The sequence below is a fragment of the Halomonas icarae genome, assembly GCF_009901955.1.
GTDB classification, from domain to species: Bacteria; Pseudomonadota; Gammaproteobacteria; order Pseudomonadales; family Halomonadaceae; genus Halomonas; species Halomonas icarae.
On sequence record NZ_WUTS01000001.1, the window covers coordinates 2,605,369 to 2,659,765 of the forward strand.

Here is a 54,397-nt window from a genome sequence, read left to right on the forward strand (position 1 = left end):
CCTTTGTCGGTGGGAGCCTGGTGCCGGTGGGTGGTCACAATCTGCTTGAGCCTGCGGCCCTCGGCGTACCGGTGCTTACCGGCCCCGAGCTGGCCAACTTCACGGATGTGGCAGAGGCCCTGCGCGGCGCCGATGCCCTGGTGGAGACACCCGATGAAGAGGCGCTCGGCGAGGCGCTGATAGCGCTGTTTGCCGACCCGGCCGAGCGCCGCCGCCTCGGTGAAGCGGGGCGCGATGTGGTGGCCGCCAACCGTGGGGCCCTGGCAAAGACCCTGAAGGGGCTGGACAGGCTGTTACCGTCGAAGTGAGTGCTCACTTCGCCTCGAGGCCTATCAGGCAGGGGAGAGGCGCTCCACACCCTGGGCGGTTCCCAGCAGCAGCACATCGGCACCACGGGCCGCGAACAGACCATTGGTGACCACCCCCACGATGGCGTTGATGCGTGCCTCCATGGCCTGCGGGTCGTCGATCATGAAATCGTAGCAGTCGATGATCTGGTTGCCATTATCGGTGACCACCCCCTCCCGATAGACCGGGTCGGCACCCAGCTTGACGAGTTCACGGGCCACGTAGGAACGGGCCATGGGAATCACCTCCACCGGCAGCGGAAAGGCACCCAGGCGCTCGACCCGCTTGGTGGCGTCGGCGATGCACACAAACCTCTCGGCACAGGCGGCCACGACCTTCTCGCGAGTCAGCGCCGCGCCACCGCCCTTGATCATATGTAAGTGAGCGTTGACTTCGTCAGCGCCGTCGATATAGAAGGGCACCGTGCCCACGGAGTTGAGCTCGAATACCTCGATGCCATGGGTGCGCAGTCGCTCGGCGCTGGCTTCGGAGCTGGCCACGGCACCGGCAAAGTCGTGACGCAGTTCGGCCAGGCGGTCGATGAAGCGGTTGGCGGTGGAGCCGGTGCCGATACCGAGCACGGTGTCGCGATGCAGGTGGGGGCGCACCTCATCGATGGCGGCCGCCGCGACGGCATCCTTGAGCTCATCCTGGTTCATGGGGCGTTCTCCTGAGGGAGTGGTGAATGGTTGTGGTGAATCGCCGCGGAGGCGTCGGCGAGAAGGGGCCGACATTATAGGCCAGCTAGCGCTATCTGCCGATGGTCAGTGCTGGACGCTGGGCCCGTGAAAATGCTACCAATAAGGGTTCCTCGCACCGCAGCATTCATGCTGCGCCCTCACGCGTCACGCCGCTGGATACCAGGATGCTCGAAGCTACCGTCAAGAAGATTCTCCAGGCCCGGGTCTATGAAGCCGCTCGGGAAACCCCCATCTCGCCGGCCCCCTTTCTCTCCCGTCGCTTCAACAACACCATTCTGATCAAGCGTGAGGACCTGCAGCCGGTTTACTCCTTCAAGATTCGCGGCGCCTACAACAAGATGGCCCTGCTCAGCGAGGAGCAGAAGGCCAAGGGCGTGATCGCGGCCTCGGCCGGCAACCATGCTCAGGGCCTGGCGATGGCGGCGAAGCAGATGGGCGTCAAGGCAACCATCGTGATGCCGCGTATCACGCCCGATATCAAGGTGCAGGCGGTGCGTGCCCGCGGGGCCAAGGTGGTACTCAAGGGGGATGCCTTTTCCGAGGCGGCCGAACATGCCCAGTCGTTGATCGAGGAGCATGGTTATACCTATATCCCGCCCTTCGACGATATCGATGTGGTGGCGGGACAGGGCACCATCGCGGTGGAGATCCTGCGCCAGCAAGCGGGTGCGTTGGACGCGATCTTCGTTCCGGTGGGCGGCGGCGGCCTGATCGCCGGCGTGGCCGCCTACGTCAAGTATCTGCGTCCGGATATCAAGGTGATCGGCGTCGAGGCCGAGGATAGTGCCTGCTTCAAGGCGGCACTCGAGGCGGGCAAGCGGGTTACCCTCGATCAGGTGGGGGTGTTTGCCGAGGGGGTGGCCGTGGCCCAGGTCGGCAAGGTGCCCTTCGATATCGCCCGCGACCTGGTCGACGAGGTGATCACCGTCAATACCGACGAGATGTGTGCGGCGGTCAAGGACATCTTCGAGGAGACTCGAGCGGTCTCCGAGACGTCCGGCGCGCTCTCCCTGGCGGGACTCAAGAAGTATATTCAGCAGACCGGCGTCGAGGGGCAGACGCTGCTGTGCATCAACTCCGGTGCCAATACCAACTTCGACCGCCTCCAGCATATCGCCGAACGCACCGAGCTCGGTGAGCAGCGGGAGGCGATCCTGGCCGTCACCATCTCCGAGCGGCCGGGGAGCTTCAAGAAGTTCTGCAAGACCATCGGCAAACGCATGGTCACCGAGTTCAACTACCGCTATGCGGACCCGGAGCATGCGCATATCTTCGTCGGCGTGCAGGTGAAGCCCGGCGGAGAGGATCGTCAGGCGGTGATCGACAGGCTTCGCGATGCCGGTTATGCGGTGGAGGACCTCACCGATAACGAGCTGGCAAAGCTCCATATTCGCCATCTGGGGGGCGGACGGCCCAAGCAGCAGTTCGATGAGGAGGTCTACCGATTCGAGTTTCCGGAGCGTCCGGGAGCGCTGATGAACTTCCTCACTCACCTGCCTCATGACTGGAATATCTCGCTGTTTCATTACCGGAATCACGGTGCCGCCTACGGCCGGGTGCTGGTGGGCATGCAGGTGCCCAATGGCGATCGCTCCCATGTCGAGGAGTATTTCGACGCCATTGGCTACCGCTACTGGAAGGAGTCCGACAACGCCGCCTATCGGCTCTTCATGGCTTGAGGAGGCGTACTGGGAGGAAGTGAGCGCTGACTCGCCCAGTGTTCCTCGCCAGGCGGAAGTTTCATGAGTTGAACGTTGAGTCAGGGCGGTTGTCTTGATGGTTGCGTCAGCTTATAGTCGCCGACGTTTAAATCCTGCTACCCGGAGTCGAAGATGAAGCGCAAGCCCGATGTGGTCAGGGCCCTGGTGCTGTTGTTCGGTATTGGCGTCGTGGCAACCGGCTATGCCCAGGCGCTGGTCGGCAACTGATCACGAGCTGTCGAGCCCCGCCAGAGTGTCAACGGGCCGATGCCGAGAGGCGTCGGCCCGTTAACGTTTCCAGGCGGATGTATCAGGGACGTACCAGTCGGGCGTCGGTTGCGATGGCGTCGAGTGGAACGTCCCACGAGGCCACCGGCAGTGAGTCGACCCGCTGGCAGTCATGGGCCAGGCCGATCAACCGCGGGCGTGGGCCGGGTCGGCGGGTGAAGGCCAGGGTGCGGTCGTAGAAGCCGCCCCCCATGCCCATGCGCTGACCGGCATCATCGAAGCCCACCAGTGGCAGCAGGATCAAATCGAGGGCCCAGGCGGCCATTCGCCGCGCACGGTGAGCCCCATGGCGGGTGGCGGGCTCGGCAATGCCAAAGCGATTTCGGACCATGGGTGTGTTCGCATGGTAGTGCACGAACCACAGTCGGTTGTGTGAGAGGGGCTTGAGGACCGGCAGGTAGACACGAGCGCTACGCTGCCGTAGCCAGTCGATCAGCGGAGTGGGGTCGATCTCGCCGTCGTTGGGCAGGTAGAGCGCCACACGGCGGGCACGCTGTACTTCGGTCAGGCGTCGCAGCCGGCGACACAGACGTTCGCTGGCCAGTCGGCGCTGCTCGGCGCTCAGGGCGCGGCGACGTCGACGCAGCTGTTGACGCAGTTCACGACGCGAGCCGTTGAAGCTGGTCAAGGAAAGAGGTGCGGCGGGTGTCGGCATGAGATGGGTCATGTTGACGAGGTTCCCCAGAGTGCCGCTGTCGTTCTGGCCCTTGAACCCATTGGTTCAAGGTGGGTGGCCGCAGCCGAACCGTTAGGCTTTCCGACGCACGGACATGCACACGGGTCCGGCTAGCATTTGGCCCCCTGGGTACTGCGCATAGGCTCGAGGGACGATAACGACTGGCAAGCACCCCAGGGAACAACCTCATCGTACCAGAGCCGGTGGGGAGCGGCCAATGGATTCCCGGTGCGAGGCTCAGCGCGGCTTGGTGTCGGTCAGCGCACGCTCCAGGCGTTCGCTCAGGGCATCCAGGCTGCGCTCCCCTTCACGCTGACTCTCCAGGGCCTCCAGCAGCTCATGGGTGATGTTGAGTGCCGCCATGACGGCGATGCGCTCGTTGCCCAGCAGGTTGTTCTGGGAGTGGATGCCGGTCATCGCGCGATCCAGGTAACGGGCCGCACGCTCCAGCTTGGCTTCTTCCTCGGGGGGGCAGGCAATGACGTAGCTACGTCCCAGGAGGGTAATTTCGGCGGTCGGCCGTGTCGCATCACTCATCGGGGGGCTCCGGCTCGACCCCGCAGGTCACGCTGGCCGCGCGTCCCTGGGGGCCGATGCGTTAACATCCAGTCAGTACCGCATGGCCCGTCACTATAAGAGAGCCCTTCTCGAGGGGTCAACGCACGGTGCCGAATGCCGACCCTCTTCTGCACACCCCGCTACCATGGAGCTCCCATGTCACTGATCGATGAACGCCAGGATTTCTCCACTATCGCCGACCTGTTCCTGCTTCACGGCAGCATGCAGTCGCCGGCCTTCAGCGACGGACGACTGTGCGCCCGACTTGCCATGCACGATATCGACCCTGCCGTCTGGCTTGCGGAGGTGTGTGAGGTGCTTGGCGTCGAGCAGCCGCGCGACGAGCCATCCGCGGAGCGCTTCCTGGCCTGGCGACGCCAGACCCTGGAGGCTCTCTCGGGCAACGAGCTCGGTTATGAGCCACTGCTGCCCGATGAGCTCTTCTCCCTGGCCGAGCGCGCCCGTGGACTCAAGGAGTGGACCCAGGGCTTTCTGGAGGTCGTCCAGGATGCCGGGGAGGAGCCGCGCGAGAGATGGTCCACGGCGCTACGCGAAGCGCTGGAGGACCTGGAGGGGATCGCCGCCATGCCGGCCGACCTCGAGGAGAGTGCCGAAAACGAGAATGATCTCTTTGCCCTGGTGGAGCATGTCCGCATGGCCGCCATGCTGCTCTATACCGAACAGCACCCGGGCAAGCCTCAGGTCGAGGATGCCGAATCCTCCACGCGTCACTGAGCTGTCCATCGCGCCCCATCGCCGCCAAGGAGCTGTCATGTTGTCCGAGACGTTGCCCGAGGCCTTGTCGCGCCCGGCACCCATTGCCAACGCCGAGTATCGTCAGCGTCGCCAGGCGTTGATGGCGGCACTGCCTGGCGATGCCGCCGTGCTGCTGCCTGGCGCCTCTCTGGTTACTCGCTCGCGTGACAGCGAGTTCCCCTTTCGCCAGGACAGCGACTTCCATTATCTCACCGGCTTCCCCGAGCCCGACGCCCTGCTGCTGTTGCTGCCGGGGCGTGCCGAAGGGGAGAGCGTGCTGTTCTGTCAGGATCGCGACCCGGCGCTGGAGGCCTGGACCGGTATCCGTCTGGGGGCCGAGGGAGCCATTCGCGAGCATGGTGTCGACCAGGCCTTCGAGAATGCCGAGCGCACCGAGCGCCTGGCGGCACTGCTCGATGGGCGGCGTACGCTCTATCTGGCGCTGGACAGCGCCGAGGCGCGGGGGCTGGCCGAGGAGGTTCGCGCGGACCTGGTGGCTCGCCAGCGCCAGGGGGTGTGTCCTCCCGAGGCCATTGCCGATGTGGCCCCGCTGCTTCACGAGGCGCGACTGATCAAGAGTCAGGCGGAGCTTGCCCTGCTGCACCACGCCGCCGAGATCTCGGCGCGTGGCCATCTGCGCGCCATGCGTGCGGTGCGTCCTGGGGTGGCAGAGTATCAGCTGCAGGCGGAGCTGGAGCACGAGTTCCGCTGGCAGGGGGGTAGTGGTCCGGCCTATGCCACCATCGTCGGTGGTGGCGCCAATGCCTGTGTGCTGCACTACATCGAGAATCGCGCCCTCCTCGAGGAGGGTGACCTGGTATTGGTCGATGCCGGCGCCGAGTTCGACCTCTATGCTGGTGACATCACTCGCACCTTCCCGGTCAATGGCCGCTTCAGTGACGCCCAGCGGGCCCTCTATGAGGTAGTGCTCGAGGCTCAGGAGCGCGCGGTGGACGCGGTGCGCCCCGGCACGACCCTGGCGGCGATTCATGCCGAGGTGGTGCGCGGGCTTACCGCCGGCCTGATCCGGTTGGGGCTGCTCGAGGGCAGTGTCCAGGCACGTATCGATGATAAGAGCTACCGGCGTTTCTACCTCCACTCCACCTCGCACTGGCTGGGTCTCGATGTCCACGATGTGGGCGCCTACCGTCGTGATGGCCAGCCCCGGCCGCTGGTGCCGGGCATGGTACTCACCATGGAGCCGGGGCTCTACGTGCCCGATGACGACGACATTCCCGACACCTTCCGCGGCATCGGGATACGCATCGAGGATGATGTCGTGGTGACCGACGAAGGCCATCGGGTGTTGACCGCTTCTGTTCCCAAGTCAGTTGCGGACATAGAGGCACTGATGGCTAAAAGGTGTGCGACATAAATCATGATTTTTCTCGAGTTATGTAAATTACATTATGAATCGCTGGTCTGAGGTGGCGCGATGAGTCTCGAAATGACACTCCCGACAACAGAAGCGGTGGATATCGCCATCGTGGGTGGCGGTCTGGTGGGTGCCAGCCTGGCCTGTGCGTTGATGCCGCTGATCGAGCGTCACGGCCTCTCGGTTGCGGTGATCGAGGCGTCGCCCATCCTCGACCTGGCCGCGGCACCCTGGCAGCCCAGCTTCGATGCCCGTGCCAGTGCGATCTCCCTCGGCACCGCCCTGCACTTCACCGAGATGGGGGTATGGCCGACGATAGCCGAGCAGGCCACCGCGATTCGCCGCATCCATGTCAGCGAACGAGGCCACTTCGGGGCCACCCGCCTCGATGCCCAAGAGCTAGGGGTCGAGGCACTGGGCCATGTGGTACCCAACGCCTGGCTGGGTCGCGTCCTGCATCAGCATCTCACCGGACTGCCGCTGGCCTGGCACTGCCCGGATCGCGTCGAGACGATCGAGCCGACGGCGAAGGGCTATCACCTGGGGCTCGCCTCCGGCACCAATTTGCAGGCACGGCTCACGGTGCTGGCCGATGGCGGGCGCTCGGGCCTCAAGGAGCGCCTGGGAATCGCCAGCGACGTGCGTTCCTATGATCAGGTGGCGTTGATCGCCAGTGTCGAGGTGAGCCGCTTTCATCAGGGTGTCGCCTGGGAGCGCTTTACGCGCGAAGGCCCCATTGCCCTGCTGCCGCTCCAGGGCCAGACCATGGAGCTGGTGTGGACCCATGTCGCGGGAGACGAGCGGCGACGCCTGAGCCTGTCGCAGGGTGACTTCCTGGCCGAACTGCAGACGGCCTTCGGTGATCGGGCGGGGCGCTTCCGGCGTGTGGGCAGCCGTCATGCCTATCCGCTGAGCCTGGTGACCGCGCGCGAGACCACGCGGCCCGGACTGGCGGTGATGGGGAATGCGGCCCACTCCCTGCATCCGGTGGCCGGCCAGGGCTTCAACCTGGCACTGCGTGGGGTGATGGATCTGGTGACGTCGCTGGAGGCGGGGCTGGCACACGGTCGCTCGGTCGGTGATACCGAGGTGCTGGAGGCCTTCGAGGTCCGCCGCGCTGGCGACCGCCACAGCGTGACCCGCTTCAGTGACGGGCTGATACGGTTGTTCGGCATCGACAGCCGGTTGCTGGGTCATGCCCGAGCCGCCGGTCTGGTCGGTCTCAACCTCGCCGGCCCCCTGAGGCGTGCGCTGGCTCGCCGCGCCATGGGACTGGAGCGATGAGTCGCGCCGACGAGGAATGTGAAGAGTCGAGAAGAGGCGAAGGCATGAGTGTCACGGGAGATGGGGTAGCGAGTCGCTCGGCCAATGACCGCCATGAGGTGGTGATCGTTGGCGGAGGCATGGTGGGGGCCGCCTTGGCGGTGCTGCTCGGCGAGGCCGGGGTCGAGGTGGCCCTGGTGGATGCCAGGCCCGCGCTGCTGGATGCCGAGACCGTGGGGCGAGGGCAGCCGGCGCGCCGGGTCAGCGCGCTGACTCCGGTCTCGCAGCGGCTGCTGGAGGGGGTGGGCGCCTGGGCATGGATGGCGTCACGACGCATCAGCCCCTACCGCTATATGCAGGTCTGGGACGCCGAAGGGAGCGGTGAGGTCAACTTCTCCGCGGATCAGGCCGGCATGCCGGTGCTCGGACATATCGTCGAGAACGATGTCACCCTGGCGGCGCTGGAGCGACGGCTGGAGGCGCTGCCCTCGGTACGCCTCTGCCTGGGCGCACGGGTCGAGGGGCTGGAAGGCGGTGGCGAGGGGCGGTGGATCGTGCTGGCCGATGGTCGCCGGCTGAGCGCTCCCCTGGTGGTGGCCGCGGATGGTGTCCGCTCCCCGCTACGCGACATGGCGGGCATTGCGCTCAGTGAGCGTGAGACCGGACATGTCGGCCTGGTGACCACGGTGCGTGTCGAGAGGCCCCACGGCGAGGTGGCGCGGCAGACCTTCCTGCCGACGGGCCCGCTGGCCTTCCTGCCCCTGGCGGTAGAGGAGCGGGAGCATCACTGTTCCATCGTCTGGTCTACCTCTCCCGCGGAGGCCGAACGCCTGGCGGGACTCCCGCGTGATGAGCTGGGGGAAGCACTGGCGGCGGCCATCGGTCATCGACTGGGCGTGGTAACGGTTCTCGACGAGGCGACCGGCTTCCCGCTGGTACAGCGCCATGCCAAGCGCTATACCCTGCCCGGTTTTGCCCTGGTGGGTGATGCCGCCCATGGCATTCACCCCCTGGCCGGCCAGGGAGTGAACCTCGGCCTGATGGATGCCGCGGTGCTGGCCGAGGAGCTGCTGGCGGCTCGTCGACGAGGCATGCGGCTGGGGGATGAGCGGACCCTGGCGCGCTATGCGCGGCGGCGGCGTGGTGATAACGCCGGCATGCTGGCGCTGATGGATGGCTTTCGACTGCTGTTCGGGGCACGCCATCCGGCGCTGACCCTGGGGCGCAATCTGGGGATGGGTAGCGTGGATCGCCTCGTTCCGCTCAAGCGATTGTTGCTGCAGCAGGCCACCGGCCAGCGCGGTCGCCTGCCTGTCAGCTGCCGCTGAACCGCCTGGGCTCAGCGGTCGCGCTGGCGGACCACGTTGAGGGCCTTGAGCAGGTTAAGGGCCTCGCTGAGCTGGTAATCCTCGCGTAGCCGCTCGCTCCGCTCGGTCTTCTCCCGCGGGGCCTCCTGTGCGCCGAGATGGCCCTCCAGGTCGGCCTCGCGAACCCCGCGGCCGTTCTCGGTGACCTCCACGCGTCCGCGCACCACCCTGACGTCGGGTTCGATGCCCTTGGCCTGGATGGAGCGCCCACCGGGTGTGAAGTAGAGCGCGGTGGTGAGCTTGAGCCCCTCGCCGTTGCCCAGCGGCATGATCTGCTGGACCGACCCCTTGCCGAAGCTCTCGGTACCCATCACCACGCCACGCTTCTGGTCCTGAAGGGCGCCGGCGACGATCTCCGCCGCCGAGGCGCTGCCGCCGTTGATCAGCACGACCAGCGGAACGTCGGGAGCCGCCGTTGTGGCGTTTGCCGAGAAGCGCATCTCGGTATCCGGCAGACGCCCCTCGGTGTAGACGATCAGCCCCTCTTCCAGGAAGGCGTCGGCCACCGCGACGGCGGCCTGCAGGACCCCGCCGGGGTTGTTGCGCAGGTCGAGCACCAGCCCGTCCAGTTCTCCGTCGCGCGTCAGCTGGCGGATGTGTTCGCTCACCTGCTCGCCGGTACGGGTCTGGAACTGGCTGATGCGCAGATAGCCGAAGCCAGCAGTCAGCAGCTCGCTCTTCACGCTCTCGGTGCGGATATTCTCGCGTGTCAGCGGGATGCGGCGTGGCGAGCTTTCGCCCTGGCGCAGGATGGTCAGCTCGATCTCGCTGCCTGGATCACCGCGCATCAGTTCGACCGCCTCCTGAAGCGACAGGCCCTCGGTAGGCGTGTCGTCGATGCGCAGGATCTGGTCGCGTGCCTGCAGGCCGGCCCGCGAGGCGGGGGTGTCGTCGATGGGCGTGATCACCGTCAGCTGGCCATCCTCCATGCCGACCTCGATACCGATACCGCCGAACTCCCCCTGGGTCGACTCGCGCAGGCTCTGGAAGGCCTCGCGATCGAGATAGGAGGAGTGTGGGTCGAGCTCGCTGAGCATGCCACGCATGGCGTTGCGCAGCAGGCTGGCGTCATCGACCTCCTCCACATAGGCGCGCTTGATGCGCTCGAACACCTCGGCGAAGGTCTGAATCTCGGCGATCGGCAGCTCATCATCGGCGACCTGGGCGGTCGCCGTCAGCGGTAGCGTCAGCAGGGCCAGGGGCAGCAGCCCGGCCAGCAGGCGTCGAGGCGAGCAGGAGCGAGAGAGCCTGCCCGGCAGGGAAAGCGCTGGGGTCATGCGAACTCCGCTGTTCCGGAACGGTGAGCGACCAGCATAGCCCGCCGCCGGCCTGCATGGAAAGCGGCGTTCAGCGGCGGGCGATCCATGTCTGGGGGTCGATGGGGGTGCCGGCGCGACGCACCTCGAAATAGAGTGCCGGGCGGCGATGGCCCCCGCTCCTGCCCACGGCGCCGATCGTCTCGCCCCGCGAGACCGGACGTCCGACCTGGGCGATAAAGTGCTGCAGGTGGGCGTGTAGCGTCATCACACCATCACCGTGGTCGATGATCAGCAGGTTGCCGAAGCCGCGCAGCCAGTCGGCGAAGACCACCCGGCCGGCATGCACGGCGCGTACCGGGCTGCCCTCGGCGGCCAGGATCAGAATGCCGTTGCGATGGACGGCATCGCCGACACCGAAGCGCGAGGCGATGTTGCCCTGGACCGGCCAGGGCAACTCACCACGGGTGCGTTCGATGGCGGTGGAGGGGGGCGGACGCTGCAGGCGGGCCAGCTGCTCCTGAACGTCGCGCAGTACCTGCTCGGCGCGCTCGCGATCCTGCTCCAGGGAGGCGAGCCGGGCGGCTTCGCCGCTGTGGCGGCTCTCCAACGCCGCGAGCAGGTTCGAGCGTTCGTGAATCTGTTCGGCCAGCTCGGCGCTGCGGGCGGCGAGCTCGGCGGCGAGGGCATCGAGGCGGTCACCGCGGGTTTCGAGCTCACCTCGGGTCTCGGCCAGTGCCGTGTCGAGGCGTGCGAGCTCGTCGAGACGGGCGCGTCGGGCGCGGGCCAGATGGTTCAGGTAGTGCTGCAGCCGGTCCAGCCGTGCCGGATCGTCCTGATTGAGCAGCAGCTTCAGCTGGGGCGAATGGCCCAGTCGATAGAGTGCATCGAGCTGGGCATGGATGGCCTCGAGCTGGGCGCTCCGCTCGGCGTCGAGTTCGTCGCGGCGCGACTGCAGGGTTTCCATCTCGGTGCCCAGCTCGCGTCGCTCGGCCTGGAGTTCATCGAGGCGACGATGGGTGGTGGCCAGCGAGGTCTCGATCTCCTCCAGCTGGCGAGCCGCCGCGTTGCGGGCCTGGCGGGTGGATGCCAGGCGCCGATCGGCCTCCTCGATGGCCTCGCCGATGGCGTCGAGGCGCTCCTGTGCCGCCTTCTCGCTGGGCTGGGCCGCCAGCGGCCCAGCCAGGAGCAGCGTCAGCAGCAGGGTGCCTGGGAGGGTGACGCTCCTGAACATCCAGTCGCTCATTCAAGCTCGAGCAGGACGCGTCCACTCATCTCCTCGGGGGCAGGCTGCTTCATCATCGCCAGTAGGGTCGGGGCGATATCGCACAGGCTGCCGTCGTCGCGGAATCGAGCCGGGCGCTCGCCGACATAGATCAGCGGCACCTGGAAGGTGGTATGGGCGGTCTGGGGAGCGCCGGTCTCGGGATTGATCATCTGTTCGGCATTGCCGTGGTCGGCGGTGACCAGGCAGGCACCGCCGGCGCGCTGGATCGCCTCCACCACACGGCCTACACAGCCATCGACGGTCTCGATGGCCTTGACCGCGGCATCGAAGTCACCGGTGTGACCGACCATGTCGCCATTGGCGTAGTTGCACACGATCAGGTCGAAGCGGCCGGAGTCGATCGCTTCCACCAGGCGGTCGGTGACCTCGTGGGCGCTCATCTCGGGCTTCTCGTCATAGGTCTTCACGTCCCGGGGAGAGGGCACCAGGATGCGCTCCTCGCCACGATATTCGGCCTCGCGACCGCCGGAGAAGAAGAAGGTGACATGGGGGTACTTCTCGGTCTCGGCGATGCGCAGCTGGGTCAGGCCACGGCTCTCGACTACCTCGCCCAGGGTGTTGTGAAGATCCACCGGCGGGAAGGCCGCCGGCGCGGGGATATCGGCGGCGTAGCGGGTCAGGGTCACCAGGCCCTCGGCGGCGAGTCGCGGATGTACACGGCGCTCGAAGCCCTCGAAGCTCTCGTCGACGAAGGCCCGGGTCAGTTCCCGGGCGCGGTCGGCACGGAAGTTCATGAACAGGGCGGCATCGCCCGTCTCGAGGGTGACCACTTCCCCGGCCGGGCGTACGCTGGTGGCGGCCACGAACTCGTCGGTCTCGCCGCGCTCGTAGGCGGCGCTCAGTCCCGCCTCGGCGCTGGCGGTGACGTACTCGCCTTCGCCCTCGGTGAGCAGACGGTAGGCCTTTTCGACGCGCTCCCAGCGGTTGTCACGATCCATGGCGAAGTAGCGGCCGATGATCGAGGCCACGAAGCCTTTGTCGGCGCCAACCAGCTCGGCGAGACGCGCATTGGCGCGCTCGATGGAGGCCTGGGCACTCTGGGGCGGCATGTCGCGGCCATCCAGGAAGGCGTGCACGAAGATGCGTGTGGCGCCGCGACGGGCTGCCAGCTCGGCGGCGGCGAGGATATGCTCCTCGTGGCTGTGTACACCCCCGGGCGAGAGCAGGCCCAGCAGGTGGACCGCACGCCCCGCGGCCACGGCCGCGTCGATGGGCGCGGTGAGGACCTCGATGGTGTCCAGGTCGCCCTCATCGATGGCCTTGGTGATGCGTGTGAAGTCCTGGTAGACGACCCGGCCCGCGCCGAGGTTCATGTGGCCTACCTCGGAGTTGCCCATCTGGCCATCGGGGAGTCCGACATGGCGGCCATCGGTATGGATCAGGGTGTGGGGGTGCTCGGCCCAAAGGCGGTCCATGACCGGGGTGTCGGCGGCTTCCACGGCATTGTTGGCCGGGTCGGGATTGTGGCCGTAGCCGTCGAGGATGATCAGGGCGACGGGGCGCGGGGCGTTGGCGGTCATGGCGAATGTCCTCGAAGCGTGAAAGGCGCGACCCGGCCCGGGCGGCTGGGGCCTCTCGTGCATGCCGATACCCAGGTCCAGAGGGCGATGCGGGGCGTTCGGGGTCGCGGTAGGAAGTGTCTTGCGGCATCATATCGCAGGCGGCATCGTGCGTCATGGCTCCCCGCGGCCAGAGGCTGCGGCGGTACCTCCGGGGCGGCCTGATTCGTCGGCGCCGACCTCGTGTATACTAGGCGCCCGGGCGCGCCCCAGCGCCCCTGTTTATTTACGTGTTATTCACGAGCACCGAGACGAGAGTTATTCGTACCCATGATCGATCAGCTGTTTGAATTCGTGCAGAACCACCCGCTGCTGGTGGGCGCCTTCCTCCTGGTACTGACCGCCTGGATCCTCTATGAGGCGCGTAACAGTGCCGCCAGTGGCGTAACCTCCGGTGAGGCGACCCAGCTGATCAACCGCGAGGATGCGGTGGTGCTGGACACCCGGGAGTCGGGTGACTTCAAGTCTGGCCATATCGCCGGTGCCCGCAATATTCCTCAGAGTCGCCTCGATGAGCGCATGAACGAACTCGAGAAGGTCAAGGAGAAGCCGATCATCGTGGTCTGCAAGCACGGCCAGGCCGCCGGGGCGGCCGTGGCCAAACTCTCCAAGGCCGGTTACTCTCGAGTGCTCAAGCTCAAGGGCGGCATGACGCAGTGGCAGGCCGACGGCCTGCCCGTGGTCAAGAAGTAGCCATTGTTTGCCGTAAATTTGTTTACCGTATAAAAGGACCTTTCCCATGGCGGAAGAGAATAACCAGGGCGCCGACGGCCAGGCCGCCGGCCAGCAGGACAAGCCGCAGCTGCAGTTCGCCGTGCAGCGCATCTACGTCAAGGACATCTCCTTCGAGGCACCCAACTCGCCGGCGGTCTTTCAGCAGCCCTTCAAGCCCAAGGTGGGCCTGAACCTGGATACCACCAGCACCCAGGTGGGTGATGGCCTCTACGAAGTGACGATCAAGGTCACCGCTCAGGTAACCCACAGTGAGGAGGGCACGACCTCCTTCCTGGCGGAGCTCGAGCAGGCCGGTCTGTTCCGCATTACCGGTATCGAGGGCGAGCAGCTCGACCACACCCTGGGCGCCTTCTGCCCCAATGTGCTCTTCCCCTATGCCCGTGAGTGCATCGATAACCTGGTCAATCGTGGTGGTTTCCCGCCGCTGATGCTATCGCCGGTCAACTTCGAGGCGATCTACGCCCGCAAGAAGCAGCGCGCGGCCGAACAGGGCCAGGACGCGCCGGCAACCCAGTGATGCAGCGCGAGTGGCTCTGAGGTGATGACCAGGAGATCGCCGCGTATCCACGTCGCCGCCGACCTGCGTGTCGGCGGCGACGTCGTTCTGCCCGAGGGGCCTGCCCGCCATGTGGCGCGGGTGTTGCGCCTGGGGGAAGGGGCCGCGCTGCGGCTGTTCGACGGTGCGGGCCTCGAAGCCAGTGCGGTGCTGGTGGAGGCCTCGCGCAAGCGGGTAGTCGCGCGTGTCGAGTCGGTGACCACCGGAGCCTGTGAGTCGCCGTTGAGGGTGCACCTGGGTCAGGCGATCTCCAAGGGGGATCGCATGGACTACGCCATCCAGAAGGCCGTGGAGCTCGGCGTGGCCGCCATCACACCGCTCTATACCGAGCATGGTGATGTACGCCTGAAGGGTGATCGCGAAACGAAGAAGCTTGCCCACTGGCAGGCCGTGGCGGCCAGCGCCTGCGAGCAGTGTGGACGTGCCGTGGTACCGCCGGTGCACCCACCCCTCGGCCTGGCCGACTGGCTGGTCGAGCGCGACGAGGCACTCCGCCTGGTGCTGCATCCGGAGACCGACGGAGGTCTGGATAGCGAGTCATCTCCCAATGGCGTGGCTCTGCTGATCGGTCCCGAGGGGGGGCTGGCCGAGGCGGAGGTCGCGGCCGCCCGCGAGGCTGGCTTCGGGCCGCTCTCCCTGGGGCCGCGTATCCTGCGTACCGAGACCGCTCCGGTGGTGGCACTCTCCCTGCTGCAGTACCGTTTCGGGGATCTTGACGAGAATCGCTGACACTTTCGCTCGGCCCCATCGAGTGCCGCTCCACCCTACCTCTCTATGGATATGTATCATGACCGATCGCCGCGACTCCCGTTCCGCCCCTTCTGGCCCTGCTGCCCAGCGCCCCGGGCGACGCTATCGGGCGCCGAAGTGTCACGTGGGCGAGGTGGCCTATCTGGAGGTGGTCACCGTCAATGATATCGGCGCCTTTCTCGACTGGGGGCAGCCCCGTGACCTGTTGCTTCCCTATGGAGAGCAGCGTTTCCGGCCCAGTGTCGGCAAGCGAGTGCTGGTCCGCATCTACGAGGACCAGCAGGGGCGGCCGGTAGCCTCCCAGAAGCTCGAGCGTTTCGTTGCCGATGAGGCCGAGGGGCTTCGCGCCGGCGACGAGGTGATTCTGGTGGTCGCCGAGCAGACCGACCTCGGCCTCAAGGCGGTGGTCAACCACCGCTTCTGGGGGGTGCTCTATCGCGATGACATGACCCGACCGCTGCGTCGTGGCCAGCGCCTGACCGGCTACGTGAAGCGGCTGCGCGAGGACAACCGCCTGGACCTCTCGCTGTTGCCCCCGGGCGAGGCGCGCCTGGACGTGGTGGGGGAGGCGGTGCTCAAGGCGCTGCGCGAGAGCGGTGGCTATCTACCGCTGGGCGACAAGAGCGATGCCGCCGAGATCAAGGCGCGCCTGGGAGTAAGCAAGAACGCCTTCAAGCAGGCCATCGGCCGGCTCTACAAGCGTCAGCTGATCACCCTGGAGCCTACCGGTATCCGGCTGGCGCCGAGCGGCGAGTAGCCGGCATACTGGCCCTATTCATACTCTCGATCGGAACCCGACCCCATGAGCGAACGTGCGCTGAAGATCGGCGTGGTGATGGACCCCATCGCGGACATCACCTACAAGAAGGACACCTCCCTGGCCCTGCTGTGGGCCGCCCGGGATCGCGGTGCCGCCCTCTACTACCTGGAACCCGGTGATCTCTTCCTGCGCGATGGGCGGGCCTTCGGGCGCATGCGCGACCTCGAGGTGCATCGCGACCCCGGTCACTGGTATGACCTGGGCGAGCCCGCGCCGCGCCCCCTGGCCGAGCTGGATGTGATCCTGATGCGTCAGGACCCGCCGGTGGATACCGACTTCCTCAATGCGGTGCATCTGCTCGGCTTCGCCGAGCGCGAGGGGGTGCTGGTGGTCAACCCCACCCGGGCGCTGCTCGAGTGCAACGAGAAGCTCTTCGCCCAGCAGTTTCCCCAATGCTGTGCGCCGACCCTGGTCTCGTGCAGCGAGACCGAGCTGCGTGCCTTCCATGCCGAGCATCAGGATGTGATTCTCAAACCGTTGGACGGCATGGGCGGCAGCGGGATCTTTCATGTCGGCCCCGAGGGGCGCAACCTGGGTGCGGTGATCGAGACCCTCACCGAGCGCGGCCGGCGCCAGATCATGGCCCAGCGCTACCTGCCCGAAATCAAGGATGGTGACACCCGTATCCTGCTGGTGGATGGCGAGCCGGTGCCCTATGGCCTGGCCCGGGTACCGATGGCGGGCGAGACCCGCGGCAATCTGGCCGCCGGCGGCAGCGGGGTCAGCCGCGAGCTCACCGAGCGTGATCACTGGCTGGTTGGCCAGGTGCAACCGATGATTCGCGAGAAGGGGCTGATGTTCGTGGGACTCGATGTGATCGGTGACTTCATCACCGAGATCAACGTGACCAGCCCCACCTGTGTGCGCGAGATCGACGACCAGCGTGGTACCGATATCGCCGGCCTGCTGATGGATGCCATCGAGCGTCGCCTTGCGGCGGCGCAAGGCTGAGGCGCGAGGCCACCATGACGCTTGCCGTCGGCGACCCCATCCAGTATGCCCCGGTCACCCGCCCCTATCGGCGCTGGCTGGCCTGGTCGCTGGCGCTGCTGCTGCACCTGGCGATGATCGGCGTGGTGGCGAGCTGGCAGTTCGCCGCGTCCCCCCCCGAGCGCTCGAGCCTCGACGTGGTGTTGGTGACTCGCCCCGCCGAGGCGCCGGTAAACGCCGAGGCCATCGCCGAAACCGACCAGCAGGCGGCCGGCACCCAGCAGGAGGAAGCGCCTGCCGAGTCGCGTGCGGCCCCGGTGGAGGCCCCGGCAACGGCGCAGCAGGGGGCCAGGGATGTCGACCCCGCCACGCCGGCACCACCCGAATCGGCCGAGCGGGTCACTCCCGATGCACCGCCGGTCGAGGAGGCGCCACCGGTGACGGAATCCGGGGCCGAGAGCCCGATGCCGCCGACACCCCGTGAGGCCCCTCTGGCGGCTGCTGCCGAGGCCGAGCCTCGAGTGGCGGCGCCAACCGCATCGGGCCGCGACCTGCTCGCCGACGCCACCCGCAGCATTCGCGAGCAGGGCCTCGCCCCGACCTCCCGGGGCCTCGACAGTGCGGCCCCTCGCCAGGCCGCCCAGCGCGCCGCCGAGGCGCGCTATATCGATGACTGGACGCGACGTGTCGAAGCCTATGGCAATCGTGTGCATCCGGCACCGCGTCATCTTCAGGGCCAGCTGCGCATTCGGGTGGTAGTCGGTCGTGGTGGCGAGTTGCGCCAGGCGGAGGTGGTACAATCGTCGGGACATCCCGAACTCGACCAGGCGGCGCTGGATACCGTTCATGGTGCCGCACCCTATCGCCCCTTCGATGCGGGCATGGGCAACCTGGACACGCTCTCCATCACCCGCGTCTGGCGGTTCGGTCAAGGCAACAATTACGGCGTGCGTTAGAACCGCCGGGGAGTCTCATGCAATCCGTGGAAAACTTCGGCCTGAAAGATCACTTTCTGCTGGCGATGCCACACCAGGAAGATCCCAATTTCGCCGGCACGCTCGGCTATCTGTGTGATCATGACGAGAAGGGCACTATGGGGGTGATCGTCAACCGCCCCCTCGAGCTGACGCTGGAAGCGCTGTTCGAGCAGCTCGACCTCGGCGGCGAGGAGAGTCCGCATCGCAACGCACCGGTCTACTTCGGTGGCCCGGTGCACAAGGATCGTGGCTTCATCCTGCATCGCGGCGTCAGCGATGAGTGGGACTCCAGCATTCAGGTCACCGACGAGGTTGCCCTGACCACCTCCATGGACATGCTTCAGGCGCTGGCCGCCGGTCGCGGCCCCGAACATTTCCTGGTGTGCCTGGGCTGCGCCGGGTGGGAGTCGGGCCAGCTCGAGGCCGAGTTGCTCGACAATGCCTGGCTGACCGTGGAAGGGCGCAGCGATATCCTCTTCGAGGTGCCACCGGAGCAGCGACTGAATGCCGCCGCCGGTATTCTCGGTGTCGACCTCAATCTGATGACCCGTGAGGCGGGGCACTCATGAGCAGCTCCCTGATGACAGGAGGTCGTTGATGGCCAGGCCAGGCGAGTGCATGATCCTGGGCTTCGACTTCGGCACCCGCCGCATCGGCGTGGCGGTGGGCAACGAGCTGCTGGGAAGTGCCCGGGAACTGGACCCATTGTCGGCCCGGGAGGGCATTCCCGACTGGAGACAGGTGGGGCGGCTTGTCGAGGAGTGGCAGCCCGACCTCTTCGTGGTGGGTCTACCGCTCACGGCGGCGGGTGAGGAGCAGGAGATGAGCACCCGTGCCCGCAAGTTCGGCAAGCGTCTGTTTGGGCGTTACGGGGTGCCCTGTGAAATGGTCGATGAGCGCGGCTCCACCGGCGAGGCCAAGGCGATCGCTCGGGAGCGTGGCCACCGAGGCAGCTGGCGTGACGAAGGTGTCGATGGCATCAGCGCGGTGCTGATCGTCGAACGCTGGTTCGTCGCCCGTGAGGGGCTGCCCCGGTAAGGTCTGATTCAGCGCTGACGCCTCAGGCGGCGCCGGGCCGCTTGAAGTCTCCTACCGAGACACCGGCAAACTTTTCCAGGAAGAATACCAGCGTGGCGGGGTGGCGGAAGCGCTCCTCGAAGGCCTCGCGCTCGGCGTGGCGACGGCGCGTCACGCTGGCGTGGTAAGCGTCACCGCTCTTGATCACCGTGACTCGCGACTCGCGCTCACCGTCACGACTCTCGGCCTGCAGCGGGCCCTCCCCCTCCTCCAGCATCGCCTCCAGCCGCCGGGCAGCCTCCAGCTCCTCGGGCGTGGCCCAGTGCGCCTGGTCGCGGTCACCGTAACGATAGAGGATCACCAGCAGCAGCAGCGAGAAGATCGTGCTGGCCAGCATCCAGGTGAGCATTTCACCGGATAGCGACAGGCTGAATATCGCCCACAGCTGGATCAGGGCCACCACCGCCAGCACCGCCGCCAGGGGTCGCCACAGGCTCGGGCTCATGAACCCGCGGTTGAGGGTATACCCCCATAGCCCCACGACCGCCAGGGCACCGAGTGCGAGGTGAACCAGCGAGAGGGCACTGCCGCCGCCGGCCAGCAGGGCAATGGCCCCGACCAGCAGCAGCACGGTATAGAAGAGGGCCAGTAGCCGGTAGGCGCGTTGCAGATTCATGTCGTGGTGCCTCTTGCCGCCAAGGGGAAGGGATCACCCCTCAGCATAGGCGAGGGCAACGACTCCGCGCGTTGCCTACAGCGCCGGGTCGTCAACGCCCAGGCGAGACGGCACGAACCAGCGCACCGGCCGCAGCTCCCGCTCGATCAGCTCGTCCACCTCGAGCAGGGTAGCGAAGATCGCCATGCGTACCGGGATGCCGTTGTCGGTCTGGCGGAAGACCGCCAGGCGTGGGTCGCCGTTGAGGTCGACATCGAGATCGTTGGCCTCGGGGCGGCTGTCCCGCGGCAACGGGTGCATCACCAGGGTGTCGCGCCCACAGCGAGTGTCGAGGAAGGCACGGTCCACGGTGAAGTCGCGTGACAGGCAGAAGCCCTCGCTCATCTCGGCGGTAAAGCGCTCCTTCTGGATGCGCGTGGTATAGACCACGTCCACATCGGCATACTCCTGGGCCAGGCTGTCGCGCTGCTCGACGCGGTGGCCCCGGGAGGTCACCAGGTCGATCAGCTGGCTGGGCATTTCCAGTCCCGGCGGCGCTACCAGGGTGATGCGCATGGGGGCGTAGAGGGACAGCAGCTTGATCAGCGAGTGGACGGTGCGCCCGTACTTCAGATCACCGGTCATCAGCACATGGGCACCGGCAAGCTGCTTGCCTAGCCGGGTGAACTCCTTGTCGATGGTGTAGAGGTCGAGCAGGGCCTGGCTGGGGTGTTCGCCGGGCCCGTCACCACCGTTGATCACCGGTACATGGGTGGCGGCGGCGAACTCTGTCACCGAGCCAAGCTCCGGATGACGCATCACGATGGCATCGCAGTAGCCGCTCATCACCCGGCTGGTGTCGTAGAGCGACTCGCCCTTGGCCATGGAGGAGAAGGTGAAGCCGGTGGTGTCGCAGACGCTGCCACCGAGGCGGCAGAAGGCGGCATTGAAGCTGACCCGGGTACGGGTGCTGGCCTCGAAGAAGAGGTTGCCGAGTACGGCTCCTTCCAGCACGCGGGTGACCTGGCGCCGCTGGGCGATGGGTTCCATGCGGGCGGCTACCCGCATCAGGTGATCGACATCGTCGCGGGACAGGGAATCGACGGAGAGCAGATGGTGACTCATCGGCATGGCCTCGGCTGGGGCGAATGAACGGCCGCTAGTGTAGCGCTGAGGACGGCTGGCTTCATCGGTTGTCGCATATAGTTTCATCTGAAACCTTTTGTGACCTGGGTCAAGGCACTCCCATGGAATAGCCGCGATACTCCCCACATGCCATTGCATCACGCTAGGAGAGACGCCATGACAACTTCAAAGACGACTAGCACTTCTACTTCTCGCCAGCCGTGGTGGGTTCGTCTATCCGAACGCTGCTACACCGCATCTACGGCCCAGTTGGTACGTGATGTACAGCATGAAGCTGGCTCTACCTATGATGAGCTGCTCACTGACCTGAAGAGTCCTCTGGAACCTGGTTTCGAGCGGCAGGTGGCGCGTCGGCTCCAGAGTGATAAGCCCATCGGTTTCAAACCGGCCCGAACGCTGATGCCGGTGATGATGCAGCGTTTCAGCCTTCAGGATGCTGAGCTGACCAACGACCCTGACTATGGTGCCATGCGCGCCACCTGCAATGGCTGCCCGGTTGTTGGTCGGTGCTGGAAGGCGATGCGTGGCGGAGCCGATGTGGAGGAGTGCCGGGGCTTCTGCCCCAATGCCGAGGCGTTTGACAGCCGCGCTGCTCAATAGGGAGTTGCGGCCAGGAAATGAACTCCGAAGCCTCGAGTGATCGAGGCTTCGCCCTTTCTAATCTTCAATCAGCTCGGCGAGCCGACGCGCGCATGCGATAACGGCAGTCGCTGCCCGCTCGATATCCAGGTCCTCCATCGCAACGACACCCACGCAGCTTTCCACCCCAGCGTCAGCGCTACGGGTGACTATCGGGCTGGCCACGCCTACTGCTCCTTTCTGGAGCTGCCCCTTCGTCATACTGTACCCCTGTTGGCGCGCTTCCCGGAGCGCCTCGCTGTCATTCGGCCGTGGCGGTCGGCCCGCGAGGATGGCGGTGCCAGCCGCCCCCTGAGACAGTGGGTGGCGACTGCCCAACCGGTAACCGACCCGCAGCAGGCCTTCATCCGGCTCGGCCACCAGCATCACGACAGCCTCATCGCCCTCGGCCACGGAGACGAAGGCGGTAGCACGGGTCTGGTGGGCAAGCTGTTCCAGCAGGGGCTGCGCCACTCGCCGCAGTTGGGGCTCGAAGTGAGCTGCCAGCAGGGCCACACCTGCCCCCAGTCTTAGCCCCCCCTCCTCGCCGCGAACGACCAATCCATGCCCTTCGAGGGTCGCCACGATGCGATAGGCGATGGCGCGATGCACATCGAGAGCCTCTGCCAGCGTGGCGACGCTTACCGTTCCGTCATGTTCGGCAATGATCCTAAGGGCCCTCAGCCCCCTGTCTAGCGTCTGTAGCGTCGTGGACATGTCGAGACTCCTTCCTGAAGACGTGTGTGCTCTGCCAGAAGCGGGATTGACGCCGCTATCTCGAGCGTCTATGTTTCATCTGTTCGATAAACACTACAAGATGTGCGATAAAAGTAAAACATAAAATCTTACGGAGCAGGTTATGCGTCCAGCTTCCTCTTCTGCACCGACCGACATGGGGGGGTGCCCTTTTGATCGGTCGAACACCAAGGCACCCAATGGGTGCCCGGTCTCCGCCGAGGCGGGTAATTTCGATCCCTTCGATACCCCCTATCAGCTCGATCCGGCCGAGGCGCTGCGCTGGTCCCGAGATCAGGAGCCGGTATTCTGGAGCCCCAAGCTGGAGTACTGGGTGGTAAGCCGTTACGAGGACGTCAAGGCTGTTTTCCGTGACAATCTGACGTTCTCTCCCTCCATTGCGCTGGAGAAGCTCACCTCAGCACCACCGGAGGCGGCAAAAATCCTCGAGGGCTACGGTTACGCGATGCGCCGCACCATGGTCAATGAGGATGAACCGGACCACATGGAACGGCGCCGCCTGCTGATGGACGCCTTCCTGCCCGAGAATCTCGAAAAACACGAGGGATGGGTACGCGAGCTGGTGCGCGACTATATGGATCGCTTCATCGACAAGGGTCGTGCAGATCTGGTTGGCGAGATGTTTCGCGAAATCCCCTTGACCGTTGCGCTGCGCTTCCTCGGAGTGCCTAGCGAGGATGCCAAGGAACTGCGTAAATTCTCGGTTGCGCATACGATCAATACTTGGGGTCGCCCCTCTCCACAGCAGCAGCTGCAGATTGCCGAGGATGTCGGCCAGTTCTGGAAGACGGCACAGGAGATCCTCGACCGGATGCGTGCCGACCCCACCGGTGAAGGCTGGATGTATGACTCGATCCGCATGCATGAAACGCATCCCGACATCGTGCCGGAGAGCTATCTGCGCTCGATGATGATGGCGATATTGGTGGCGGCACACGAAACGACGGCCTTCGCTACGGCCAACGCCTTTCGGACTCTGCTGTCGAACCGTGAGGCATGGAACGATATCTGCGAAAACCCCACACTGATTCCCAGCGCGATAGAGGAGTGCCTGCGCGTCGCGGGCTCCGTCGTCGCCTGGCGGCGCATCGCAACAGAGGACACGGAAGTCGGCGGTGTAAAGATTCCCAAGGGTGGCAAGTTGCTGATCGTGCAGGCATCGGCCAATCGTGATCCACGCCACTGGGAGAATCCCGACGAGATCGATATCTATCGTCACAACGCGGCCGAGCACCTTACCTTCGGCTATGGCGCGCACCAGTGCATGGGCAAGAACATCGCTCGCATGGAGATGCGGATCATCCTCGATGAGTTTGTCCGTCGCCTACCGCACATGCAGCTGGTCGAGAACCAGACGTTCGAGTATCTGCCCAACACCTCGTTTCGCGGTCCGACGTCGCTATGGGTGGAGTGGGAGCCAGCGCAGAACCCTGAGCGTCTTACTCGCTCGGTGCTGGAGAATCCCACGCACTTCCATATTGGCGCTCCTATCAAGGATGATATCCTGCGTCGAGTCGTGGTCTCCGAGGTGGCCCGTGAAGCCGATGCGGTGATTCGAATCGATGTGGTCGATCCACATAGGCGTGAGCTTCCCGACTGGTCTCCCGGCGCACATATCGAGCTAGTCTCGGGTAAGTGGCGCCGCTACTACTCGCTGTGTGGAGAGCGCGGCGATCGTAGTCGCCTGTCTTTTGCCATTCTTCGCGAGCCCGAGGGGCGTGGTGGCTCGATTTATTTCCACGATACGGTGAAGCCGGGCGAGGTGCTGCATATTGCCGGCCCCAAGAACCACTTCCATCTGGACGAGACAGCAGCACGTTATACGCTGATTGCCGGTGGTATTGGCATCACACCAATTCTTGCCATGGCCGATCGGCTCAAGGCGCTCGGCAAGCCCTATACGCTCCATTATTGCGGTGCCGGGCGACGGACCATGGCCTTCCTGGAACGAGTCGAGCGTGACCATGGTGAAGCGCTGACCGTCCACGCCGGTGACGAGGGCTGCCGCCTCGACCTGCCAGGAGTGCTGGCCGGCCTATCCGAGGGGGAGCATGTCTACTCCTGTGGGCCCGAGCGCATGCTGGAGGCGCTTGAGGCACTAGCGGTGAACTGGCCCGAGGGTACACTGCATATTGAGCATTTTACTGCCCGCTCCAGCATTCTTGATCCCGAGAATGAGCATGCCTTCGAGGCAGTGCTGGCGGACTCCGATCTGACGGTACAGGTCGGCAACGACCAGACTCTGCTGGAGGCGCTGACCGCAGCCGGCGTGGATGTGCCTAGCGACTGCTGTGAGGGCCTGTGTGGTAGCTGTGAAGTCGCGGTTATCGAGGGTGATATTGAGCACCGTGACCTGGTGCTGAGTCGTGCCGAGCGCGAGGCCAGTGATCGCATGATGGCTTGCTGCTCACGTGCAAAAGGAAAACGCCTGGTGCTCTCTCTCTAATAAATTGATTATTAAAGAGTATTTATTAAGGCAGTACGCTAATTCCAAGGCAAACAAAAAAGGAAGCCAACAATGAAAAAACTGACAACCCTGACCACAGCTACCGTTCTGTCGCTGGGCATCTTTCAGAGCGCAGCAGCCACCGAGCTACAGATCAGCACCTGGGCGGGCCCCAATCACGGGGTCAATACCATCGTCTGGCCGACCTGGGGCAGTTGGATAGAGGAGGCTACCGACGGCCGAGTGAGTGTCAATGTGGTCCATGACATGGGGCCTCCTGGCGCGCAGATGGAGCTGATCGCCGATGGTGTTGCTGATGTGACCTGGCTCTTCCATGGTCTGATGCCAGGACGCTTCGAGCTGACCAAGCTCCCCGAGTTTCCTACCTTCGAGGACTTCTCTTCGGAAGCTGCTTCGGTGGCCTACTGGCGTACGCACCAGGAGTACTTCGCCGATCTCAACGAGCATCGAGGTGTCGAGGTCATCGGACTCGGTGTTCACGGGCCCGGCACGCTCTTTCTTGAAGAGCCCATTGAGCATCTGGATGAACTGCCCGGCAATCGCGTACGCATCGGTGGCGGCATCATGGCGGATATCTCCGAGGCTATGGGTCTGACAGGGGTGGCCTTGCCGCCGGGTAATACCTACGAGGCGGCCTCCCAGGGAGTCATCGATGGGGCTATGCTGACCCAGGAAGGGCTCAAGAGCTTCAGACTCTCCGAGGTGCTGCCCAACATCGTACTGATGCCCGGTGGCTTCTATCGCGGTAGCTTCTCGCTGGTAATGAACCCCGACACCCTGGCTTCTCTCTCCACAGACGATCGCGAGGCGTTGATGTCGGTCTCCGGCGAGCGCCTTTCGCGGCTGTTCGGTTTCATGATGGACGTTGTTGACGAGCGCGGCATGGCCTTTGCCGAGGAGATGGGCAATACCTTCATCGAGCTGCCTCAGGAGGAGGTTGAACGCTTTATGACCCTGGTCGAGGACTTACCCGAACAGTGGGCCGAGACGGTGGCCGAGAAGGGGGTGGATGGCGAGGCTGCCCTGGAGCATTTCTACGAGCAGCTGGAGGAGGCTGGTGAAGAGCCGGGGCTGACGGAAGACGACATCGTTGAAGAAGCGTAAGCCCAGCGTAGCAACGAAGCGGCTATGAGAGGGGCCCTCGATCTCACGATCGAGGGCCTTCGGTTTAAGTGCGACTCGTGGTCGCTTCGGAATCTCACCCGACGCCAAACCACTAAGCCTGATTGGGCCAGTATTCAACCCCGGCACAGCGCCAGTAGTCCTGCCTTGGAGCGAACGCCGAGCTTGGCGTAGGCGCGTTTGCGATAGGTCTCGGCGGAGGAGAGCGCGATATTGAGTTCGGCGGCGGCGGTCTTGAGGGTATGGCCGTGAAGGAGAAGAAGAGAGAGCTCGCGTTCGCGTTTGGAGAGTACCTCAAGGGCCTCCGCGTCCTCATTTTGGGCATTCAGAGCGGCTGGGGGTGTCTGGCGATAGTGTCGCCGGACAAGGCTGGCGATCAGTGGTGCCAGGGCCTGCAGTCTTTTCAGGTCGGTGCGGCTGAAGGAGCCACGTGCCAAGTCCCGGTAGAGGTTGAGATAGTAGACGATCTTAGGTGCCGGGATCACGATGGAGGCCTTGTCGGCCAGGTCCGGGAAGGCGAACAGGTGGCGGCGATAGGCCGGTGACATATCCTCGGGCATGGGGAGCAGCTCGGCATCTGCTCGTCCGTCGCCCGCCAGCAGCAGCTGGCGCAGCCGAGAATAATTGGGATCCTGACGAAACAGCCCGCCGGTATAGAGGTGTGCGAGCCGCCCGGCCACCTTGGGGTAGCGGCTGTTATCCACCAGCAGGTACGACATGACGTCGACGTGGGTATAGGCGAAGAGGATGCACTGCTCGACGCCCAGGCTCCTGCGTAGCAGGGCGGTCAGATGGTTACCAAACGACTCGTTTCCCAGCGTGGCCACGCAGTCAGCCAGGATGGCTAGAAGCGCAGGCCAGTCAGGGTCCTCGCTGTCGGGTAAACCTGTGGACATGTCGGTTTCTACCTTGGTCGAAGAAGGAGCATCGGATGTCCCCTTTTACAGGGGACATGAGGGGAGGGTAGCACGGGGATAAGCTGCGTTCAGGTCAGACCACAAGAACCCGAAGCCCTGAAGGAGATGTCCATGCGCCCCGCCGGACGCTCAGAAACCGATTCGCTCTATTTCGATTACCCTTACTTCCCCTTCGTGCGCTCATCTGAACTGGACGGTGAGGCCGTGCGCCATCCGGTGGCCATCGTCGGTGCCGGGCCGGTGGGGGTGACCGCCGCCCTGGAGCTGGCCCGCCACGGTATCGCCTCCGTGGTGCTGGATGACAAGGACACCGTCAACGACGGCTCTCGCGCCATCTGCATCTCTCGCCACAGCCTCGAGATCCTGCAGCAGCTTGGCGTCGATGCACCCTTCGAGCGGAAGGGGTTGGGCTGGACTCAGGGTCGCACCTACTTCCGCGACCGCGAGATCTATCGCTTCCGCATGCCGCACTCCGATCAGGAGCGCTACTACCCGATGGTCAACCTGCAGCAGCAGTACATCGAGCAGTTCCTGATCGACAAGGCCCATGCCAGCGATCTGATCGAGATGCGCTGGCAGAGCAGATGCATCGGCGTGAGCCAGGACGCCGACGGCGTCACCCTGGAGGTGACCACGCCCGAGGGTGACTACCGGCTACAGTGCGACTATTTGCTAGCGGCCGACGGCGGTCGCAGCTCGATCCGCGAGACCCTCGGCCTCTCCCTGCATGGCCAGGCCTACGAGGGGCGCTATGTGATCGCCGATGTGCGCCTCACCTCCGATTTTCCCACCGAGCGACGCGCCTTCTTCCACTCGAAGGCGATGCCCGACACCACCATCCTGGTCCACAAGCAGCCCGATGATATCTGGCGCATCGACTATCAGCTAGCGCCGGGGGAGGATCCCGACGATGCGGTTCGCGAGGCACGGATCCGCGAGAAGGTCGAGTTGATCGTGCGTGACGTGATGCACGAGGAGGAGGACTGGGAGCTGGAGTGGTGGAGCCTCTACAAGGCCTACACCCTGGCGCTGGATGAGTATCGCCATGGGCGCGTGCTGTTTATCGGCGACAGCGCCCACCTGGTGCCGATCTTCGGCGTGCGCGGCCTGAACAATGGCTTGGCGGATGCCGCCAATGCCGGCTGGAAGCTGGCCTCTATGCTCAAGGGGCAGGCGCCGGATGCCCTGCTCGACAGCTATAGCCCGGAGCGGCGTGGCGCGACCCTGGATGTATTCGCCAACGCTGGCAAGAGCACGCGCTTTATGACGCCGCCGACCCGGGGTCATGCGCTGATGCGCGATGCCGCCCTGGCGCTGGCCTACCACAATGACTATGCCAGCGGTTTTGCCAATCCTCGCCAGGTGACCCCCTATACCTATGCGGAGAGCCCGTTGACCCTGGCCGATGATCCCGCCTTCGAGGCAGGCCCCATCCCGGGCGCACCCCTGATCAATCGGCGTCTGGGCGACGATGACTTCCTGCTCGATCATCTCGGCAGCGGCTTCAACCTGCTTCACTTCAGCGAGGATGGGCGATTGGAGCCAGCCCTGCAGCAGCAGCTGGAGAGTCTACGGTCACGCGGTATCGACATTACCCTGCTGCGGCTGGCGCGCTCACCCGGTGATGAGCGGACCCTGGTCGACGTGGATGGCAGCCTGTTTGCCGGCTACGGCGCCAGACCCGGCAGCACCTATCTGGTGCGCCCCGACCGCCACGTGGCGGCCCGTTGGATGGCGTTCGACCCCATCGAGCTGAATGCTGCCGTGACCACCGCCCTGGGAGGAGAATGATCATGACCGATACCACACTGCCCTTCGCCGACCTCGAGCGGATCTACGAGCGGTTGGCGAATGTCCTGGACCAGCTGCCGGAAGGCGAGGAGAGTCATTTCCTGGCCCAGCTGGCACTGGCGCTGGCCCATCGGGTGCCGGAAGTCGATCGGGTGATGGCGGCCATCGAGGAAGCGCGAGAGGGAGCGATTATCGATCAGACCGGTTCTCAATCAATCCGCACGTAGTAGTTTTTTTCATAGCTTTATGTTTAATAACAAAGGTCTTTTCCAGCCTTCCCGATTTTCCCGCTGTTAAGCCAGCCGAAGCCTAGGCGGGTGATAGCCTAAAAATGGTTCTTCGTTGTTTCATGTGGATTTGGCCTGGTCGAACAGGCGGCCCACCGGGCTGCCAATCAGGCAGATCATGGCGATGCTGTTTGCCATTGACCTAAACCTAGACGATCTCGTTGGAACTGGATCAGAAAGACCTGCTGATTCAACGCAATCAGAAGTTGCCTGATATTATATTCCAACGAGATTGACAGGTGTCGACGTGACTAACCACGTGATGGATACTGCCTAGTTATTGGTTCAAAGGTAGCACTATTCATAGTTACGAAATGCCTCCCTTAACATAATTAAGTATCATGGTTTGGACAATGGCGTTTTTCCTGCATTTAATAGGATCGAGTTGGCTGAAATCCAGCCAAATGTCAATGCCGGTCCCAGGGTAATTCCAGGGCCTGGATAGCTTCCGCCCATGATCGAGTTCATATCATTTCCCGCCGCCCAAAGACCGGGAATCGGGCGCTGTTCGGCGTCCAGCACCCGTGCCTGCGCGTCGGTGATCACGCCGGCGGCGGTGCCGATATCCCCCGGGTGAATCTCCACCGCATAGAAAGGCGCATCGATGATGGGCCGCAGGCAGGGGTTTGGGGCATTCTCTGGATCGCCCAGGTAGCGGTTGTAGGCATTGCCGCCCTTGGCGAAGTCACGGTCCTCGCCCGCCCGGGCGTCGCGATTGTAGCGCGCCAGGGTGTCTGCCAAGCGGTGCGCCTCCACGCCGAGCTGGCTCGCCAGATCGGCGGGGTCAGTCGCCCGGATCAGGTAGCCGCGCCGGATGAACGGCGCGAGGCGCCCCGGAGAGGGCCGAACGGCGCCTAGCCCGTAGCGTCGCACGAAGGTGTGGTCGGCCACCAGCCAGAAACGCCGGCAGCCATCCGCCATGCGCTGGAGCATTGCCGCCACGAAGTCGTGGTAGGAGTTGCTCTCGTTGACAAAGCGCTGGCCGCGATCATCAATGGCAATCAGGCCCGGCTTGGCACGATCCAGAAACAGATGGGGAAACGTCGCCGTCGTACCGTCGGCCCGCGGCAGCCGCGACACCGGCGACCAGAATGCCGGATGGTGGTTGTCCCGGGCAACCCGTGCGCCCAGCTGTTCGGCGGCTCGAAGGCTGTCCCCGGTATTGCCAGCCGGCGACATGGACCAGTGGCGCTGTTCGGCGTGCTCCATCATCGCGTGACGGCGCTGGCGATCCTGCGGAAAACCGCCGGCGGCCAGCAGCACCCCGTGTCGAACACGCAGCGTTGCGCACTGTCCTGCCTGTTGCACCTCCACACTACTCACCCGGCCTTCGGTATCACGAACCAGGCCACTGAGGCTCGTCCCATAGACAATCGGAATGCCCAGATCGTATACCGTCTTGCCCAGGCGTGCGGCCAGAGCATTGCCCAGCACCGAGCGCGTTCCGCGCCGGTAGCGCACCAGATCCAGCAGATGGCGAGTGACCACCTTGCCAGCATGCACAAAGGCACCGGCCTCTTTCAGCGCCTTCGGCAGCTGGGCCAGATCCGCACGGCCCACCATCATGCCATTAAGGATGGTAAACTCGGCGATAGGGTGACGCAGCCGCTCCAGAGCGGGCCCTAGCCGCCGCGCATCGTAGTCCAGCGGATCCATTACCCGACCGCCCAGCGCCGCACCAGGCTGGTCGGGATGGTAGTCGGGGCCGAGAGTGCGCACCGCGAACTTCACCTCGGTTTCAGCTTCCAGAAAGCGCACCGCCTGCGGCCCCTGTTCGAGGAAGGCCTCCACCATTTCGCGGCGCAACACCTCGCCTACCTCGGCCTCCAGGTAGGTCATGACCGCCTCACGGCTGTCCGCAATGCCCACGGCCTGGCCATGATGGTTGCCGGGTACCCAGACGGCGCCTCCGGAAACCGCAGTGGAGCCGCCAAAGTACTCGGTCTTTTCGAGGATGACCGGCTCCAGCCCGCCTTTCTTCAGTGCGATCGCCGCGCACATACCGGCCGCCCCGGAGCCTACGACCACGGCATCCGCCGTCTGTGGCAGGCTCATGCGCCCTCCTCGGGCCTTGGGCCCAACCGTCCGCTCAGCCAGCCACCGTCCACCTTAAGTACCTCTCCGGTAATGAAGGCCGAGCGTGGCGAGGCCAGAAAGGCAATGGTTTCCGCCACATCCTGCGGCGTACCGGCCCGCCCCAGCGGTGTCTCTTCCAGAATCCGACGCTGTGTCCAGGCGCCGTCACGAATCCGCGCCGCTGTCAGCGGTGTGTCAATCAGCCCCGGGGCGACCGCGTTGACGCGAACCCCTCGGCGCCCCCACTCGCAGGCCAGCTGCACGGTCAGCGCCGCCACCGCCCCCTTGGTCAGGGCATAAATGGAAGTGCCGCTGACTCCGGTCAGGCCGAAGACCGAGGCCAGGTTGACCACACTGCCGCCCCCCTGCTCGGCCATGATCGGCAGCGCCGTGCGACAAAGCCGAAACACCGAGGCCACATTGATTCCGATAAAGCGGTCGATATCGTCGTCCGACGTCTCCTGCAGCGCCGGCGATGCCGCGATGCCGGCATTATTGATCAGCACGCGCCACGGCTTGCCCAGCCCATCCACTGCCTCGGCAATGCGCGCCGGGGTGTCGGGCGCTGCCACATCGCAGGCCAGCGTCGTTAGCGCTCGCTCGCCTGCCTCCGCCGACAGCGCCTCGAGGCTCTGGGCGTTGATGTCCACCGCCACCACATGGAAGCCACGTTCGGCCAGCAGCAACGCAGTGGCCCGCCCAATCCCCGAAGCGGCGCCCGTGACCACCGCGACGCCATCCAGTTGCTCACGCATGGCCACCTCCGCCCACCGAGCGGCCACCGTCCACCACGATAACCTGCCCGGTGATATAGTCGGTGTCCGGTGAGGCCAGCATGGCCACCACGTTGGCGATGTCCTCGGGCCGACCAATACGCCCCAGGGGCTGGTAGGATGCCAGGCGAGCGCGCTCGTCGGCATCCCAGCCCGCCAGGATCGGTGTCTCGATCACCCCAGGAGCCACCGCATTGACCAGAATGTTGTCGGCGGCCCACTCCAGCGCCAGGCACTTGGTCAGCGTGCTCATGGCTCCTTTCGAAGCAGCGTAGTGGGCAACCTTGACCGCGCCCAGCCATGAGCGCGAGCTGATATTGACGATCCGCCCGCCGCCCTGGCCACGCATCGAGGCTGCCGCCAGCCTGGCCAGCTCGAACGCGGCCACGGTGTTGATCTCGTACATCCGCAGGAAGTCCGCTCCAGTCAGCGCATCCGCCTCGGCCGTAGAGAAGATCCCGGCATTGTTGACCAACGCATACAGCGGCCCGGCGGTAACCATCAGCCGCTCGCGCTGCGACGCATCGCCCAGGTCGCAGGCCAGGTGGTCAACATCATCGCCGAGCTCGGCCGCCGTGGCCGCCAAGGCCCCGGCATCGATATCGGTGATCAGCACGTCGAAGCCCTCCGCCAGCAGGCGCCGAGCAATGGCCTTGCCCATGCCGCCGGCGGCTCCCGTGATCAATGCCTTGTACTTCTGGGGTGTCATGCCACTCTCCCTGGTCGGTAAGGCCGAGGCCACGCTGCAATAACGCGTGCCCCAGCTACCAACACGGTTCATTGAACTTGTTCTTCACGCGCTTTGCGGCCAGGGCACAACCCGTGACCCGCACGCGTTACTGCATCCGCACGCCGCCGTTGATGTCGATCACCGCACCGGTGATGTAGGCAGCCTCCGGCGAGACCAGAAAGGCCACCGCGCCGGCAACATCCTCGGGCGTGCCCAGGCGCCCCAGCGGAATGGCACTGGCCGCCTGGGCTTCGTCCCCCTCCTTCATGGAGAGGCGCAGCATCGGCGCGTCGATGGATCCGGGCGCCACCGCGTTGACCGTGACGCCCAGGGGAGCCGCCTCACGCGCGGCGGCCTTGGTCAGCCCCAGCACCCCCGCCTTGGCAGCAATATACGCCGCCGAGCTGCGATACCCTCCCAGCTGCGCGGCGGACGATGAGAAGGTGACGATGCGGCCATCCGGTACCCCCCGCTGTTGCCGGCGGCGCAGAAACTCGCGCAGGGTCACGAAGGTGCCGCTCAGGTTGACTTCACTGGTCTTCTGAAACTCGCCAAGTGGCATTTCAGTGATCGGTGCTCGGCTACCGTCCTCACGCAGGATCAGCAGCCCGGCATTGCAGACTAATGCATCCAGCGGGGCGTCGGCTTCGGTGACGTCGAACACGGCCTGAACCTGCGCCTCATCGGTGATATCCATGCCGTACCCGGCATGTCCCGGACCGTCGAGCTGGGCAGCCGTCTCACGGGCTCCGGCGGCATCCAGATCCGCCACCACCACCGACCAGCCATCACGTGCTAGGCGCATCGCAATCGTACGCCCGATGCCCCGCGCTCCACCCGTTATCAGTACTCGCTTGCTCACAGAAGGCTCCTAGCTCTCAGACTATTTTGGATCCAATCTCACTTCCAGCTCCTATTTTGTCAAGGAAAAACAAAAATAATCGACTGCATTGGATGCAATCTTGTCTGTCCAGGAGAGGTGTGCAAGGATGCTCGACCACCGCATCGAGCGTTGGCGCGCTGACTGGCAGCGGCTTGTCACACTGGAGCTGACGGCGCACGCTACCGGCCAAACAATCAGCCCGCTCGGGGTGGCACCCCCTATTCCAAGAGCAAGGAGCAGTGAACCATGATGCAAGTATTCTTCTCGCCCGCGTCGCCGTATGTGCGCAAGGTAATGGTCATGGCCCATGAAACCGGCCAGACGGTGGAGAAGCTCTCCAGTGCCGCCAGCCCTGTAGAGCGCGATCAGACCATCGTGGCGCACAATCCTACCGGCAAGGTGCCCACGGCACTGCTCCCGGATGGCTCCGCGCTCTACGACAGCCGCGCGATCTGCCGCTGGCTGGATGCCCAACACGCAGGACCGAAGCTGTATCCCGAGGGGGACTGGGCCGTATTGCGCCGCGAAGCTCTCGCCGATGGTCTGCTCGATGCCGCACTGCTGGCACGCTATGAAACCGTCATGCGACCCGCGGACAAGCTCTGGCCGGCCTGGCTGCAGGGGCAGATGGACAAAATCGCCAGCTCGCTGGTAGCCATGGAGCAGGAGGTGTCGCAGCTGACCGGCGTGGATGCCGGAACCCTGGCCATCGGTTGCGCCCTGGCCTATCTGGACTTCCGTTTCCCTGATCACCCGTGGCGCACTGATCACCCGCGCCTTGCCCGCTGGTTCGACGATCTGTCAGAGCGCCCATCGTTCGTGCAGACCCAACCCACCGCTTGAGTAGCTGCGGCACGCGCTCGGCCACCTGACTGCCACTGCCGATGGCTCGTTCACCATCGACAACCAAGCGGACAGCGTGGCTGCGAACGGCACCTGATCGGGACCAGCGGCTACCTAAGTTCATATTGAATACAATGAACAGAAGTTTCGCTTAAAAAAGCAAAAAAACTTGATTTTTACGGTTAATTGTATCCAATATTGGTGGGCAGCGCGGTTGGAGCGAACCCAAAATTCAGTCAGTACCCACCACGAATCCGATACCCAAAGAAGGGACATACAGGATCAGCCAGCGGCTACCCACTGGATCTCTGTATTTCCGGCAGCGCGTGCCAGAGGCATGAACAAGAGCGAAGGATGCAGAAATGACTCGCATAATTCACAACATTAGTCATGCCATGGCCTTGATTGCCGCGCTCGCTCTTGGAGCGATGATGCTGCACGTCACGGCCGATGTGATAGGCAAGTACTTCTTCAACAGCCCCATTCCCGGTACGGCCGAAGTAGTAGCGAGCTACTACATGGTCACCGCCGTCTTTCTTCCCCTCGCCTGGGTCGAGGTCAGCAACGGCTCCATTGTGGTGGAAGTGCTCTACAACCTGTTTCCCAACATCGCCAAAAGGCTGGCCGAGATGCTGGCTTCAGCTATCTCGGCACTGTTTTACGCTGGGCTCGCCTGGCTTTCCCTGGCTCCGGCCCTGCATGCCTGGCGAATCGGTGAGGTCGTCGAGGGCACTTGGCGGGTCGTCATCTGGCCCACCAAGTTTCTGCTGCCGCTAGGACTGGCACTGGCCGGCATTGTCATGCTCTTGCGCATGCTGGAAATCATTCGGGGCGGTGATCGCTACTTTGCCCCCCCCGCCACAGAGGAAGAGTATTGATGGATCGCCTCGAGATAGGAATCCTGGGAATCGTCACCACCCTGATGCTTATCGGTGTGCGTGTTCCCATCAGCGTCGCTATGGGAATCACCTCCTTCTTTGGCATCTATTTTATGATGGGTATGATGCCCGCCATTGGCATCACCAAGGCCATTCCCTACGACCTGATCGGCAACTGGAACCTGTCGGCGGTTCCCATGTTTCTGCTCATGGGGTATATCGCATCATCGGCCGGGCTGAGCAGCGGACTTTTCAAAGCTGCGCGGGTCTTCTTGAATCGGATCCCGGGTGGGCTGGCAACCGCTAGTGTTGCCTCAAGTGCGATGTTTGCCTCGGCTAGCGGCTCTAGTGTTGCCACGGCGGCGGCCTTCTCGCGTATTGCTATACCGGAAATGCTCAAAGCGGGTTATGCGCCTTCTCTCGCCTCGGGCTCTGTGGCTGCCGCTGGCACCTTGGGTTCGCTGATTCCTCCCAGCGTCCTGCTGATTGTCTATGGGTTAACCATGGACGTATCCATTAACACTTTATTCCTGGCGGCTATTGTGCCCGGCGTTCTTTCCGGCATTGTGTTCGCCACCATGATCACCATACGATGCGTGCTGAATCCTAGCCTGGCACCTAAAACTACTGAACAGTATTCTCTCCGAGAGAAACTGGAACTGATCAAGGATGTCTGGCCGCTACCCGTGCTGATCATGGGTGTGCTGGGGGGTATTTTCAGTGGTATCTTCACTGCCACCGAGGCCGGTGCGATTGGCGCTTTCCTGGCCTGCTTGATCGCTTTTTTTCGACGTACCTTGACCCCAAATGTTATCAAACAGGCCATGCTTGATACGGCGATTGGTACGGCAGCTATATTCGTCATCGTGATGTCAGCGGCACTGTTCTCAAGCTTCATCGCGTTGTCTACATTGCCTAACTGGGTGACCGCCCATCTGTCTGGTCTGGACGCCATCTGGGTGATCATTTTTATCTGCATTCTGTTTCTTGTTTTAGGCTGTTTTCTAGAGAGCATTTCCATCATTCTACTGACAGTTCCCGTGCTCTCTCCCCTGCTGTTAGACCTAGACATCAACCTGATATGGTTTGGGGTACTGGCAGTGAAGCTGCTGGAAACTGGTTTGATTACCCCGCCGGTCGGGATGAACGTCTATGTCATCAGGTCGAGCCTTGGTGGCTCGATGCCACTCGGCACTATCTTCTCCGGGGTCTCGTGGTTCATCCTCGCCGATGCCTTGACCATTGCACTGCTAGTCAGCTTCCCGATACTGACCCTCTGGCTGCCCGGGATCTCGCAATAACTACCGTTATAACAACGCAACGCCACTAGAAAAAACCCAAACCACCCCTCACTGAACACCGGGAGATGAACATGAAAAAAACAGCCATCTCAACGCTTGTCCTGACCAGCGCCGTCTCGCTGAGCGCCTGGGCCGATACCTATCTGGCGACCAACTGGATGTCGCCGGTACATATCCTGAACGAGCAGCCCTACCAGAAACTGGCCAGCGAGCTTGCGGAGGCTTCAAACGGCGATTTCCGCTTCGAGGTCTACTCGAGCGGCGCACTGGTGCCCGCCAAGACGACTCTGCAAGGCATTCGCGACGGTGTGGCGCAGCTGGGCGTGGTTTACCCGGGCTACACCCCCTCGGAGCTGCCGGTCAATAATGTGCTGAACGACCTGGTGTTCACGTCCAGCGACGCCCTGGCCGCCGCCCTGGCCTATACCGAAATGGGCATCAACCACGCGGCGCTCAAAGACGAATGGCTCAATAACGGCGGCCTGTTCCTGGGAGGATACTCCACGCCGGTATATAACTTTATCTGCATGGACCCTGTGGTGAATCCTGACGATGTCCAGGGCAGAAAGATCCGCACCGCCGGCGGTGCGCAAACCGAGTGGATCCGCAGTCTCGGGGGCGTTCCCGTCTCGGTGCCCATCGGGGACGTTTACTCCGGGCTGAGCCGGGGCTCGATCGACTGTACCCTGTCGGATCCCACTAACCTGGACAAGGGCAACAAGTTCTGGGAAGTCGCCGAAAGCGTCACGACGCTTCCTATGGGTGTCGTGATGGGGGCTACCTATGTGCTCAACCCTCGATTCTGGCAATCCCTTGACACTGATTACAAAGAGTTGCTGCTTGACCACCTGGCCATGGGACTGGCGCGGACCCAGGTGACCTACGCCGCTGACGTGGAAGCCGCTCTGGCGGGTTCCCGGGAGCGAGGTCTGGAAGTGCTGCAGCCAAGCGATGCATTCCAGGCAACACTTGCTGCGTTCCAGGAGGACTTCATCAGTACTTTGCCTGAACAGGCAATGGAGGATCGCGGCGTCGATGATCCCAGCGCCATGATCGAGGAGTTTCTGGATAAGCAGACTCAGTGGAGCCAGCGGTTGAGCGAAGTAGATCGCACCGATCCTGCAGCCATTGCCCAGCTGATTAGTGAGGAAATCTACGACAAGATCGAACTCGATAGCTTCGTGAACTAAGTCCCGGGCCAGGCCGGCACCCGCTGGCCTGGCCGTTTCGGCGACTGGCGTCATGGCCTCTCGGGGCGTTACGCTCACCTTTGTTTCACCGCAATGCCTTTCATTCTCGCTAGTCGTGAGACGACATACTATGCGGAAAGCGTCCCCTGAAACGTCTAGCTTGCTCTGCAAATACCGATAGCATAAGGTTTTCATAGGATAAGGAAGGTAAACCGAAGTCATCTCCCAGAGGGGTCAGCAGTGTCCACCACCAGCACAGTGGAAGTTACAACGGTTCTGCGTGAGCACATCATGTCCGGGCAGATACATCCTGGTGAGAAGCTTCAGCAGCAGCGCTTGGCCCAGGCTCTTGGTGTATCGCGTACGCCCTTGCGTTCTGCGCTGACTAATCTGGCTCAGGAAGGACTAGTGCAGTATGAGCCCAACCGTGGCTATACCGTACGCGCTTTCAGTCGTAAGGATGTAGTAGATGGTTATGCCTCACGTGCCGTTTTGGAGGGGCTAGCTGCGGCCACTGTGGCTCGCCAGGGACTCGCTGATGCCACCTTGGATGAGTTGACACGGCTACTGGAGGTGGGCGATAGAGTGCTGAGCAAGGGCCGCTTAGATCCAGATGATCTGGGAGATTATCGTGCAATGAACGTCAACTTTCATAATCGCGTCATTGCAGAAGCTAGAAATCGCTGGGTGGAAGATTTAGTGAGACAAACTCAGCTGATTCCCTTCGCCTCAAACCGCATGATTGTCTGGAAGGATTATGCCGTGATCGTACGTTCTCACGATGATCATCATCGACTTTTAGATGCAATTGGCCAGCGTGATGCAGGGCGTGCTGATTTTTTACTGCGTGAGCATATTAATTTTGCAGGTGAGTATCTAGCAAGACACATTGAAAAGGGTAAATAAGTCAAATACTTAATTTTGGATAATATTTCTCTTGGTGCTTGAATCTTATTATGTAAAAAGGAGTTTATGGGAATGGAGAGTGAAGTGGTCCCCATCTTTCGGACCACCTGACAGGTTAGCTAAGCTCGGATCGGGTCATCATCGGCGTCAGGCCGCCCCAAACACGAACACCGCCTCCTCGAAGGGGTTGAGCGCCATGGCCTCCTGAACCAGCAGGGCCAGCCCGTCGATCTGTTTGCGCATGTCGACGGGCTCGCGGCACAGATAGACCCTCAGTCCGGTGTCCGGCCGGATCATGGCGCCACCTCCACGGCGACGAAGCGCTGCGGCCGATGGCGAGGCGGCACCGGTACTTCTTGCACCACCAGGCGCTTCTCCCACGCCAGCAGTAACGCCAGGTCCAGCCCTTGCTCCTCGGCGTACTCGCTCAACGCCATCTGCCGAGACGACGCATGGTACAAATGGCCCAGCCAGAAAGCCTGTGTCGAGGTCAGGTCAGTCATGGTGTCCTCCTTGGGGTCGGGTGACACCAGTCTGACGGACACTATTTAGATGCAGAAGATGGGGTTTGTGGACCGTTTACCATAATCGGACCCCCCTACGCATAATCGGCCCCCCGTCTGTACGGTGGCACTCTCTGCCGGGCGCTGCCCGGCGTTAAACGCCAAAATAGGAACATGCTTGCTCTGGCGTCGGAATCAGACCGGCTTCAACCCATCAATAATAATAAGAATAATAATATTCTTATTATTCTTATGGCTGCCAGCGCACTTACCCCTGTCGCACTCCTAGGCTGTTGGATAAAACAAGCAGCGGGATTATGCACAGGCCAGGGTGCGCCCTTCCTTTTTGGCGTTCAACCATCGGCCGTAGGCCGAACGATAAAGCCTTCAGGCTTTATCGCCCAAGGTGTAATCACCCGCATCCAGCGGGTGGTTACACCGCCTGGATATCCTGGATATCCTGAATATCCTGCTGAAAACCCGAAAATTCGGGCCGCTGTGACACGCTTTCGGGCCGGTGTGACACGCTATCGGGCCGCTGTGGCACGCTATCGGGCCGCTGTGACACGCCTTACCCTACTCGTGGCATCTATATCGATGCCGATTTCAGTCAACCCGCCGGCATCCTCTTTTACTCTCCGCCGATAGTTGCGCACCTTCATGCTGCTCACAGCAATACCGCATACGGCCCGAATCAGCGTGTCCAGATACCAGCCGCCCACTGGGTTGTTCTTGTGGGTGAGTACATGCCGAGCAACCGCCTGGCTTATTCCATATTGCAACCTGGCAATCGGTGCCGGCGGGTAGTACAGGGACAAGTCTCTCTCCATCAGCATGACCAGGGCGATGCCCAGCCGGACGCGCCACAAATGCCGCTCACCGCCCGTGAGGGGGTCGCGGCGGGTCATAGATGACGGAATAACGTGATCGATCAGACCCCCGATGATGCTATCACCACTCTGCTCCAGCTCTGGCGTCACGATTTCTACAGTGGCAGCTCGCAAATCTCTGAGCAGCTTCTTGATGCGATCGTGGCTGTACTGGCGGTCTGATAGTGTCCGGCGCAGTTTCGCCGGATCAACCAGCAGCTCGACGCCACCATCTGAGATTTCGCGCCGCCGTTCGGCAACATAGAGTAAGGACTCCACGATATCGGCGTGACGTTGCCCAAGCCTGCCGGTGACTCGGCATCGACCAAAGTCGGTTTCCATCCACTGTCCCGCTCGTTCCTGGGGACGCTGGCTAGGCTGATAGATCATTACTCTAGCCTGCAATGCCGTGCTGGTCGGGGCAACGCGGTTACCAGTCATCATCGCCGCCCCTTGCTACGGCCTTGAGCTTCGTAGGCGCGGGACGTTTTTGTCGCTCAAGTGCAGCAGGTTTGAGAATGCCGCCTTCATGCCGCCTGAACCAACGCTCCTGGAAAGGCGCGCCATAGTTCGCCTTGCTGACGCCATAGCGAACGAAGTACCCACGCTGACCTCCATCAACGCCCCATTCATTGGCCTCGGCCTGGGTCATACCGGACAGGTAAGATTGCCACCGGATGTTATCGACCAGCACCGATGAACCACGGCTCGCCTGCTGCTGGTCACCGGTGCCCATCATTGCTGCGCCCTTATTGGAATGATGCAAAAACACGATGGAACAGCCAGTATCGGCGGCTATGGCCTCCATGCGGCCAATGACCTGGGCCATGGGACCGCTGGCGTTCTCATCCTCAATATGGAAACGGCGCAGAGTATCCAAGACCATCAGACGACGTCCCTCAGCCGCCCGCTTGAGGCCATCGAACCAGTCAAAAGCCATGATGTTGGGGCATTTCCCGATCAGTGGCTCGATCAGCAGGTGATCATCCACAGCCTGCCTCTGCGCGGGTGTAAGCTGCGCACCAAGGGCATGTAACCGGTGATGGATAGCCGCGGGTGGATCTTCGGCGGGCAAATAGATTACCGGTCCCGTGGGCAACTCACCCACTTCCAGTAGATCAGGGCCGCCGGCAATCTGTGCACTCAGCTGAAGGATTAGCATGGATTTACCGGCTCCACCAGGCGAGACAAGTGCACCTACGGTTCCTGCAACCATGTTAGGAAGGACGTAATCAACCGGCGGTGGCGGTTCAGTGAAGGCCTCAATGAGGTCAATGGCCATTTGTCACCCCCGATCACCGCAGAGCCGATCACTATTCAACAGCTCGGCTATCTGTGAAGCCCGGAAATAGACACGGCGGCCTATCTTCAGCTTTGCTTTATTGATCTCCTCCGTATAAGGCTGCCGTGACTGTAGAGCGATCCTTAGCCCATCGGGGCTTCGGTGCAGAAGGTCGGCCAGCTGAGGCATCGTCAAAAGCGGGCCATACTTGTTCAGAAGCGACTCTTCCAGGCTAAGCTTCGTATCTTTCATGTTACGCACCCCTTCTTTCGGTAGACATCCTCAGCCTAATGTGGGATCGTGCGCATGACAGATCTATTTTATGACAAAAAGGTTGATAGCTGTATGGCTACCTCCAGCTCGCCAATTCACAAGCCCTTAGCGGTCGAGGGTTGTTCCCCAGAAATGGCTGCTGCCATAGAGGCTTTTAGCGCTTCAATTACACCTTCCCATACCCTTCGCTCAAGGCGCTACAGCCTATTATCCTTGGTTGCCAAACACTTCGATGACGCGGCAAGTATATCAATCAGGCGCATGCTTCCAGGTTTTAACCAGGAAAAACCTTTTTCACAGCATGTGAAGCACACTGGCTGCAATAATTTAATCAAGACGTTCAAGCTGCTTTCTCGACAAGCCAGGCTGACCCCACAGGATCAAGCCGAAATCGACTGCTTGATGGAGGTTCTCTTATTTATTAAGAGTCGTACACCATCCGAGTCCATAGCCGCTGAAATAAATCTTATCGAGAAGCCTTTCTGCGAACTTTGTTGGCGTTTCAACATTGCTTATGACCGCTATTCAAATGGCGAAGAAGCCGAGATGAGGAACGCAAGGTATTGCGAATTTCATAATCCAAGCTCCAACCCCTCCGCGTATCGTAATGATCATCGATACCGGAAAGACTTTGAGGAGTGGCTTATCGCACTGGGTGGAGAGAAGGAGCTGAATTTATCATCCGATTTAAAACAGCAGGAAGCCATACGCAAGAAGGCTTACGCACTCGCACATGCTAAACTCACCGAAAGAAGGATCAAGATACTCAAGCTTTATGCGGCTGGCTTTTCACAGAAAAAGATAGCAGATCAACTTGGAGTTTCTCCCCAGGCTGTTTCCAAGTCACTATTTAAGCTCCGAGGCTATTTTAGCAGCTGGACAAAGATCGCGCTGGATGACACCACCAAGTCCTAAATCCTCTTACATAGATAGCAAGAGGGGGACCTAGCTTCGAATCATAGATCGCATCCATATAACAACCCCACACTTCGACAACCATTTTAAACCGCCACCAAGCACTAAGCTTGGTGGCGATAAAACCGACTTAACATTTTTGCTTACTCAAAAGCCAGGCTTCCGCCTGAGCTTCTAAGGAAGTTGAAAACCAGCCATATACTTTTCTCCTTTCAGTATCAATCAGAACAACTCATATGATAAGTCATGTTATTGCGCTGAAAGAGGAAGTCCAAAAATTTTATCAAAAGCCCAGTTATAGAAGAATGTAAAAAACATAAAAAACAGAGTAAGCCCGGCATCAAGCATGAAAGCATCCAGCAATGTCATTTCCAGCCACCATGCAAATAGGGGTAGGGTAATGGCAACGAACCCTACCTCAAACCCTATGGCATGAATAACTCGCCTGACAAGACTTCTTCCACGGGCCTGTCTGGTTTTTTCCCACATCTCAAATAACGTGTTGTAAACAGTATTCCAGACTATCGCCAACATCACTGTCACAACACCTAGCGTAGTACTATGCCCAGCATCCTTCCCTGAAAAAAAAGAGAAGGCCGTGCTTATAATCAACAACGTGATCAGCTCATAGAAAACCACATAGGTCACTCTTCGCTTTATACCTTGCATAAGTCTTACTCATTTTGGCTTGAGAAATAAACCTTATATTCATAGTTGGGTTTTCCTCTCACCAAACGGTGGACAATGAGTGCACTCACCTCTATAACAAGGTTGTCGATCCATGACCTCGAAAAACATGACTCCCTCCATATTGGATATATTCAGCAATATATGATCAGAAGATTTAGACATTCCCCTCTAATCTCGCTGGAGGGCCGAGACGATCAGGCGCTCCAGGGTCATGACAGCCTGATCATAGGGAACCTGATCTTCCATCGTGGCTTTCGCCACCTCCTCGATCGCCCCGAATATCGCCACCAGTCGGTAGCCAAGGTATCCATCCGTATCATGGTCCGAGAAGAGCTCCCGATAGACATGTACGAAGGAATTCCGAATGTTGGTGCGGATACCCTTGTACTCGGGATAGGCCATCAAGGCCGACACGATGGCTTCGTACTGAGGGCCACACTGCCTGACACAGTCAAAATAAAGTGCCACGACATGATGCACTCGCTCCTGGAGCGAGCGTGCCTGGCCGGCGACCCGCTGCCGGGTCACATCAACCAGTCGCTGGTCGAACCGAGCGTATAACTGATAGAGCAGGTTGGCCCGACTTTGGAAGTGGTCATAGGCCACGGGCTTGGTCACGCCCGCTTCCTTGGCGAGTGTGGCCAGAGTGAGAGCATCCGCTCCATCGCGCTCGAGAATCACCAGAGACAGATCCAACAGTTGCTGTCGTCGCTCATCCTTGGAAAGTCTCTTTCGCATTGTCGCTTCGCTTACTCAGGGTTCGGAAATCAGCTCAACTTTCGGGAAGTCGATCTTGGGTTGAACCAGATTGTTGACCCAGTTGCTGAAATTGTTAATTCCTGCCCAGGCCACTATCTGCATGATCAGGGCATCACTCATGCCCAGAGCCCTGCAGCTATCTTTCCGCTCAGGGGGGCAAGCGCCATTATTTTCCATCACGTCGAGGGCCAGATCGAGCATTGCCTGATCCAGGGGGGCACTGGCCTCGCCACCCTGTGCGGCACGGCACTCCTCCTTGCTCATGCCCAGCTTTCGGGCCGAAAAGGTATGCCCACTGACACAATAATGGCAGCCGTTGCGGTTGGCCACGGCCAGGGAGATCAGCTCTCGCTGCCGCTCACTCAACAGACAGCGCTCCTCGATCGCCTCCTCGAATGCTAGGTAGCCTTTCAGGCTCGCCCCATCGATACCCAGGGCCCCGTAGAAATTCGGGACCATCCCATAGCGCTCCTGGAACTCCTTCAAGATAGGCGTGGCCAGATCATCTGCCGTTTCAAGATTCACCGGTTTCATCGTTCAACTCACTCAACAAAAAATGGCAGAGAAACCTCTTTTGTTTAGAGGGATATAGCGGTTTACGATATGAGCTCATTCTAAACCTACTAATGGTAAGTATACCATTGGTAGGTTGGCATTACAACCTACCATTCATAGTGCGCCAAGCGCGGCTCGCAGCGCCGATTAGGCGCTATCCGGTGCAGTGATGGTTGGCTGGATGACCTGGGGGTGAAAGTCCCCTACGGACCCTGATAATGGGAATCGTTAGCTGAACAGCAAGGGTGTCCGTCGCGAGGCGGAATTTGGAGGGAAGCTGCAGGCAAGCTCCTGGCCCGACGAACAGGAACCGCATATGAGGCAGCCACATCTGGATGAGAGGGCCATAAAACTCGCGTATTCGGATTACCCTAATAAATTTTCACTAACCACATGTTCCTTATATTGACTCATCGCTTCTCCCCACCTCTTTCCCCGTTAACTTGGTGGCTTCTCCACGTGCTGCTTCTCGCCTTAGCAAGGTACGCTTTCTCTCCACGCCCCAGCGGTAGCCGGAGAGCGCCCCGTCGCTGCGCACGACCCGGTGGCAGGGAATGGCAAGCGCGAGGGGGTTGGAGGCGCAGGCCCTCGCCACGGCACGCACCGCCTTGGGAGAGCCGATCCGCTCCGCCAACGCCGCATAGCTGATCGTGCTGCCGACGGGTATCTCGGTCAGCGCCTGCCAGACGCGCTGCTGAAAAGCGGTCCCACGAATATCCAGCGGCAGTGACAGTCCGACCCCCGGCGCCTCGACGAACGCCACCACCTTGGCCACCCAGGCGTCGAAGCGCTTGCCCCCGGGGATCAGGTGGGCGTTGGCGAACTGCTCCTGGAACGCCTGCAACAGCCGCTCCGGATCGCTGCCCAGGGAGATGGCACAGATGCCCTTTTCGCTGGACGCCACCAGTATCGTGCCCAGCGAGCATTCTCCCAGGGCGAACTGAATCTCCATGCCCTTGCCTCCCTCGCGGTACCGCTTGGGGGTCATGCCCAGCATGCGTTCGGCACCGGCATAGAAGCGTCCGCTGGAATTGAAGCCCGCCTCATAGATCGCATCAGTGACCGTCTCTTGCTGCGTCAGTGCCTGGCGCACACGATCCGCCCGGCAAGCGGTCGCGTAGGCCCTGGGCGTGAGACCGGTGACCGACTTGAAGACACGATGGAAATGGAACCGACTCAACCCCGCCACCCGGGCCAGTTCGTCGAGCGATGGCAGTGCTTCGCCGTGTTCGATAAAGCGGCAGGCCCTGGCGACGAGCTGGGCGTGCTGCTGGGGCAAGGAGGTGGCCTCCTGGGGACGACAGCGCTGGCAGGGCCGGTACCCCGCCTCCTCGGCGGCGGCCGCATCGGCATGGAACTCAGCGTTTTCACGGCGCGGCCGGCGCGATGGGCAGGTGGGGCGACAATAGATCCCGGTGGTGCGCACAGCATAGACGAAGGCATCGTCCGCGGCGGCGTCGCGGGCCAGTACCGCGGCCCATTTTGCCTCATCGGAATCGAAGCGTAGGAGGGAATCGTCGGATGTCTCGTTCATGGCGGGCTCCTGCAGAGGCTGCGGCAATCTCCATGAGTGCAGGATGCGCCCCGACGGCGACTGGCACACTCCGCCTCTTGCTTTCAAAGCGAACTCACGCGCGCTGGGTGGCGAGGCTTGCTCGCGTGACGGCCTCGACCCTCTGCCACTCTACCACGCCGATAGCGACCGTCAGTGGAGGGCCCCTACAAGACAGTGAGTCGCACGACCTTCTCGTCGAGTTCCAGGGCAAGAAGCGAAGTTCCCTCATCGCTTCTCTGACCTAGGCTGCTAGGGTTTCCCCGACCGGAGTAGTCGCGATGAAGACGATCGATCGAACCATGGGGCCCATGGAGTGGGCGTTATTGCTGAGCTTGTCGATGCTGTGGGGCGGCTCGTTCTTTTTCGTGGGGGTGGCCGTCGAGGACCTCGGGCCACTCACCATCGTGGCCCTGCGAGTGGGCCTGGCCGCCGTGGCGCTGAACGCCTGGATTCTCCTGCGGGGCCAGCGCATGCCACTCGACCCGGGGCTATGGGCCGCCTTCTTCGGCATGGGCCTGCTCAACAACATGATTCCCTTCAGCCTGATCGCCTGGGGACAGGGGCATATCGCCAGTGGCTTGGCATCGATTCTCAACGCCACCACGCCTTTTTTCACCCTCATCGTGGCGCACGTCCTCACCCGCGACGAGCCTCTCACCCCAGGCCGCCTCCTGGGCGTGGCCATCGGCTTCGCCGGTGTGGTGTACATGCTGGGCAGCGAGGTTCACGCGGGTACCGCCAGCCACTCATGGGCACAGCTGGCGGTGCTGGCCGGCGCCCTCTCTTATGCCTTTGCCGGGGTCTTCGGGCGTCGCTTTCGCCGGCTGGGCTGTTCGCCCCTGGTGGCCGCCTGTGGCCAGGTCACGGCCTCGGCGCTGGTGCTGATGCCCTTGGCCCTGGGGGTGGAGCGCTTCTGGCAAGCGCCCTGGCCGGGGCCGGCCACCTGGTCGGCGGTGGTCGGCCTGGCCCTGTTCTCGACCGCCCTGGCGTACCTGATCTACTTCCGCCTGCTGGCGAGCGCGGGGGCGACGAACCTGTTGCTGGTCACGTTTCTGATCCCGGCCAGCGCCATTCTGCTGGGGATAGTCGTGCTGGGCGAGCGGCTGGAGTGGCGCCATCTGACCGGCATGGGGCTGATCGGCCTCGGGTTGGTATCCATCGACGGCCGGCCGTGGCGGTGGCTCCGAAGCGTGGCCCACGCGTGTTGGAAGGCCCGGCGAGAGGGAGCACGCCGATGATATGGCTTGCAATGTCGTGAGCCTGTCGACCGGGCATAGAGCCCCATGGAGTCATGCCCTACCAGCAACCTCAGCCAAGTTGACATCACTCGAAATGACAAGCATGTTTGTCATATGAAAAATCGGATTCGCGTGCTGCGCAAGGCACAAGGCCTGACCCAGGCTGATCTGGCCGATACGCTGGGCGTGTCACGCAACACCATCAACTCCATCGAAGTCGGCCGCTACGTGCCCTCGTTACCCCTGGCACTGAAGTTGGCAAGGTTCTTCGGCAAACCTGTTGAGGAGGTATTCGATGACCGATCCGAGACCTGACTCTTCCACCCCTTCCCCTGTCCAACGACGGCCGATAGCCGTGCCGCTGGTTGGCGTGGCCCTGGGAGTGGCCATGTTCCTGGTCTCGTGGCTGGTGGCGGATGCTCCCGGCCAGGGTGTGGCGATGCTCGCGATCATGCTTGCCTACGCGACAGTAATGCGCCATGGCCAACGCTTCGAGACCGTCCAGGTACTCAGTCAGGATCCACCACTAGATGAACGCCATGCGCTGATCCAGCAGCGTGCCGTGGCGATCGCCTACTATGCAGTAGTTGGCGTCTCCCTGATTGGCTTTATCTGGGAGATGGCGCATGGGATCACCGGCGCCTTCACCTTGATCTGCTTCGTCGGCGGCATCACCCATATGTGCGCCACGGCGATCTTGCGCCGCCGCTTATAGTTCGTCGAGGTGACGGCCAGCGATGACTAGTCTCCGCTTCGCTCTATCCGTCTGTCGCCATGTTCCCAAGAGGACCGAAACAATCAAGCTCCTCGGAGCCGCACGGCTTGCTTACTCTGCGTCCTATAGAAAAAAAGATTATTTTATTCACAGCAACTATAAAATAAAGATTGCGTACTGAAAACTAATCAGGTGTAAAAACCAGCTTGCCGAACAAAGACTTTGATCTTAGCTCGGCAATATTCATGGCAAATTTAAACTCTTCAAACGGGACATACCTATCAACGTCAAGGCTCACCTTATGAACCATAAAATGATCCAGCATTTTTTTGAAATTTTCACGCCGAGAATCTTTTCCAATCGAGCTCTCCCAATGACGTAAGAAGAAGGTTCTAAAATCTATCTGCCGATCTCTCAAACATTCAAAAAATCTAGAACCATAAAAACTTAAAGAAAGAGTACCATAGTTTATAAACCTACCTTTATCACACAGGGTGAAAAGTAGCTTTTCTCCCTCTCCACCACCAATAGCGTCAAATGCGATGTTGGGTCTAGGCAAACCCATACTCACAATCTCACGACAAAAGTCATCACTTGAACTCAACACATAGTTCGATTGATATGGATAGTTTTCAGGACTTGATGTGATGACAATAACTGTGTATCCCAGCGAAGATGATAATTGAGAAAATATCTTGCCTATTGCTGAGCGACCAGCATTAATAATCACAACATCTCTTTCCGAAAGATTCGCAACCTCGGTTGTCATAGCCCAGGCTGTTAAAGAGTTAATATACAACTGACATGCATAACCACTTTCCAGATCTTGAGGGATATGAAAAATATTATCCGGTAATGCGTCTATATACTCCTGCCATGCACCACTCGCAGCCAATAGCACTCTTTGGCCCGCTGAATAACCTGGATGATTGGATTCTACAACCTTACCAGCGGCTTCAAAACCAGGAACTCTAGGGGGCTTATGAAAGCGCCTATATTGCCCAACACCATAAATAGATAAAAGATCGCTTGGATTAATATTTGCCGCCTCGACCCTGACTCGGACTTTATCTTTCTCAAGATCCCTCAATGGAACACGCTCTAACGTCAGTGACTCTTCGGGCTTACCGAAGCAAAACTGCTTAATTCTCGCATTCATTTCACACATCCAATATATAAAGGCAACATTCACACATGTTAATCCATTAGTATTTTTATACAAAAAAATTCCAACCATGCCACGAGGATGGCTGCCACAACGCCCAAGCGTAGCAACCAACCGACCCAACATGGCGCTGCCACGACCTATCGTCACTGCCATCTCTCTACTGAAAATCGGGCCATTATGCTTATGGCGCGCCGCATGCGCTCGATTCAGTCTATCGACCCACCTAGGCCGTATATCGTGTCACGGAAACACTTTGCCATACTATAAAACCCACCAAGGGATACGATACCAGCTTAGCGGCCTACCAAGCCTACTAAACGCCTCATCGGTTCCGATGCCGCGCCAAAGTGGGTCCTGCCTACAGTGGTCGAGCAGATCACGTTGGTGAGCTGCACGCTTTCCGCAACGTGCCATTCCCACATACACTGCATCACTCCCAGGCTATGGGGTCTGGTGAGTCAACCTAGCAGTACATTGTGTCGTCGGAGTATTCCCTGAATTTTAAGCAATAAGCGCAGCATCTGCGGTATCCAGGGCTCCAGAGCATTCCCCAGGAATACCTGTGCCGGTGTCCGATAGCCGAGCCCTTTTCAGGACAGTCATTCAGCTTCTTGATCACTTGGCGCAGCTTGGCATCAGTGACCTGGCGGAAGTTCTTTCACTTGGGGAAGTAGTTCCGTATCAGGTCATTGGTGTTCTCGTTAGTCCCACGTTGCCCGGAGCAGTAGGGATCACAGAAGTACATAGTCGCCGTCACCACCTTAGCCACGGCTTCGTAGCCGGAGAATTCCGAGCCATAGCGATGGTCTAACCAGCTGCCAGACGTGGATTCAACAATCAGACCACAGCCGCCTGCGTCAGCTCCGCTGAATTTGGCAGCCGTGCTGCCAGCAGGTAGCCACTACGCCGCTCTTCCAACCTGACCGGGCCCGATTGCTTGTGCCTCAGGGTCACGGTGTCACCCTTCCATTGACTGATGAAGAGCCTGTCATCAAGCTCGGCCGTGCGATTCTCGATGCCTACGCGGTTGAGGATCTTGCGAAACACTGCGCTCTTGGCCTGGGCAAGGTGCTTGCTTCGCCGCTTGGATTGGCGGAAGTGCTGCCAGAGATCGCCACCGCAGGCCTTGTCACCCCAGATCAAAGAGTAGATCCACTGGTGTCTGACGCCTACACCGGTTAAGGTAACATGAATCCGCCGATCTGCCTCGGGCTCCACTCCTCAGGCAGCCGGTCGAAGACGTCGGCGAACATACTGGGCAAGCGCCTCGCCCACTTCCAGGCGGTGCACCGCCGGTGATCACTACGGGCCTGTGCCTATTCGGGGTCGAAGCCGCTGGCGGTGGCGTTGCGGCGCAGTTCACGGCTGATCGTGAAGTTATTGATGCCCAGCCCTGCTGATCTGGCGCTGATTGATGTCCGAGTCATAGCAGGTGTGAATTTGGAACAGACGCTCAAGCGCTACGCTTGGCTGTACAATCACCATATCCCGCAGAAGGCGCTACACCATCAGTCACCGATCGCAGCGATAAAGGAATGGCAGGTCAAACGTCCTGAGTTATTTACCAAGCGGGTGATTAATCACACGGGACGACACCTAGGTTAAAAATGAAATACTTAGAAATAAATACTAAAGAAGCACCTATCCAGATTTTGCTTGAGGCCGACCCTTCAGAAAAAATTATTACCTCATATTTAAAAAATTCATGGTGTTACGCAGCTCAAGACAAAGGCGAAATCATCGGCGCTTGTGTCGTAAAACTTATTAGAGACAACACAGCTGAAATATTCAACATTTCCGTACATCCTCAGCACCAAAAAAAAGGCATTGGCACTAACCTGTTAACTTTTACTTTAAAAAAACTACTTGAAAAAAGCATCCATCGAGTAGAGCTAGGAACAGGTGCATTTGGCTACCAGCTAACTTATTATCATCGCATTGGCTTTCGAGTGGAGTCTGTTATAAAAAACTATTTTATAAATAACTACGCAGAACCGATCTTCGAAAACGGCATACAGCATAAAGACATGTTAAGGCTATACATAGACATCAGACCAAGAATATAGAAATAAAGACTTTTTCTTTGCTAGACCCCTGGGAACTCCAGGGCTCATTGATCCACTTACGACGAAGCTTCAAATGTAATCACTTCTCCTAAAGCTGCATCACTATCAATCACTGAGAACGGGCGTTCATAGTCAATCGTAATAGACACATCCTTAAAGCCAGCTTCATGCAACAAGCTTCTGAATTCAAAAACACCCCAAAAGCGAAGAGAAAAAACCTCCAGTTCAGAAGAAACCAAGCTTCCTGAGTTCCAGTGCTCATATTTCAATTGAGAAACCGTGGTCTGATGTAAATAGCTTGTCTTCACCCTTGTTTCGGTTAAGGTCAGCATATCGGCGCCTATATTCCACATGCGCGCCTCAGGTCCAGAGTCAACCATACAAACCAATGAGTCTATATCCACAATAATCTTGCCACCCTCTGACAAGCAATTTTTCAACTGCTTAAGGAACTCTAGGCAAGCAACAGGAGACTTAATTAACTGAATGGAACCTGCTGGTATCACTACAGCAGAAAACTTCTCGCTGTAGACAAAGCCTTCAAAGCTTTGCTCGCTGACATTATCTATTAGGTTTCTGCTAGAAATTTCTTTCTTGCAGATATCCAACATATGAGGAGAAGCATCAAAGCCATGAACTATATGACCAGCCTCAAGCAATGGTATAAGAAACCTTCCATTACCAACTGCAGGCTCTAAAACTGGACCACTAGTATCCTTGAGGCATGACAGATAAAACTCAACATCTCCAAAAGTTCGACCAATGGGTTTATCCACATGATAAACCCAAGAGGCTAGTGACCCATACTCATTATCCATACAGCCACCCTACTCCTTAGGTATGAATACACCATACGGTGTTTCCAAAACAGCTTCTTTAGAAGAATTAGAAATTAAAACCATCCTTCCTAAACCAGCTCATTTTCGTAAATTACCATAGCTTGCCTTGCCACTTTCTCAACATCTAAGCTAATAGCCAGACTTTTTTGGTTCACATCATCAATTTCAAAAAAGCAAGCATCTAGTGCATCATCACCCGCGAAAGGCTCACCTGAGACCCATACACAGAGTACAGCCACAAGCACAAAATGATATTCAAGCTCACCACTTTTATCAAAGTCTAATACGTCGACAGCATTGAACACCCTATGCACGTTGGCGGTAACACTTGTTTCCTCGTAAAGCTCTCTCAGAGCAGCCTCTTCAATTGTTTCTCCTCGCTCAATTTTTCCACCAGGGAAACCCCATCGACCCGCATCTGGTGGGTTAGAGCGACGTACTAAAAGTACTTTACCATCTTTTAACAGAACTGCGATGGTTGCTACCACCGGGCGTTTTTTCGACGTCTCTGGAAACTCACAACCACCCTGACCAGACATCACACCCTCTGTATCGATTAAAAATGAATAATAATATTATACAAGGGGTATTAGAATGATCGACCGTATCTTATTCCGTCAAGCTTTTCGACCAGATCCTCTGCTCTCAGATGCGTATACCGCCTCAGCATCTGCATGGACTTGTGACCACTGATCGCGGCGACCTCCTGATCGGATAGACCCGCCTCAACTAGACGACTGACGGCCTCATGGCGTAAGTCGTGAAAGCGGAAGTCATCGAGCCCTGCCTGCTTCTTCGCGTGGTTCCAGAGCTTGGTGTAGGCATAGGGGCCGCGCTTGCCGTCCTTTCCAGGCTCGCCGAAGAACACCAGGTCGCAGTCGAGCGGGCGCACCGGATTGTTCAGCGCTTGCTTGAACACCTCATTAGCGGCCTGGGTCAGCGGCACCAAGCGAGCTTCGTTGTTCTTGGTGTCGGTGAGACGCACTACACGGCGTTTCACGTCGACCTGAGAGCGTGTGAGGGTCAGGATCTCTGAGGAGCGCATGCCCGTCTCCAGGGCGATTCTGGCGATCCAGGCCAGCATGGGATTACTGTGCTGCCGTAGCACGTCGAACAGGCGCTTCTCCTCGTTGGCGCTCAAGCGCCGGTCGCGCCCTTCTCCAGGGCTGGGCTTGCGGATGTTCTGAACGGGGTTGTAGGTCAGGCCCAGCCCCCACTCCTGGATGGCCACGGTGTAGAGATGGCCAAGCAGGGCGAGCTCCAGCCGCACGGTATTGGCGCTGATGGGCTGCCCACGATGGCCAATGCTGTTCAGGCGGGTGTCACGGAAATTGGCGATCAACTCCGGCGTCAGGGCCGCAAGCGAATACTTGCCCAAGTGCTCGATCAGCGTGCTGGCCTTGTGGCGCTCGCTCTTTTGGGTGCTGGGCTTCTTGGTGGGTGTGACGTCGGCCAGGTAGCGCTTGAGCGCGGCTTCGAGCGTCATGCGCTCCGAAGCGCTGCGCTGGATATAAACACCACGCACCATTTCGTCTTCGGTGCGGCGTGCCCAGTCCTGGGCGTCTCGTTTGGTTCGGAAGGTCTTGGCGGTGGTGGGCCAGCCGGTCTTTCGGATGACGGCTTTCCAGCTACCGGCAGGGGTCTTGACGATGGTGGCCATGAAAGTCTCCAGGGGGCTGAAGGATCGGGACTGTACCGAAACTGTACCCTTGGACTATGGGACTCACCAGGTAAAATTCGTAAGACGCTGATTTCATTGGTGGGCCCAGCAGGACTTGAACCTGCGACCAAGGGATTATGAGTCCCCTGCTCTAACCAACTGAGCTATAGGCCCTTTATACAGAGGGTGCGCGAAAGGCGCCGGCGTATGATAGCGAATGCCGATGGTCGATACCAGAGCGAGATGCCTTGCAGTGAAGCGATGCCATCGGCGATTATGCCCGAGCCGCCGAACGCGGCCCTTTCCCGGCCACCCTTCGAGATCTCATGTTCCTGCTGATAGCCTTCGCTGTTCTCTCCATTGGCGTTTCCTTCCTGTGCTCACTGCTCGAGGCCGCGCTGCTCTCGATGACCCCCAGCTATGTGGCCCAGGTGCGCGAGACCAACCCCAGGCTGCACGCCAGGCTCAACGATCTGAAGCGCAATATCGACCAGCCGCTGGCGGCGATTCTGACCCTGAACACCATCGCCCATACGGTGGGGGCCACCGGTGTCGGCGCCCAGGTCACGGTGGTGTTCGGCGAGACCTGGCTGGGGGTCGCCTCGGCGCTGATGACGCTGCTGATCCTGTTCGTCTCCGAGATCATTCCCAAGACCATCGGGGCCACCTACTGGCGCCAGCTCTCCGGCATGCTGGCCCGTACCCTGGCGGTGATGGTGTGGAGCCTCAAGCCGTTCATCTGGATGTCCGAGCAGATCACCAAGCGCATCGGCAAGGACGCCATGGATACCGACATGCGCGGCGAGATCAAGGCGCTGGCCCAGATCGGCCAGGAGGAGAAGGCGCTGGACCCGGAGGAGACCCGCGTCATCATCAATATCCTCAACCTGCATGATATCCAGGTGAAGGAGGTGATGACCCCGCGCACCGTCTCGGTCACGGCGACTCCCGCCATGACGGTGGGCGAGTTCAGCGCAGAGCTCGGCCCCTCGCCCTTCACCCGCTTTCCGGTGATGGATGGCGGTGAACAGGCGCTGGGTTATGTGCACAA

At 61.0% G+C, this 54,397-nt stretch carries 58 protein-coding genes, 1 tRNA gene, 1 other RNA gene and 1 pseudogene (2 of these 61 running past the window's edge); 31 read left to right on the forward strand and 30 right to left on the reverse strand.

All coding sequences use genetic code 11. The features are described 5' to 3' along the window. Positions 1–308, forward strand: the 3' end of a protein-coding gene (waaA, locus tag GRB80_RS11815; RefSeq protein WP_161423703.1) for a lipid IV(A) 3-deoxy-D-manno-octulosonic acid transferase. The gene continues 970 nt to the left of window position 1, outside the view; only the last 308 of its 1,278 coding nucleotides appear in the window; its start codon lies off the left edge, out of view; its stop codon occupies positions 306–308. Positions 309–332: 24 nt separating this feature from the next. Here the strand turns inward: waaA and rpiA are convergent, their stop codons facing one another. Next, positions 333–1,007 carry a ribose-5-phosphate isomerase RpiA gene (rpiA, locus tag GRB80_RS11820; RefSeq protein ID WP_161423704.1) on the reverse strand — a complete coding sequence of 225 codons (675 nt, stop codon included), beginning with the start codon at positions 1,005–1,007 and terminating at the stop codon, positions 333–335. A gap of 101 nt (positions 1,008–1,108) precedes the next feature. Here rpiA and ilvA point away from each other — a divergent pair, with 101 nt between their 5' ends. Then, the gene (gene ilvA, locus GRB80_RS11825; protein WP_161423705.1) at positions 1,109–2,728 is read left to right on the forward strand and encodes a threonine ammonia-lyase, biosynthetic; all 1,620 of its coding nucleotides are present in this window, start codon (positions 1,109–1,111) and stop codon (positions 2,726–2,728) included. A gap of 331 nt (positions 2,729–3,059) precedes the next feature. Here the strand turns inward: ilvA and GRB80_RS11830 are convergent, their stop codons facing one another. The 3 genes from GRB80_RS11830 to GRB80_RS11840 form a co-directional block, all read right to left on the reverse strand. Next, on the reverse strand, positions 3,060–3,704 hold the full coding sequence (locus GRB80_RS11830; protein WP_237561983.1) for a 5-formyltetrahydrofolate cyclo-ligase: 645 nt from the start codon (positions 3,702–3,704) through the stop codon (positions 3,060–3,062). Positions 3,705–3,711: 7 nt separating this feature from the next. Further along, positions 3,712–3,896, reverse strand: a non-coding RNA gene (gene ssrS / locus GRB80_RS11835) — 6S RNA. A 54-nt stretch (positions 3,897–3,950) separates the two neighbouring features. Beyond that, positions 3,951–4,250, reverse strand: coding sequence for a cell division protein ZapA (locus GRB80_RS11840; RefSeq protein WP_132043464.1), 300 nt, complete (start codon positions 4,248–4,250; stop codon positions 3,951–3,953). Positions 4,251–4,427: 177 nt separating this feature from the next. Between GRB80_RS11840 and GRB80_RS11845 the strand changes: the two genes are divergently transcribed. From GRB80_RS11845 to GRB80_RS11860, 4 genes are all read left to right on the forward strand, one after another. After that, on the forward strand, positions 4,428–5,006 hold the full coding sequence (locus GRB80_RS11845) for a UPF0149 family protein (protein ID WP_161423706.1): 579 nt from the start codon (positions 4,428–4,430) through the stop codon (positions 5,004–5,006). A 37-nt stretch (positions 5,007–5,043) separates the two neighbouring features. Then, entirely contained in the window at positions 5,044–6,402 is a 1,359-nt protein-coding gene (gene pepP, locus GRB80_RS11850; protein WP_161423707.1) for a Xaa-Pro aminopeptidase, read from the forward strand. Between the two features lie 72 nt (positions 6,403–6,474). Next, positions 6,475–7,686 (forward strand): 2-octaprenyl-6-methoxyphenyl hydroxylase, encoded by a 1,212-nt coding sequence (gene ubiH / locus GRB80_RS11855; protein WP_161423708.1) that lies wholly within the window; start codon positions 6,475–6,477, stop codon positions 7,684–7,686. Positions 7,687–7,730: 44 nt separating this feature from the next. Then, on the forward strand, positions 7,731–8,993 hold the full coding sequence (locus tag GRB80_RS11860; protein WP_161423709.1) for a UbiH/UbiF/VisC/COQ6 family ubiquinone biosynthesis hydroxylase: 1,263 nt from the start codon (positions 7,731–7,733) through the stop codon (positions 8,991–8,993). Positions 8,994–9,004: 11 nt separating this feature from the next. Here the strand turns inward: GRB80_RS11860 and GRB80_RS11865 are convergent, their stop codons facing one another. The 3 genes from GRB80_RS11865 to gpmI form a co-directional block, all read right to left on the reverse strand. Next, positions 9,005–10,309: a S41 family peptidase gene (locus tag GRB80_RS11865; RefSeq protein ID WP_161423710.1), complete on the reverse strand. Its 1,305-nt coding sequence runs from the start codon at positions 10,307–10,309 to the stop codon at positions 9,005–9,007. 70 nt (positions 10,310–10,379) lie between these two features. Further along, positions 10,380–11,534, reverse strand: a complete 1,155-nt coding sequence (locus GRB80_RS11870) for a murein hydrolase activator EnvC family protein (RefSeq protein ID WP_237561984.1) — start codon at positions 11,532–11,534, stop codon at positions 10,380–10,382. Further along, on the reverse strand, positions 11,531–13,096 hold the full coding sequence (gpmI, locus tag GRB80_RS11875) for a 2,3-bisphosphoglycerate-independent phosphoglycerate mutase (RefSeq protein ID WP_161423711.1): 1,566 nt from the start codon (positions 13,094–13,096) through the stop codon (positions 11,531–11,533). The genes GRB80_RS11870 and gpmI overlap by 4 nt, the downstream gene beginning before the upstream one ends. Positions 13,097–13,405: 309 nt before the next feature. Here gpmI and GRB80_RS11880 point away from each other — a divergent pair, with 309 nt between their 5' ends. The 8 genes from GRB80_RS11880 to ruvX are packed head-to-tail and all read left to right on the forward strand — an operon-like array spanning position 13,406 to position 18,941. Then, positions 13,406–13,828, forward strand: a complete 423-nt coding sequence (locus tag GRB80_RS11880; protein WP_132043478.1) for a rhodanese-like domain-containing protein — start codon at positions 13,406–13,408, stop codon at positions 13,826–13,828. 46 nt (positions 13,829–13,874) lie between these two features. Next, positions 13,875–14,387 (forward strand): protein-export chaperone SecB, encoded by a 513-nt coding sequence (gene secB / locus GRB80_RS11885; protein ID WP_132043480.1) that lies wholly within the window; start codon positions 13,875–13,877, stop codon positions 14,385–14,387. A gap of 24 nt (positions 14,388–14,411) precedes the next feature. Then, a complete protein-coding gene (locus GRB80_RS11890; protein WP_161424336.1) occupies positions 14,412–15,155 on the forward strand; it encodes a 16S rRNA (uracil(1498)-N(3))-methyltransferase in 744 nt (247 codons plus the stop codon). 58 nt (positions 15,156–15,213) lie between these two features. Then, positions 15,214–15,933, forward strand: coding sequence for a CvfB family protein (locus tag GRB80_RS11895; RefSeq protein ID WP_161423712.1), 720 nt, complete (start codon positions 15,214–15,216; stop codon positions 15,931–15,933). 45 nt (positions 15,934–15,978) lie between these two features. Then, positions 15,979–16,947 carry a glutathione synthase gene (gshB, locus tag GRB80_RS11900; protein WP_161423713.1) on the forward strand — a complete coding sequence of 323 codons (969 nt, stop codon included), beginning with the start codon at positions 15,979–15,981 and terminating at the stop codon, positions 16,945–16,947. A 14-nt stretch (positions 16,948–16,961) separates the two neighbouring features. Further along, on the forward strand, positions 16,962–17,882 hold the full coding sequence (locus GRB80_RS11905; RefSeq protein WP_161423714.1) for an energy transducer TonB: 921 nt from the start codon (positions 16,962–16,964) through the stop codon (positions 17,880–17,882). Between the two features lie 17 nt (positions 17,883–17,899). Further along, the gene (locus GRB80_RS11910; RefSeq protein ID WP_132043489.1) at positions 17,900–18,472 is read left to right on the forward strand and encodes a YqgE/AlgH family protein; all 573 of its coding nucleotides are present in this window, start codon (positions 17,900–17,902) and stop codon (positions 18,470–18,472) included. A 28-nt stretch (positions 18,473–18,500) separates the two neighbouring features. Further along, positions 18,501–18,941, forward strand: coding sequence for a Holliday junction resolvase RuvX (gene ruvX, locus GRB80_RS11915; protein ID WP_161423715.1), 441 nt, complete (start codon positions 18,501–18,503; stop codon positions 18,939–18,941). Between the two features lie 22 nt (positions 18,942–18,963). On the opposite strand, the gene GRB80_RS11920 is transcribed toward ruvX, so the two are convergent. Both GRB80_RS11920 and GRB80_RS11925 read right to left on the reverse strand, forming a co-directional pair. After that, positions 18,964–19,596 (reverse strand): hypothetical protein, encoded by a 633-nt coding sequence (locus GRB80_RS11920; protein WP_161423716.1) that lies wholly within the window; start codon positions 19,594–19,596, stop codon positions 18,964–18,966. Between the two features lie 75 nt (positions 19,597–19,671). Next, positions 19,672–20,859 carry an aspartate carbamoyltransferase gene (locus GRB80_RS11925; RefSeq protein ID WP_309663582.1) on the reverse strand — a complete coding sequence of 396 codons (1,188 nt, stop codon included), beginning with the start codon at positions 20,857–20,859 and terminating at the stop codon, positions 19,672–19,674. A gap of 18 nt (positions 20,860–20,877) precedes the next feature. On the opposite strand from GRB80_RS11925, the gene GRB80_RS11930 reads away from it, so the two are divergent. Beyond that, positions 20,878–21,321 carry a hypothetical protein gene (locus tag GRB80_RS11930; RefSeq protein WP_161423718.1) on the forward strand — a complete coding sequence of 148 codons (444 nt, stop codon included), beginning with the start codon at positions 20,878–20,880 and terminating at the stop codon, positions 21,319–21,321. A 57-nt stretch (positions 21,322–21,378) separates the two neighbouring features. Here GRB80_RS11930 and GRB80_RS11935 read toward each other — a convergent pair whose 3' ends face one another. Continuing rightward, a complete protein-coding gene (locus GRB80_RS11935; RefSeq protein ID WP_161423719.1) occupies positions 21,379–22,056 on the reverse strand; it encodes an IclR family transcriptional regulator in 678 nt (225 codons plus the stop codon). A gap of 142 nt (positions 22,057–22,198) precedes the next feature. Here GRB80_RS11935 and GRB80_RS11940 point away from each other — a divergent pair, with 142 nt between their 5' ends. Continuing rightward, on the forward strand, positions 22,199–24,541 hold the full coding sequence (locus GRB80_RS11940; RefSeq protein WP_161423720.1) for a cytochrome P450/oxidoreductase: 2,343 nt from the start codon (positions 22,199–22,201) through the stop codon (positions 24,539–24,541). A gap of 72 nt (positions 24,542–24,613) precedes the next feature. Next, the gene (locus tag GRB80_RS11945; RefSeq protein WP_161423721.1) at positions 24,614–25,666 is read left to right on the forward strand and encodes a TRAP transporter substrate-binding protein; all 1,053 of its coding nucleotides are present in this window, start codon (positions 24,614–24,616) and stop codon (positions 25,664–25,666) included. A 134-nt stretch (positions 25,667–25,800) separates the two neighbouring features. Here GRB80_RS11945 and GRB80_RS11950 read toward each other — a convergent pair whose 3' ends face one another. After that, positions 25,801–26,580 carry a helix-turn-helix transcriptional regulator gene (locus tag GRB80_RS11950; RefSeq protein ID WP_161423722.1) on the reverse strand — a complete coding sequence of 260 codons (780 nt, stop codon included), beginning with the start codon at positions 26,578–26,580 and terminating at the stop codon, positions 25,801–25,803. A 132-nt stretch (positions 26,581–26,712) separates the two neighbouring features. On the opposite strand from GRB80_RS11950, the gene GRB80_RS11955 reads away from it, so the two are divergent. Together GRB80_RS11955 and GRB80_RS11960 are read left to right on the forward strand one after the other, a co-directional pair. Further along, complete coding sequence (locus tag GRB80_RS11955; protein WP_161423723.1) at positions 26,713–28,392, forward strand: FAD-dependent monooxygenase; 1,680 nt, start codon at positions 26,713–26,715, stop codon at positions 28,390–28,392. A 2-nt stretch (positions 28,393–28,394) separates the two neighbouring features. Continuing rightward, positions 28,395–28,619 carry a hypothetical protein gene (locus GRB80_RS11960; protein WP_161423724.1) on the forward strand — a complete coding sequence of 75 codons (225 nt, stop codon included), beginning with the start codon at positions 28,395–28,397 and terminating at the stop codon, positions 28,617–28,619. 399 nt (positions 28,620–29,018) lie between these two features. Here the strand turns inward: GRB80_RS11960 and GRB80_RS11965 are convergent, their stop codons facing one another. The 4 genes from GRB80_RS11965 to GRB80_RS11980 all read right to left on the reverse strand — a co-directional run bounded on the left by GRB80_RS11965 (position 29,019) and on the right by GRB80_RS11980 (position 33,120). Continuing rightward, complete coding sequence (locus GRB80_RS11965) at positions 29,019–30,734, reverse strand: FAD-dependent oxidoreductase (RefSeq protein WP_161423725.1); 1,716 nt, start codon at positions 30,732–30,734, stop codon at positions 29,019–29,021. Then, on the reverse strand, positions 30,731–31,510 hold the full coding sequence (locus GRB80_RS11970) for an SDR family NAD(P)-dependent oxidoreductase (protein WP_161423726.1): 780 nt from the start codon (positions 31,508–31,510) through the stop codon (positions 30,731–30,733). Before GRB80_RS11970 ends, GRB80_RS11965 begins: the two co-directional genes overlap by 4 nt. Next, positions 31,503–32,237: an SDR family NAD(P)-dependent oxidoreductase gene (locus GRB80_RS11975; RefSeq protein ID WP_161423727.1), complete on the reverse strand. Its 735-nt coding sequence runs from the start codon at positions 32,235–32,237 to the stop codon at positions 31,503–31,505. The genes GRB80_RS11970 and GRB80_RS11975 overlap by 8 nt, the downstream gene beginning before the upstream one ends. 127 nt (positions 32,238–32,364) lie before the next feature. Beyond that, entirely contained in the window at positions 32,365–33,120 is a 756-nt protein-coding gene (locus tag GRB80_RS11980) for an SDR family oxidoreductase (RefSeq protein WP_161423728.1), read from the reverse strand. 267 nt (positions 33,121–33,387) lie between these two features. Between GRB80_RS11980 and GRB80_RS11985 the strand changes: the two genes are divergently transcribed. From GRB80_RS11985 to GRB80_RS12005, 5 genes are all read left to right on the forward strand, one after another. Further along, the gene (locus GRB80_RS11985; RefSeq protein ID WP_237561986.1) at positions 33,388–33,984 is read left to right on the forward strand and encodes a glutathione S-transferase; all 597 of its coding nucleotides are present in this window, start codon (positions 33,388–33,390) and stop codon (positions 33,982–33,984) included. 395 nt (positions 33,985–34,379) lie between these two features. Then, a complete protein-coding gene (locus GRB80_RS11990; protein ID WP_237561987.1) occupies positions 34,380–34,862 on the forward strand; it encodes a TRAP transporter small permease subunit in 483 nt (160 codons plus the stop codon). Continuing rightward, positions 34,862–36,163, forward strand: a complete 1,302-nt coding sequence (locus GRB80_RS11995; protein ID WP_161423730.1) for a TRAP transporter large permease — start codon at positions 34,862–34,864, stop codon at positions 36,161–36,163. The genes GRB80_RS11990 and GRB80_RS11995 overlap by 1 nt, the downstream gene beginning before the upstream one ends. A 71-nt stretch (positions 36,164–36,234) precedes the next feature. Beyond that, entirely contained in the window at positions 36,235–37,353 is a 1,119-nt protein-coding gene (locus GRB80_RS12000; RefSeq protein ID WP_161423731.1) for a C4-dicarboxylate TRAP transporter substrate-binding protein, read from the forward strand. A 240-nt stretch (positions 37,354–37,593) separates the two neighbouring features. Beyond that, positions 37,594–38,259, forward strand: a complete 666-nt coding sequence (locus GRB80_RS12005) for a GntR family transcriptional regulator (protein ID WP_161423732.1) — start codon at positions 37,594–37,596, stop codon at positions 38,257–38,259. Between the two features lie 147 nt (positions 38,260–38,406). Here GRB80_RS12005 and tnpB read toward each other — a convergent pair whose 3' ends face one another. The 5 genes from tnpB to GRB80_RS12030 all read right to left on the reverse strand — a co-directional run bounded on the left by tnpB (position 38,407) and on the right by GRB80_RS12030 (position 41,165). Beyond that, on the reverse strand, positions 38,407–38,556 hold the full coding sequence (gene tnpB, locus GRB80_RS12010; protein ID WP_161423733.1) for an IS66 family insertion sequence element accessory protein TnpB: 150 nt from the start codon (positions 38,554–38,556) through the stop codon (positions 38,407–38,409). After that, entirely contained in the window at positions 38,553–38,762 is a 210-nt protein-coding gene (locus tag GRB80_RS12015; protein WP_161423734.1) for a hypothetical protein, read from the reverse strand. The genes tnpB and GRB80_RS12015 overlap by 4 nt, the downstream gene beginning before the upstream one ends. 548 nt (positions 38,763–39,310) lie before the next feature. Further along, positions 39,311–39,973 carry an ABC transporter ATPase gene (locus GRB80_RS12020; RefSeq protein WP_237561988.1) on the reverse strand — a complete coding sequence of 221 codons (663 nt, stop codon included), beginning with the start codon at positions 39,971–39,973 and terminating at the stop codon, positions 39,311–39,313. 88 nt (positions 39,974–40,061) lie between these two features. Continuing rightward, a complete protein-coding gene (locus tag GRB80_RS12025) occupies positions 40,062–40,913 on the reverse strand; it encodes a helicase RepA family protein (protein ID WP_161423736.1) in 852 nt (283 codons plus the stop codon). Between the two features lie 3 nt (positions 40,914–40,916). Beyond that, entirely contained in the window at positions 40,917–41,165 is a 249-nt protein-coding gene (locus tag GRB80_RS12030; RefSeq protein WP_146802649.1) for a DNA-binding protein, read from the reverse strand. A gap of 54 nt (positions 41,166–41,219) precedes the next feature. On the opposite strand from GRB80_RS12030, the gene GRB80_RS12035 reads away from it, so the two are divergent. Next, positions 41,220–42,101, forward strand: a complete 882-nt coding sequence (locus tag GRB80_RS12035; protein WP_161423737.1) for a helix-turn-helix domain-containing protein — start codon at positions 41,220–41,222, stop codon at positions 42,099–42,101. 249 nt (positions 42,102–42,350) lie between these two features. On the opposite strand, the gene GRB80_RS12040 is transcribed toward GRB80_RS12035, so the two are convergent. The 4 genes from GRB80_RS12040 to ada all read right to left on the reverse strand — a co-directional run bounded on the left by GRB80_RS12040 (position 42,351) and on the right by ada (position 45,639). After that, on the reverse strand, positions 42,351–42,770 hold the full coding sequence (locus GRB80_RS12040; RefSeq protein ID WP_161423738.1) for a PACE efflux transporter: 420 nt from the start codon (positions 42,768–42,770) through the stop codon (positions 42,351–42,353). 189 nt (positions 42,771–42,959) lie between these two features. Next, positions 42,960–43,529, reverse strand: coding sequence for a TetR/AcrR family transcriptional regulator (locus GRB80_RS12045; protein WP_161423739.1), 570 nt, complete (start codon positions 43,527–43,529; stop codon positions 42,960–42,962). A gap of 15 nt (positions 43,530–43,544) precedes the next feature. Next, positions 43,545–44,084, reverse strand: a complete 540-nt coding sequence (locus tag GRB80_RS12050; protein ID WP_161423740.1) for a carboxymuconolactone decarboxylase family protein — start codon at positions 44,082–44,084, stop codon at positions 43,545–43,547. A gap of 421 nt (positions 44,085–44,505) precedes the next feature. Continuing rightward, the gene (gene ada / locus GRB80_RS12055) at positions 44,506–45,639 is read right to left on the reverse strand and encodes a bifunctional DNA-binding transcriptional regulator/O6-methylguanine-DNA methyltransferase Ada (protein ID WP_161423741.1); all 1,134 of its coding nucleotides are present in this window, start codon (positions 45,637–45,639) and stop codon (positions 44,506–44,508) included. A gap of 299 nt (positions 45,640–45,938) precedes the next feature. Between ada and GRB80_RS12060 the strand changes: the two genes are divergently transcribed. From GRB80_RS12060 to GRB80_RS12070, 3 genes are all read left to right on the forward strand, one after another. Beyond that, the gene (locus GRB80_RS12060; RefSeq protein ID WP_161423742.1) at positions 45,939–46,898 is read left to right on the forward strand and encodes a DMT family transporter; all 960 of its coding nucleotides are present in this window, start codon (positions 45,939–45,941) and stop codon (positions 46,896–46,898) included. Positions 46,899–47,012: 114 nt separating this feature from the next. Continuing rightward, positions 47,013–47,213: a helix-turn-helix transcriptional regulator gene (locus GRB80_RS12065; protein WP_146802681.1), complete on the forward strand. Its 201-nt coding sequence runs from the start codon at positions 47,013–47,015 to the stop codon at positions 47,211–47,213. Beyond that, the gene (locus GRB80_RS12070; protein ID WP_161423743.1) at positions 47,194–47,613 is read left to right on the forward strand and encodes a hypothetical protein; all 420 of its coding nucleotides are present in this window, start codon (positions 47,194–47,196) and stop codon (positions 47,611–47,613) included. The genes GRB80_RS12065 and GRB80_RS12070 overlap by 20 nt, the downstream gene beginning before the upstream one ends. A gap of 184 nt (positions 47,614–47,797) precedes the next feature. On the opposite strand, the gene GRB80_RS12075 is transcribed toward GRB80_RS12070, so the two are convergent. Together GRB80_RS12075 and GRB80_RS12080 are read right to left on the reverse strand one after the other, a co-directional pair. Then, a complete protein-coding gene (locus GRB80_RS12075; RefSeq protein WP_202597218.1) occupies positions 47,798–48,928 on the reverse strand; it encodes a zinc-dependent alcohol dehydrogenase family protein in 1,131 nt (376 codons plus the stop codon). 690 nt (positions 48,929–49,618) lie between these two features. Then, positions 49,619–49,828: a hypothetical protein gene (locus tag GRB80_RS12080; RefSeq protein ID WP_161423744.1), complete on the reverse strand. Its 210-nt coding sequence runs from the start codon at positions 49,826–49,828 to the stop codon at positions 49,619–49,621. A gap of 384 nt (positions 49,829–50,212) precedes the next feature. On the opposite strand from GRB80_RS12080, the pseudogene GRB80_RS16400 reads away from it, so the two are divergent. Further along, positions 50,213–50,386: pseudogene (locus GRB80_RS16400) on the forward strand (IS481 family transposase); the annotation flags it as partial. 2 nt (positions 50,387–50,388) lie between these two features. Further along, positions 50,389–50,847, forward strand: a complete 459-nt coding sequence (locus GRB80_RS12085) for a GNAT family N-acetyltransferase (RefSeq protein ID WP_161423745.1) — start codon at positions 50,389–50,391, stop codon at positions 50,845–50,847. A gap of 56 nt (positions 50,848–50,903) precedes the next feature. Here GRB80_RS12085 and GRB80_RS12090 read toward each other — a convergent pair whose 3' ends face one another. The 4 genes from GRB80_RS12090 to GRB80_RS12105 form a co-directional block, all read right to left on the reverse strand. Beyond that, positions 50,904–51,665, reverse strand: a complete 762-nt coding sequence (locus GRB80_RS12090; protein WP_161423746.1) for a class I SAM-dependent methyltransferase — start codon at positions 51,663–51,665, stop codon at positions 50,904–50,906. An 89-nt stretch (positions 51,666–51,754) separates the two neighbouring features. Beyond that, positions 51,755–52,225 (reverse strand): NUDIX hydrolase, encoded by a 471-nt coding sequence (locus GRB80_RS12095; protein ID WP_161423747.1) that lies wholly within the window; start codon positions 52,223–52,225, stop codon positions 51,755–51,757. 50 nt (positions 52,226–52,275) lie between these two features. Next, on the reverse strand, positions 52,276–53,346 hold the full coding sequence (locus GRB80_RS12100) for a tyrosine-type recombinase/integrase (protein WP_161423748.1): 1,071 nt from the start codon (positions 53,344–53,346) through the stop codon (positions 52,276–52,278). A gap of 97 nt (positions 53,347–53,443) precedes the next feature. Then, positions 53,444–53,520: transfer RNA gene (locus GRB80_RS12105), tRNA-Ile, on the reverse strand. A 152-nt stretch (positions 53,521–53,672) separates the two neighbouring features. Between GRB80_RS12105 and GRB80_RS12110 the strand changes: the two genes are divergently transcribed. Beyond that, positions 53,673–54,397, forward strand: the 5' portion of a protein-coding gene (locus GRB80_RS12110) for a CNNM domain-containing protein (RefSeq protein WP_161423749.1). Its footprint extends 295 nt past the window's final position; the window shows 725 of its 1,020 coding nt (coding positions 1–725); the start codon lies at positions 53,673–53,675; its stop codon lies off the right edge, out of view.

Excerpts from the sequence above, each read along its gene's own strand:
- rpiA (WP_161423704.1), bottom strand. The coding sequence starts at position 1,007 with ATGAACCAGGATGAGCTCAAGGATGCCGTCGCGGCGGCCGCCATCGAT.
- ilvA (WP_161423705.1), top strand. The coding sequence starts at position 1,109 with ATGGTCAGTGCTGGACGCTGGGCCCGTGAAAATGCTACCAATAAGGGT.
- GRB80_RS11830 (WP_237561983.1), bottom strand. The coding sequence starts at position 3,704 with ATGACCCATCTCATGCCGACACCCGCCGCACCTCTTTCCTTGACCAGC.
- GRB80_RS11840 (WP_132043464.1), bottom strand. The coding sequence starts at position 4,250 with ATGAGTGATGCGACACGGCCGACCGCCGAAATTACCCTCCTGGGACGT.
- GRB80_RS11845 (WP_161423706.1), top strand. The coding sequence starts at position 4,428 with ATGTCACTGATCGATGAACGCCAGGATTTCTCCACTATCGCCGACCTG.
- pepP (WP_161423707.1), top strand. The coding sequence starts at position 5,044 with ATGTTGTCCGAGACGTTGCCCGAGGCCTTGTCGCGCCCGGCACCCATT.
- ubiH (WP_161423708.1), top strand. The coding sequence starts at position 6,475 with ATGACACTCCCGACAACAGAAGCGGTGGATATCGCCATCGTGGGTGGC.
- GRB80_RS11860 (WP_161423709.1), top strand. The coding sequence starts at position 7,731 with ATGAGTGTCACGGGAGATGGGGTAGCGAGTCGCTCGGCCAATGACCGC.
- GRB80_RS11865 (WP_161423710.1), bottom strand. The coding sequence starts at position 10,309 with ATGACCCCAGCGCTTTCCCTGCCGGGCAGGCTCTCTCGCTCCTGCTCG.
- GRB80_RS11870 (WP_237561984.1), bottom strand. The coding sequence starts at position 11,534 with ATGAGCGACTGGATGTTCAGGAGCGTCACCCTCCCAGGCACCCTGCTG.
- gpmI (WP_161423711.1), bottom strand. The coding sequence starts at position 13,096 with ATGACCGCCAACGCCCCGCGCCCCGTCGCCCTGATCATCCTCGACGGC.
- GRB80_RS11880 (WP_132043478.1), top strand. The coding sequence starts at position 13,406 with ATGATCGATCAGCTGTTTGAATTCGTGCAGAACCACCCGCTGCTGGTG.
- secB (WP_132043480.1), top strand. The coding sequence starts at position 13,875 with ATGGCGGAAGAGAATAACCAGGGCGCCGACGGCCAGGCCGCCGGCCAG.
- GRB80_RS11890 (WP_161424336.1), top strand. The coding sequence starts at position 14,412 with ATGACCAGGAGATCGCCGCGTATCCACGTCGCCGCCGACCTGCGTGTC.
- GRB80_RS11895 (WP_161423712.1), top strand. The coding sequence starts at position 15,214 with ATGACCGATCGCCGCGACTCCCGTTCCGCCCCTTCTGGCCCTGCTGCC.
- gshB (WP_161423713.1), top strand. The coding sequence starts at position 15,979 with ATGAGCGAACGTGCGCTGAAGATCGGCGTGGTGATGGACCCCATCGCG.
- GRB80_RS11905 (WP_161423714.1), top strand. The coding sequence starts at position 16,962 with ATGACGCTTGCCGTCGGCGACCCCATCCAGTATGCCCCGGTCACCCGC.
- GRB80_RS11910 (WP_132043489.1), top strand. The coding sequence starts at position 17,900 with ATGCAATCCGTGGAAAACTTCGGCCTGAAAGATCACTTTCTGCTGGCG.
- ruvX (WP_161423715.1), top strand. The coding sequence starts at position 18,501 with ATGGCCAGGCCAGGCGAGTGCATGATCCTGGGCTTCGACTTCGGCACC.
- GRB80_RS11920 (WP_161423716.1), bottom strand. The coding sequence starts at position 19,596 with ATGAATCTGCAACGCGCCTACCGGCTACTGGCCCTCTTCTATACCGTG.
- GRB80_RS11925 (WP_309663582.1), bottom strand. The coding sequence starts at position 20,859 with ATGCAATGGCATGTGGGGAGTATCGCGGCTATTCCATGGGAGTGCCTT.
- GRB80_RS11930 (WP_161423718.1), top strand. The coding sequence starts at position 20,878 with ATGACAACTTCAAAGACGACTAGCACTTCTACTTCTCGCCAGCCGTGG.
- GRB80_RS11935 (WP_161423719.1), bottom strand. The coding sequence starts at position 22,056 with ATGTCCACGACGCTACAGACGCTAGACAGGGGGCTGAGGGCCCTTAGG.
- GRB80_RS11940 (WP_161423720.1), top strand. The coding sequence starts at position 22,199 with ATGCGTCCAGCTTCCTCTTCTGCACCGACCGACATGGGGGGGTGCCCT.
- GRB80_RS11945 (WP_161423721.1), top strand. The coding sequence starts at position 24,614 with ATGAAAAAACTGACAACCCTGACCACAGCTACCGTTCTGTCGCTGGGC.
- GRB80_RS11950 (WP_161423722.1), bottom strand. The coding sequence starts at position 26,580 with ATGTCCACAGGTTTACCCGACAGCGAGGACCCTGACTGGCCTGCGCTT.
- GRB80_RS11955 (WP_161423723.1), top strand. The coding sequence starts at position 26,713 with ATGCGCCCCGCCGGACGCTCAGAAACCGATTCGCTCTATTTCGATTAC.
- GRB80_RS11960 (WP_161423724.1), top strand. The coding sequence starts at position 28,395 with ATGACCGATACCACACTGCCCTTCGCCGACCTCGAGCGGATCTACGAG.
- GRB80_RS11965 (WP_161423725.1), bottom strand. The coding sequence starts at position 30,734 with ATGAGCCTGCCACAGACGGCGGATGCCGTGGTCGTAGGCTCCGGGGCG.
- GRB80_RS11970 (WP_161423726.1), bottom strand. The coding sequence starts at position 31,510 with ATGCGTGAGCAACTGGATGGCGTCGCGGTGGTCACGGGCGCCGCTTCG.
- GRB80_RS11975 (WP_161423727.1), bottom strand. The coding sequence starts at position 32,237 with ATGACACCCCAGAAGTACAAGGCATTGATCACGGGAGCCGCCGGCGGC.
- GRB80_RS11985 (WP_237561986.1), top strand. The coding sequence starts at position 33,388 with ATGATGCAAGTATTCTTCTCGCCCGCGTCGCCGTATGTGCGCAAGGTA.
- GRB80_RS11990 (WP_237561987.1), top strand. The coding sequence starts at position 34,380 with ATGGCCTTGATTGCCGCGCTCGCTCTTGGAGCGATGATGCTGCACGTC.
- GRB80_RS11995 (WP_161423730.1), top strand. The coding sequence starts at position 34,862 with ATGGATCGCCTCGAGATAGGAATCCTGGGAATCGTCACCACCCTGATG.
- GRB80_RS12000 (WP_161423731.1), top strand. The coding sequence starts at position 36,235 with ATGAAAAAAACAGCCATCTCAACGCTTGTCCTGACCAGCGCCGTCTCG.
- tnpB (WP_161423733.1), bottom strand. The coding sequence starts at position 38,556 with ATGATCCGGCCGGACACCGGACTGAGGGTCTATCTGTGCCGCGAGCCC.
- GRB80_RS12015 (WP_161423734.1), bottom strand. The coding sequence starts at position 38,762 with ATGACTGACCTGACCTCGACACAGGCTTTCTGGCTGGGCCATTTGTAC.
- GRB80_RS12020 (WP_237561988.1), bottom strand. The coding sequence starts at position 39,973 with ATGGAAACCGACTTTGGTCGATGCCGAGTCACCGGCAGGCTTGGGCAA.
- GRB80_RS12025 (WP_161423736.1), bottom strand. The coding sequence starts at position 40,913 with ATGGCCATTGACCTCATTGAGGCCTTCACTGAACCGCCACCGCCGGTT.
- GRB80_RS12030 (WP_146802649.1), bottom strand. The coding sequence starts at position 41,165 with ATGAAAGATACGAAGCTTAGCCTGGAAGAGTCGCTTCTGAACAAGTAT.
- GRB80_RS12035 (WP_161423737.1), top strand. The coding sequence starts at position 41,220 with ATGACAGATCTATTTTATGACAAAAAGGTTGATAGCTGTATGGCTACC.
- GRB80_RS12040 (WP_161423738.1), bottom strand. The coding sequence starts at position 42,770 with ATGCAAGGTATAAAGCGAAGAGTGACCTATGTGGTTTTCTATGAGCTG.
- GRB80_RS12045 (WP_161423739.1), bottom strand. The coding sequence starts at position 43,529 with ATGCGAAAGAGACTTTCCAAGGATGAGCGACGACAGCAACTGTTGGAT.
- GRB80_RS12050 (WP_161423740.1), bottom strand. The coding sequence starts at position 44,084 with ATGAAACCGGTGAATCTTGAAACGGCAGATGATCTGGCCACGCCTATC.
- ada (WP_161423741.1), bottom strand. The coding sequence starts at position 45,639 with ATGAACGAGACATCCGACGATTCCCTCCTACGCTTCGATTCCGATGAG.
- GRB80_RS12060 (WP_161423742.1), top strand. The coding sequence starts at position 45,939 with ATGAAGACGATCGATCGAACCATGGGGCCCATGGAGTGGGCGTTATTG.
- GRB80_RS12065 (WP_146802681.1), top strand. The coding sequence starts at position 47,013 with ATGAAAAATCGGATTCGCGTGCTGCGCAAGGCACAAGGCCTGACCCAG.
- GRB80_RS12070 (WP_161423743.1), top strand. The coding sequence starts at position 47,194 with ATGACCGATCCGAGACCTGACTCTTCCACCCCTTCCCCTGTCCAACGA.
- GRB80_RS12085 (WP_161423745.1), top strand. The coding sequence starts at position 50,389 with ATGAAATACTTAGAAATAAATACTAAAGAAGCACCTATCCAGATTTTG.
- GRB80_RS12090 (WP_161423746.1), bottom strand. The coding sequence starts at position 51,665 with ATGGATAATGAGTATGGGTCACTAGCCTCTTGGGTTTATCATGTGGAT.
- GRB80_RS12095 (WP_161423747.1), bottom strand. The coding sequence starts at position 52,225 with ATGTCTGGTCAGGGTGGTTGTGAGTTTCCAGAGACGTCGAAAAAACGC.
- GRB80_RS12100 (WP_161423748.1), bottom strand. The coding sequence starts at position 53,346 with ATGGCCACCATCGTCAAGACCCCTGCCGGTAGCTGGAAAGCCGTCATC.